This window comes from Pseudomonas tensinigenes, from assembly GCF_014268445.2.
Lineage (GTDB): Bacteria > Pseudomonadota > Gammaproteobacteria > Pseudomonadales > Pseudomonadaceae > Aquipseudomonas > Aquipseudomonas tensinigenes.
The window spans coordinates 2,363,528-2,421,198 of sequence record NZ_CP077089.1; the positions used below are offsets into that span (position 1 = coordinate 2,363,528).

Sequence of the window (57,671 nt, forward strand, 5' to 3'; positions counted from 1 at the left end):
TTGCTCTTCCGGTAGAGGTTTGTCGCCGAACATCGAACTGATGTGGCTGGCGGTTGGGGATCATGTGTATCGGCTACTTACGATGCGCTCCTTGTCAGCTTGAATTCGCCGTTGGGGGTCTTGGGATCGACATTGAATGTGGCTTTAAATTTACCCGTGCTGGTTCCGCTGACCGGATCAAGTGTGATGGTTACGGAAGCTGAGTGCGCTTTAATGCACGTGAAGCCACCATCACTGGTCAAAAAACAGTGTGAAAATGTTAGCCCTTCGTCTCCCAGGCCGAATGTGCCATCGATAATGGATTCATTAACGTAATCAAGCGTGAATGAGTAAAGGAAAAGGTCCCCTGTATCATGCGAACCGTTCCAGGCATCCCATGCCCAATACTTCCGTCCCGGTGAAGCGTGGATAAGTTGCAGTGACGCCGTGGTCGCTTCTATCCACGCTGAACTTGAGTCAAAGCGCCATTTGAAAATGTCCTCCGGGCCCGATAGACGGTTTGTTCTTGTTGCTGCTAACAGACGATTGTGATGAGTGCGCATTGTTAGTCTCTAACCGTGGTTCATCAGCTTCTGCCGATATAAAGGGACAGAGTGGGGCAACAGCAGAAAAAAGATAACTGTCAGAGTTGACAGTTGCTTTCTGATCTCTTGTGTGAAGTCGAGTTTCTAAGAAGAGGCTAGGTCCCGCGCAAAAGGTGAAGTAGCAACTGATCGCGCTCTGGTACTACCTCAAACCCGAATACTTGGCGGCCCCGCCAAGCTCATCCAAATTTGTCCCGTCTACCTCGTCGACCCAACGCTGGAGGACGAAACCCTGCTGGTCGGGCGAGTCGCTTTCATACGCCCATGCTGAACGAGCTGTTGATCAATCGACTGCTGGATAAGCTGAAGTTGCCGCAGTAGTTTCGCTGGCTGTTATGGCCTCTTCGCGAGCAGGCTCGCTCCCACAGGGGATTGTCGTCGGACACAAAACTGTGGTCCCAAGCAGTTCCAATGTGGGAGCGAGCCTGCTCGCGAAAGCGGCCTGCCAAACAACATCTGTTTCAGACAGGCAACAAAAACCCGGAAGCTCTCGCTCTCCGGGTTTTTTGTTATCGCCAGTTCAATCAGCGGTTAAACCGCTCCACCAACGAGTACTGCGTATTAGCCGTTTTCGTCAGCTCTTCACTCAGCAACGCCGAGTTATGCGCCTGTTCCGACGTCTGATCCGCCAACTCCGAAATATTGCTGATGTTGCGGCTGATCTCTTCAGCCACCGCACTTTGCTCTTCGGTCGCGGCAGCAATCTGCGTGGTCATGTCGGTGATATTGGCCACCGCTTCACTGATCCCGACCAACGCCTGATCCGCTTCCAGCACTCGTGCTACACCTTCTTCGGCCTGACGATGCCCGGCTTCCATGGTCTGCACAGCGCTTGACGCAGTCTGCTGCAACTTGGCGATCAAGGCATGAATCTGCCCGGTCGATTCGCTGGTGCGCTGTGCTAGCTGACGAACTTCATCAGCCACCACCGCAAAACCACGGCCCATCTCGCCGGCACGCGCTGCTTCAATCGCAGCGTTCAGAGCGAGCAGGTTGGTCTGATCGGCGATGCCTTTGATCACATCAACCACACCGCCGATTTCGTCGCTGTCCTTGGCCAGTTGAGTGACGGTCAAACCGGTTTCGCCGACAACTACCGACAGACGCTGAATAGCTTCACGGGTTTCGCCGGCGATGTCACGGCCGCGACCGGTCAGGCGATTGGCTTCCTGAGTGGCGTCGGCGGTGCGCTGCACGTGGCTCGCTACTTCCTGAGTAGTGGCGGCCATCTGGTTGACGGCGGTGGCGACCTGTTCGGTTTCCACGCGCTGACGTTCCAGGCCGGTGGAGCTGTTGTGCGCCAGGGCGTCGGACTGCTTGGCCTGATCGGTCAGGTGTTCGGCCGTGTCCTGCAGACGGGTCAGGCAGGTTTTCAGGCGTGCTTCCTGGCTGAGGATCGACATTTCCAGACGCGCCTGGGCGCCACGGCTGTCGGTGTACATCTGCGCGATCAGCGGGTCGGAGGTGGTCTGTTCGGCCAGACGCAGCAGGCGCTTGAGCCCGCGTTGCTGCCATTGCAGGCCCATCAGGCCCAGCGGCACCGACAAACCGGCGGCGAGGGCGAAGCCCCACTGCGAATTCAGGGTGGCGCCGATCACGAAGCTCAGTTGGCTGACCAGAATGAACGGCAGCCAGTCTTGCAGCACCGGCAGCCATTTGTCGCTGGAGGGGATCGCCGACTTGCCTTGGTTGATGCGTTGGTAGAGCGCTTCGGCGCGGCGGATCTGTTCGGCGGTGGGTTTGATCCGCACCGACTCGTAACCGACCACCTGATTGCCGTCGAACACCGGTGTTACGTAGGCGTTAACCCAGTAATGGTCACCGGTCTTGCAGCGATTCTTGACAATGCCCATCCATGGCAAGCCTTGTTTCAATGTGCCCCACATGTGCGAAAACACCGCCGCCGGGACGTCTGGGTGACGGACCAGGTTGTGCGGTGCACGGATCAGCTCTTCACGCGAAAACCCGCTGATCTCGACGAAAGCGTCGTTGCAGTAGGTGATCACGCCCTTGGCGTCGGTTGTGGAGATCAACCGCTGCTGAGCCGGGAAAGTCCGTTCGCGTTGTGTAATGGGCTGGTTGTTACGCATGGTTTTTCAATCCGCAAGGCTTTGAAAGGTTGTCGGCGGTGACAGCTTTTTATTGAAATTTTTTTTCAATAATCAGCACAGCGTCGCAAAACGGCGCTTGCTTCAGCCGGCGAGCATCGGATAGGTGAACAAACCGAAGTGCAGCAGGTTCAGGCCGAAATGCGTGGCGATTGCCGCGCCGAGCCCGCCAAAACGGTAGGCCAGACCATAGCCGACACCCGCCAGACCCGCCAGCAACACCCAGGTCCAGCCCGCGCCGGCATGCACCAGACCAAACAGCAGCGAGGCCAGCAGCAGGGCGAGGTTTTCACCGTAAGGCAGATGTTTGAAACGCTGGCTGAGGCCGCCCTGTATATAGCCGCGAAACAGCGCTTCTTCGACCAAGGTCACCAGCAGTAGGTTGTTCAGCACCCACAACCATGCCTGATCCGGCCACTTCGGCGCCCAGGCGATCACGCCCAGCAACAGTGCGCCGCCGAGAGCCAGAATCGCACTGAGAGTCAGGGCGAGGGCGGTGGCGTACACGCTCAGACGCAACGAACGGCGCCCGACAATCCACGGGCAGACCAGTAGCAACCAGAAGCCAATCAACGGTTTATCGAGATTCAGATACATCGAGAACGGCACGGCATTGTCGGTGAAGCGCTGCGGATCGATGGCGCGCCCGTTGGCAAACCCCGGCAACCAGTGCAACGCCAGCGCCAAGGCCAGCACGATGAACAGGCCATGACCGAGAAACCGCGCAACCGGCACCTGTTGTTGGCGCACGGCAAAACCTGCGAACACCAGTAATCCAACGGAGATCAACGCCAGCCAACCGAGGTGGCCGTAGCTCAGCGCCCATCCATAACCGAGGCTGAGAAGTGCCAGATAGAGCCATGGCAAAGCCTTCATCGAAAGTCCCTGTGCAGAATGTGTGGAGGGGCTTTCTACACGGGTGGGGGCGTGGGGACAAGTGAAGGTGTGGCGGAATGTGGGGACGGCAAACAAACCCTCGGCCACACACAAATCCCCTGTGGGATTGGATCTAGCGCAAGTTCAGTTTCGCCGCCGCACGCTCGGTGATTTCCGTGCGCAGCTTCAGCGATGGCGCGGCGCGCAGGCGTGCTTCATCGACAATCTCACCCGGCGCAGTCTCCGGGCTGCCTGCGTTGAACGGCGGTGCCGGCGCATATTCCAATTGCAACTGGATCAGTTGCGCCGCGTCAGCACCCACCAACTCTTCCGCCAGCACCAAGGCAAAATCAATCCCTGCCGTAATCCCGCCGCCGGTAAACAGATTACCGTCACGCACCACCCGATCCTTCACCGCGATCGCGCCCAGCGTCGGCAGCAGATCGTGATACGCCCAATGCGTGGTCGCCCGTTTGCCTTGCAGCAAACCCGCTGCGCCAAGGACCAGCGAGCCGGTGCACACCGAGGTCACATACTTCGCCTGAAGGGCTTGGCGTTTGATGAAGTCCAGCGTCTGCTCGTCTTCCATCAATGGCCCGACACCGCCGCCACCGGGAATGCAGATCACGTCCAGACACGGGCAATCCTCGAACGTGATGGTCGGTTTCAGCAGCAGACCGGTGCTGGCGGTGACCGGCATCAGATCCTTCCAGATCAGATGTACCTGCACGCCCGGCAACGAGGCGAGCACGTCGTAAGGGCCGGTCAGGTCAAGTTGCTGAACCTGTGGAAACAACAGAAAACCGATCTGCAGCGTCATTGTTCTTGCTCCATGAAAAAGGGTGGACGGCTTCACTGTAGGCGCGTAGGTTCTGGCGCATACGCCAATAACCCCACGAATTACGCCAAATGCCCAAAGCCATCCACGTACTCGCGTTTGCCAATATGCAGATCCTCGATGTCACCGGACCGTTGCAGGTGTTCGCCTCGGCCAATGACCTCTGTCGTCAACGCGGTTTGCCCGTGCCCTATGCGCCGTCGGTGATTGCCAGCGAGGGCGGGGCGGTGATGTCCTCGGCGGGGCTGGCGGTATTGTCCGAACCGCTACCGCTGGAGCCCAGCGACACGCTGATCATCGCCGGCGGATGGGGCATTTATCCTGCCGCCGAAGATGTGGCGTTGGTGGATTGGGTGCGCGAACATGCGGCGAAATGTCGGCGCGTAGCGTCAGTGTGCACCGGGGCATTTTTGCTCGCGGCCAGTGGCTGGCTCGACGGTCGTCGCGTCGTCACCCACTGGACCCGTTGCGAACAATTGGCGCAGCAACATCCGAAACTGCAAGTCGAGGCCAATCCGATTTTCATCACCGACGGCCCGGTATGGACCTCGGCGGGTGTCACCGCTGGCATCGATCTGGCACTGGCGATGGTTGAAGAGGATCTGGGCAGCGACATCGCCCTGGACGTCGCCCGGCACCTCGTGGTGTTTCTGAAACGCCCGGGCGGGCAATCGCAATTCAGCGTGACCTTATCCTTGCAGAATCAAGGCAATCGCTTTGATGAGTTGCACGCCTGGATCGCCGAAAACCTCACCTGCGACCTCGGCGTCCCGACCCTGGCCGAGCAGGCCGGCATGAGCGAACGCAGCTTCGTCCGCCACTACCGCGCCGACACCGGCCAGACCCCGGCGCGGGCGATTGAACTGATCCGCGTCGAGACGGCGCGGCGTCTGCTCAGCGACACCGGCCTGCCGGTGAAACGGATCGCGGCCAATTGCGGTTTTGGTAGCGAAGAAACGCTGCGCCGCAGTTTCCTGCGGGCGATTGGCGTGACGCCGCAAGCCTATCGCGAGCGGTTTTCGGTCAGCGCTGCACCCGATCCGGTGATGCCTTGAGAGTTTCCAGCGGGGCTTCTTCGGGTTCAGATAAACTGCGCAGCTAATTCTGCCGACCGACTTCAAGGACGATGCATGTCACTCAAACCGCTGCTTGCTCTGCTGGTACTCGTCGGGATGCTGGCCGGTTGCGCCTCGCCGCCCCCGCCACTGCCGGATACCCCGCAACGCCGTGAACTGATGGAGCGCATGTTTGCCAAGTCGACGATCATGCTGTCGTTCAAGGAACTCGAAGCACGAGCTGCCGCCGAGCCGGGCGAACCAAAGCGCCAAGTCAGCGCAGACGAAGCTTTGGCCAAACATAAGCAACAAATGAATGTCGACCTGCCAGCCGCGTACTGGCAGCAGCGCCGCGCAAACCTCGCGCAACTGATCGATGCCAGGGCCAAGGGCGAAGCCGTCGGTCTGGCGGCGTACAAAGAGAAGTACTTCGAGCAGTTGTCCCAGGCTCCGACGCCCATGCTAGCGGCTCTGGCCAATGCTCCGCGGATGGACGCGCTGCCAGAGTTTCCATTAGTGCTGCCGAACGATCATCAACTCAGTTACTTCTACCTGATGACCGTCGCGGAAGAGACGTTCTGGGAGATTGAGCAGTTTTACCAGCACATGGCCGATCTGGATGCACAGTACGGCGTGTGCGCGCTGTACCCGGGTTGCTACCGACCGGACTTCCGCACGGCTAAGCCTCGGCTTCCGCCACCTGATTGAAATACTTCGTCCGATCCGGGGTAAACGTCACCCGCATCTTCGTCCGCGAGCAGGTCAGCGAACGCTCTTCACTCAAATCGATATCCAGGTCCTCGCCGCGCAACCCTTGCCACTGCGCCAGATACTTCAACGAGCCATATTTCTCGGTTTTCTTCAGGCTGCGGCTCACGCCACCTTTCCAGCCGAGTACCGGCAGTTCGCCGGCGAGGCATTTTTGCGCGAGGTCGGGGAAGCGGTTCGCCCGCTGGCGGCCGATTTCCCAGCATTTGATCAGGCCTTTGTCCGCGGCTTCCCAGAGTTGGGTGCGGGTCAGGCCGCTGCGAAGGGGCGTGTCGATGGTGCGCTGGACGTGCTGAGACATTCTGGTTCCTTGAATTCGGGTTTTATTGGACAGCTCCGCTGTGCCCGTTGCGGTGGATGGTAGGGGCGGATGTAACAGCTGGCAACAGGGTATTTCCGGGTGTGACTGCGAGTTGCGGGGTAGGGATGACAGGGGGGATGTTGAGCCGCTGTAGTCCGCAGGTGTGTCCAACTGTGGTGAGGGGTTTTATCCCCGTTGGCCTGCGCAGCGGCCCCAAAGTCAGAAGCCCCGGTACTTCTGGATGAGTGAGCTGCAGGGTTTTTGGGCTGCTTCGCAGTCCAGTGGGGATAAATCCCCCCGCCACAGGGATCCTACAAAGTCATCGTTTTGTGGGCTATTTCCTACAGTCACTGGCGAACATTACGGCTGCCACTCACTCTTTTCCCCGCTCAAACGTCGATCCAGAAAACTCGCCGCGCTGATCAACGCCAGATGCGTCAAGGCCTGCGGGGTGTTGCCCAAGTGCCGGCCATGGGCGTCGAACTCTTCGGCGTAAAGGCCCAGCGGGTTGGCATAACGCAGCAATTGCTCAAACTCCAGATGGGCTTTTTCCACCTGCCCGGCGCGAGCCAGGCATTCGACGTACCAGAATGAACACGCAGCGAACGCGCCTTCGGTGCCGGCCAGGCCATCGATATTGCTGTCGTCATTGCGATAGCGATACACCATGCCGTCGCGCACCAAGGTCTTTTCGATGGCTTCGAGGGTCGACAGCCAGCGTGGATCCTTGGCGCTGACGAAGCGCACCAGTGGCATCAACAGCATCGATCCATCGAGCGCGGTGCCGCCCTTGTACTGGACGAAATGCCCGCGCTCCTCGTTCCAGAAGTTGTCCCAGATATCGGCGTAAATCGCCTGTCGGGTCTGGTCCCACTGGGCGAACGGTGCCGGCAGCGAGCGCTTCGACGCCAAACGAATCGCCCGGTCCAGCGCCACCCAGCACATCAGTCGAGAATGCAGAAAGTGGTGCTGTTCACCGCGCATTTCCCAAATGCCGACATCCTTGGTCTGCCAGGTCTCACAGACTTGATCGACCACTTCGCGCACGTGTTTCCAGCCTTCGTGGGAAATCGCGTCGCCATATTTGTTGACCAGATACACCGCGTCCATCAGCTCGCCAAAGATGTCGAGCTGGATCTGCTCGTACGCGCCGTTGCCGATGCGTACCGGTTTTGCGCCGCCGTGACCGGACAGATGATCCAGTTCGGTTTCCGGCAATTCCTGTTGTCCGTCGATGGCGTACAAAATATTCAGTTTCACCGGTTGCCCGTGGCAATCGCTTACCCGCCCGCGCAACCAGCCCATGTAGGCGTTGGCCTCGCCGACAAAGCCCAGGCGCATGAACGCGTACACCGTGAACGAGGCATCGCGGATCCACGTGTAGCGATAATCCCAGTTGCGCTCGCCGCCCGGCGTTTCCGGAAGACCGAAAGTGGCGGCGGCGAGAATGGCGCCGTGTTTGCGCGACGTCAGCAGTTTCAACGCGAGGGCCGAACGGTTGACCATTTCCCGCCAGCGGCCGCGGTAAATCGATTGACCGATCCAGTCGCGCCAGAACTTCAGGGTGCGCTCCATGCACAAGTGTCCGGCGCCTTCGGCGAATCGTGGATCATCGGACGCACCGAGCATGAACGCTGCCGTTTCATCTTGCTTGAGCGTGAATTGCGCCACCGCCGCTTGGGCGTCGATCTGCATCGGCTGGTCCGAAGCCAGGCGCAGTGACGGTTGGCCGGCAGCGCTGAACGTCACGTCTTGTTGATCCATCTGTGCTCGGGTGTCGGCTCGGGCGTAATCGTGGCGCACGGCGCAGCGCATCGTGAAAGTCGCCGAGCCGCTCACTACACGAACCCGCCGCATCAGCAGCGGCAGGGCATCGTCACTGTCACCGATAGGCAGCAGATCGGTGACTTCCACCACCGCGCGCTCACTCAGCCAGCGGGTTTGCAGAACGTTAGTGTCGGGCAGGTAAATCTGCTCGCGGCGCGCGTCGGGCAAGTCCGGCGCCAACTGGAAAATCCCCGCGTCCGGGGTATCCAGCAACGAACAGAAAATCGACGGGCTGTCGAACTCCGGCCAGCAGAAAAAATCCACACTGCCGCGATCATTGACCAGCGCTGCACTGCGCATGTCGCCGATGATGCCGTGGGCATCGATCGGGCTTTGTCGTTCCAGGTGATGCTCAGCCATTGCCGCGAAACTCCGGATAGAGGCTCATGCCGCCGTCGATGAACAGGGTGGTGCCGACGATGTAGTCGGCGGCATCCGAGGCGAGAAAGACCACCGCGTTGGCGACGTCCTCAGCATCGCCGATGCGTCCGTAGGGAATCAGTTCGAGCAGCTTCTCAGCGGCAGCGCCTTCGGTGGCGTCTTTATTGATCGCCGTGCGAATCGCTCCCGGGGCGATGCCGTTGATACGAATGCGTTGGTGGCTGACTTCCTGCGCGAGGGTCTGCATCAGTTGGTCGACGCCGCCCTTGGACGCGGCGTAATTGACGTGCCCGGCCCAGGGAATGCGCTGGTGCACTGAACTCATGTGGATGATCTTGCCGGCGGCGCGGGACACGCCTTCACGAACGCCTTGGCGATTGAAGATCCGCAGTGCGGCGCGGGCGCAGAGGAATTGGCCGGTGAGGTTGACGCCGATCACCGCGTTCCAGTCGTCCAGCGACATATCCACAGCGGGCGCGTCTTTTTGCATACCCGAGTTGGCCACCAGAATATCCAGTGAGCCGAAGGCATCGAGGGTTTCGGCGAACAGCCGTTCAACCTCGTCTTCCTTTGATACGTCGGCGCGGATGGCGATGGCTTGGCCACCGTCGGCGACGATCTGCCGGGCAAGTGCTTCGGCAGGTTCGGCCTGTCGGTTGTAGTTGATGACCACTGCAGCGCCGGCAGCCGCGAGGGCTTTGGCGGCGGCGTGACCGATGCCAGAACTGGCGCCGGTGATCAGGGCTGTTTGTCCGGTGAGCGAGATATGCATGCAATGGCGCGCCTTGAGTGAGGGCTTATTTAGCTGACCGGTTGCAAAGAGTGAGAGTTCATTCGGCAGAAAGGGCTGCGGTGATTTCGTAGACGCTTTCGCGAGCAGGCTCGCTCCCACAGGGGATTTGTGTACACCGCTGATTCACTGTGGGAGCGAGCCTGCTCGCGAAAGGGCCTTCACATTCCACCAACAATTCCCCGCTTCCACGCCACCCGACCCTATGGCAACTTGGCGGCCCTTGATGAGGCTGCAGTCCATGGCAAACCCCTACCGCGAATTATTCAACGCCCCCGGCGCACGAAATTTTGTGCTGGCCGGGATGATCGCGCGCATGCCGATCTCCATGACCGGTATCGGTGTGATCACCATGCTTTCGCAGTTGAAGGGTGGCTACGCTTTGGCTGGTGGCGTGGCGGCGACGTTTGCGCTCGCCACGGCGTTTTGTGCGCCGCAGGTTTCAAGGCTGGTGGACCGCTTCGGTCAGGGGCGGATTCTTCCGGTATCGGCGTTGATCGGCGGCGGCGCACTGCTGATGTTGCTGCTGTGCACGCGGTTACAGGCGCCGAACTGGACGCTGTTCATCTTCGCCGCACTGGCCGGTTGCATGCCGAGCATGTCGGCGATGGTGCGCGCACGCTGGACCGAGATCTATCGTGGCCAGCCGCAATTGCAGACCGCGTATGCGTTGGAATCGGTGCTCGATGAGGTCTGTTTTATTGTCGGTCCGCCGCTGTCGGTGGGGTTGTGCGTGGCGGTGTTTCCTGAGGCCGGGCCGCTGGCGGCTTTGCTGGCGCTGGCGATCGGCGTGACGGCGTTCGTCGCCCAGCGCAGCACCGAGCCGGCGGTGCACCCGCATGCGTGCGAACATCACGCCTCGATCATTGGTTCGACTGACGTTCAGTTACTGTTGGCGCTGATGATCGCCATGGGCGTTATCGTCGGCGTCATCGATGTGGTCAGCGTCGCGTTTGCCCAACAACAGGGGCAACCGGCGGCAGCGAGCATTGTGTTGTCCGTGTACGCCATCGGTTCGTGCCTGGCCGGCATCGCCTTCGGTGCGATGCGTTCGAAATTGCCATTGCCGCAGTTGTTCCTGTACGGCGGCGTGGCGACGGCAGTGACGACGTTACCGCTGTTGCTGGCGAGCAATATTTTTGGCTTGTCGCTGGCCGTGTTCATTGCCGGACTGTTCTTCTCGCCGACGCTGATTGTGGCGATGGCGTTGATCGAGCGCATCGTGCCACCAGCCAAACTGACTGAAGGCCTGACCTGGCTGGTCACCGGTTTGAGTATCGGCGTGGCCGTCGGGGCTGCCGGCTCCGGTTGGCTGGTGGACGCTTTCGGTGCGCGCAGCGGTTTCTGGCTGGCGATTGCGGCGGGTGCGGTGGTGCTGGGTTCGGCAATACAGAGTCACCGCCATCTGAAATGAAATTTCCATTGTGGGAGCGAGCCTGCTCGCGAAAGCGGTGTGTCAGACAACATTCAGATTGAATGTGAAATGGCTTTCGCGAGCAGGCTCGCTCCCACAGGATTTGCAGTGTTACCAGCCCCGTCCCGAGTTGACCCAGAAATTCACCGACAGTGAAGTCGACACCGACTCCACCTGATGGAACCAGCCCTCCGGCAGGAACAGCAGATCCCCAGCCCCCAGCGTTACGCGCAGGAACGTCACGTCCCGAGCGGCGGGGAAGCGCTCGTAGTCCGGCGCATCCGGGTTGAAATCGCAGCCATCCAGACCGCCCTTGGGCGCCGTCGACCAGGTGCCCAAGGCTTCACGATGATGCGGCGCGGCGAGGGTGAATTTCTTCTGCCCCCAGACCTGCGCGAAGAGGTTGTCGGTGTCGTCACGATGCAACGGCGTCAACGTGCCCTTCGGCCCGATCCAGATACGCGGCGGGATGAATAACGAGGCGTCGAAGTAGGCCGGGTATTTGATCTGTTGCATCAGCTGCGCCGGCAGGATGTTGTTGCCCATGTAGGCGGGTGGTTCGCCATTCGCACCTTTGGCCGCCGGTTTGTCCAGCGAGGCGATGAAGTCGGCCATCGACGTGGAGCGAAAATCACGCTCGGTGGAGAAGGTCTTCTTCACGTAGTCGCCATGGCGGGTGATGCCTTGCAGCTCGGCGAAATGCACCAGCGATTGTTCACGGCTGAGCTTGAACAGTGGCCAGTCCTGCAACGCATTGCTGATCACCACGGGAATGCCATTGGGCAGATAGCGGCTTTTGAACTCGGTGACCGACAGTTCGCTGCGCGCAAGACGTTCGATGCTGCTTTGGGTTGGCAGGCCGGCAGTGAGTTTTTCACTGAAGCGCGGCGGGGTCGGGTAGCGCTTGTTCATGTCGACTTTTTCCGCCACGGCGCGGCCGTGCATCGCATGCTCGATGATCTGCGGCAGCATCGTTGCCAGACCCATGTTGCCGCCGATCTTCAGGCGCCCGCTGGCGAACAGCTCTTCGACGTTGGCCATGCCGCTCATGATCCCGAGGAAATCGCGCTCGGCGACTTCAATGGTCACGTCCGGGCTGGCGTGGCGTCCGGGCACGGTGCGGCTGCTGGCCTTGACCTCGGACCAGTAGGCCTGCTGCGGACCAAACACGAATTGAAAAACGCCTTCGATGCCGACGGCGCCGGCATTGGCGAACAGTTTGCCCAGGATGCTCTGCAGGTCCACGGTGATCCCTCATTATTGGTTTTGGCCTGAACAGTTAACGAGCGCCTGTTGGGGGAATTTACTGGTCGATGACTAATTTGCCCGGCGTGGGATCCGTCTCTCTCTACAGATGAATTTTTCGAGGAAAGCGTGGTGACCAAGCTGACCCTGCTGTGCCTGCCGTATTCCGGCGCCAGTGCCATGGTCTACAGCCGCTGGCGGCCGAAACTGCCGCAATGGCTACACTTGCAACCGGTTGAGCTGCCGGGACGTGGCGCACGTTTTGGTGAGCCGCTGCATACCGACATGCGTGCATTGGCGATGCAACTGGCCAAGGAGCTGCGTCCGACACTCAAAGTCCCTTATGCACTGTTCGGCCATAGCCTTGGCGCATTGCTGGCCTGCGAAATGGCGCACGCCCTGCGTGCGCTGGGCTGTCCTGAGCCAGTAGCGATGTTCGCTTCCGGCACCGCGGCGCCGACGATGCGGGCCGATTACGATCGCGGCTTTGCCGACCCCAAGACCGACGCCGAGTTGATCGAACAACTGCGCACGCTCAATGGCACCAGCGAAGAAGTGCTGGCCAACGAAGAGCTGATGAGCCTGACCCTGCCGATCCTGCGCGCGGATTTTCAGCTGTGTGGCAAGTTCGAGCCGCTGGCGCGCCCGCTGCTCAACTGCCCGGTGCATGTGCTCGGCGGCAAGGCTGATCGTGCCACCACCGAGCAATTGATCGGCTGGAGCAAGGAAACCCGCGGCAGTTTCTCGGTGGACATGCTTGCGGGCGGGCACTTCTTTATTCATGAGCATGAGGCGAAGGTGCTCAAGGTGATCAAGGATCAGCTCGATGTGCATCATCGCCGACATGCCATGGCCGCAACCGCCTGAACACCGCAGAACCTGTGGGAGCGAGCCTGCTCGCGAAGGGGCATGTCAGTCAATATCTGCACTGACAGACACACCGTTTTCGCGAGCAGGCTCGCTCCCACAGTGTTTTCTGCCAGTCTGAAATTCCCCGCTTTGCCTCCCACCTGACAGTTGTTCTCATTCGCTAATTTTTCCGGTCTGCATTCGTTTTATAGGGATGACGTGCCTTTGTGCTTCCTGCCTACTGATCCGGATGCTGAGAAATGAATGCTGAAGACTCCTTGAAACTTGCTCGCCGGTTTATCGGGTTGCCCCTGGAAAAGCGCCAGATGTTCCTCGCGGCCCTGCAAAAGGAGGGCGTGGATTTCGCCCGGTTTCCGATTCCGGCCGGGATCGAGGCGGAGGATCGCCAAGCGCTGTCCTACGCGCAGCAACGCATGTGGTTTCTCTGGCAACTCGATCCGCACAGCGGCGCCTATAACCTGCCGGGCGCGGTGCGCCTGAGCGGTCGCCTGAACCTCGGCGCGCTGGAGCAAGCCTTCGCCAGCCTGGTCGAGCGTCACGAAACCCTGCGCACGGTGTTCCAGCGCCAGGCTGACGACAGCCTGTTGCAGGTGCCGGCCACGGCGCCGCTGATGATCAGCCATGAAGATTTCAGCGCGCTGCCAGCCAGTGAGCGTGAACAGGCCGTGGTGCAGGCCGCCGAACAGCAATCGGTATTGCCGTTCGATCTGGCCGTCGGCCCGTTGCTGCGGGTGACCTTGCTCAAGCTCGCCGAGCAGGAACATGTTCTGCTGCTGACCCTGCACCACATCGTCTCCGATGGCTGGTCGATGAACGTGCTGATCGACGAATTCATTCGTTGCTACGACGCGTTCGATGCCGGCCAGCAGCCGCAACTGGCCGCGTTGCCGATCCAGTACAGCGACTACGCCTTGTGGCAGCGCCGCTGGCTGGAGGCGGGCGAGCAGGCGCGGCAACTCGATTACTGGCAAGCACAACTGGGCGACGAACACCCGGTACTGGAACTGCCGCTGGATCATTCGCGTCCGGCGATGCCGAGCTATCGCGGTACCCGTTACGAATTCGCCATTGATGAGCAACTGGCCGAGCAGCTGCGCAACACCGCGCAACAGCATCAGGTCACTTTATTCATGTTGTTGCTCGGTGCCTTCAACGCATTGCTGCATCGCTATACCGGTCAGACCGACATGCGTGTCGGCGTGCCGATTGCCAACCGTAACCGTGGCGAAATCGAAGGGCTGATCGGCTTCTTCGTCAACACTCAGGTGCTGCGCACCCAGCTGGACGGTCAGACGCGGGTCGACGATCTGCTGCGCGCGATCAAGGAAACCGCGCTCGGCGCTCAGGCGCATCAGGATCTGCCGTTCGAGCAACTGGTTGAAGCACTGAAACTGGAGCGCAGCCTCAGTCACACGCCACTGTTTCAGGTGATGTACAACCACCAGCCGCAAGTGGCCGATATTGCCAGCCTCAGCACGGCGTCCGGCCTGGTGCTCGACAGCCTCGACTGGCAGAGCCGCACCACCCAGTTCGACCTGACCCTCGATACCTATGAGAAGGGCGGCAAGTTGCACGCGGCGCTGACGTACGCCAGCGACTTGTTCGAGGCTTCGACCATCGAGCGTATGGCGCGCCACTGGTTGCGTCTGCTCACCGCCATGGTCGTCGATCCGTCGCAACGCGTCGGCGAATTGCCGCTGCTGGAAGCCGAGGAACAGCACACGCTGGTGCACGACTGGAACAACGCTCACGCGGTTTATCCGACCGAAACACCAATCCACCAACTGATCGAAGCGCAGGTCGCGCGCACGCCGAATGCGCCTGCGCTGCTGTTTGGTGAGCAGACCCTGAGCTACGCCGAACTGGATGCCCGCGCCAACCGCCTCGCGCATTTGCTGCGTGAGCAAGGCGTGCGGGCCGACAGTCTGGTCGGTGTGTGCGCCCTGCGTTCGGTGGAAATGGTTGTCGCGCTGCTGGCGATTCTCAAGGCTGGCGGCGCTTATGTGCCACTGGATCCGGAGTACCCGCAGGAACGTCTGGCCTACATGATCGAGGACAGCGGCATCACCTTGCTGCTGACTCAGGATGCTTTGCGGGCATCGCTGCCGACTGACGGCGTGCAGGTCATCACGCTGGATCAGCCGGGCCTGCTCGACGGCTACAGCGACAGCCGCCCGGACGTCAGCGTCGATCCGCTGAACCTGGCCTATGTGATTTACACCTCGGGCTCTACCGGTAAACCGAAAGGCGCCGGCAACAGCCACGCCGCGCTGGTCAACCGTTTGTACTGGATGCAAGAAGCCTACGGCCTCGACGCCAGTGATTCGGTGTTGCAGAAAACCCCGTTCAGTTTCGACGTGTCGGTCTGGGAGTTCTTCTGGCCGCTGCTGACCGGCGCGCGTCTGGTGGTTGCTGCGCCAGGTGCGCACCGCGATCCGCTGCAACTGATCGACATCATCAATCGCCACGGCATCAGCACGCTGCACTTTGTGCCGTCGATGTTGCAGGCGTTCATTCACGAGGCGGGCGTTGAAAGCTGCGTGGGCCTCAAGCGCATCGTCTGCAGCGGTGAAGCGCTGCCGCTGGACGCGCAACTGCAAGTCTTCGCCAAACTGCCGAACGCCGGCCTCTACAACCTCTACGGCCCGACCGAAGCGGCCATCGACGTGACCCACTGGACGTGTGTTGACGAAGGCGCCGACAGCGTGCCGATCGGCCGGCCGATCGCCAACCTGCGCACCCACGTCCTCGATGCCGAGTTGTTGCCGGTGCCGAGTGGCGTGGCCGGCGAACTGTACCTCGGCGGCGCCGGGCTGGCGCGCAGTTATCACCAGCGTCCGGCGCTGACCGCCGAGCGTTTTGTGCCGTGCCCGTTCCACGACGGCGCGCGCCTGTACCGCACCGGTGACCGTGTGCGCCAGCGTGCCGACGGCGTGATCGAATACCTCGGTCGTCTCGACCATCAAGTGAAACTGCGCGGTCTGCGCATCGAGCTGGGTGAAATCGAAACGCGTCTGATGCAGCATCCGCTGGTGCGTGAAGCAGTGGTGCTGGTGCAGGGCGGCAAGCATCTGGTCGGCTATCTGGTGCTGGAAAACGCTCACCCTGACGAACAATGGCAGCAGGACGTCAAGGCGTGGCTGCTCGGCAGCCTGCCGGAATTCATGGTGCCGACCTACCTGATGACGCTGGACAAACTGCCGGTCACCGCCAACGGCAAACTTGATCGCAAAGCCTTGCCGCAACCCGACGCCGCGCCGCAACAGGCGTTCGTCGCGCCGCAGGATGCGCTGCAAAAAGCCCTGGCGGCGATTTGGCAAGACGTGCTGGGACTTGAGCGCGTGGGTCTGGAGGACAACTTTTTCGAACTGGGCGGTGACTCGATCATTTCGATTCAAGTGGTCAGCCGTGCGCGACAGGCCGGGATTCGTCTTAGCCCGCGCGACCTGTTCCAGTACCAGACCGTGCGCAGCCTTGCGCTGGTTGCCACGCTGGATAATCAGACCTCGGTAGATCAAGGACCGGTGACTGGCGCTGCCGTACTCGGGCCGATCCAGCAGCATTTCTTCAGTCGCGCGATGCCGCTGCGTGAACACTGGAATCAGTCGCTGCTGCTGACGCCGCGCGACACCTTGAATGCGCAGTGGCTTGATGCCGCGCTGACGCAGGTGATCAATCATCACGACGCCTTGCGCCTGCGCTTTGTCGAAAGCGTCGACGGCTGGCAGCAAAGCCACGGCCCGCTGGTCGACAGTGCTGAGCTGTGGCTGCGTGACGCCGAGTCCGCTGAACAATTGCAGGCGCTGTGCAACGATGCCCAGCGCAGCCTCGACCTGCGGAACGGTCCGCTGCTGCGTGCACTGCTGGTGACGCTGGCCGATGGCACGCAGCGCCTGGCGTTGATCATTCACCACTTGGCGGTGGACGGTGTTTCCTGGCGGGTGCTGCTGGAAGATCTGCAGCAGGCTTACGAGCAACTGGCGGCGGGCGGCGGCATTCAGTTGCCGGCCAAGACCAATGCCTTCCAGAGCTGGACGGCGCGTCTCGAAAGCGCCGCTTTACGCTTCGATGAACAACTGGGTTACTGGAAAGCCCAGCATCAGGGCGCGACGGACCTGCCGTGCGAACGTCCCGATGGCAGCCTGCAAAACCTGCACGGCGAGAAAATCGAATGGCGCCTCGACGCCGAGCGCACCCGACAGTTGCTGCAACAGGCACCGGCCGCGTATCGCACGCAGGTCAATGATCTGCTGCTCACTGCATTGGCGCGCACCATCAGCCGCTGGAGCCAGCAGCCGGGCACGTTGATCGAACTGGAAGGGCATGGCCGCGAAGACCTGTTCGACGACATCGACCTGACCCGCACTGTGGGCTGGTTCACCAGTCTGTTCGCGGTCAAGCTGACGGCTAGCGACGATCTCGACGGGTCGATCAAGGCGATCAAGGAGCAGTTGCGCGCCGTGCCGGACAAAGGTCTGGGCTACGGCGTGCTGCGTTATCTGGCGGCACCGGCGGTGCGCGCCGAACTGGCGGAGTTGGCGCCGCCACGGATTACCTTCAACTACCTCGGTCAGTTTGATCGTCAGTTCGACGAAGCCGCGCTGTTCGTACCGTCCGCCGAAACCAGCGGTGTCGCGCAGGATCCGGCGGCACCTCTGGCCAACTGGCTGACCGTGGAAGGTCAGGTGTATGGCGGTGAACTGGCGATGAGCTGGGGTTTCAGCCGCGAGATGTTCGACAGCGCGACCGTGCAGAAACTGGTGGATCAGTACGCCATCGAACTGCACGCGCTGATCGAGCATTGCTGCACGTTGCAAGCCGCACAAGCGACGCCATCGGACTTCCCGCTGGCGCGCGTGACCCAGGCACAACTGGATGCGTTGCCGGTGCCAGCGGGTCAACTCGACGATGTCTATCCTCTGTCGCCGATGCAGCAAGGCTTGCTGTTCCATACCCTCTACGAACAAGCGGCGGGTGAGTACATCAACCAGTTGCGCGTTGATGTACAAGGTCTCGATCCCGAGCGGTTCCGCGCTGCGTGGCAGGCCACCGTCGATGCGCAGGACATTCTGCGCAGCGGTTTCGTCTGGCAGGGTGAACTGGCGCAGCCCCTGCAGATCGTCCACAAGCAAGTGCAACTGCCGTTCAGCACGCTGGACTGGCGCGATCGCGACGATCAGCCCGCAGCGCTCGCGGCGTTGGCCGATGCCGAGCGTCAGCAAGGTTTCGATCTGAGCAGTGCACCATTGCTGCGACTGCTGCTGGTGCAAACCGGAGCCGAGCAGTGGCACCTGATTTACACCCATCACCACATCCTCATGGACGGCTGGAGCAATTCGCAGTTGCTCGGCGAAGTCTTGCAGCGCTATAGCGGGCGCACGCCGGCGAATGGCGGCGGGCGTTATCGCGACTACATCGCGTGGCTGCAACGCCAGGATGGTCAACTGAGTCAGGCATTCTGGAGCGGTCAATTGGCCGCGTTGCAAGAGCCGACGCGACTGGCGCGCGCAGCCACCGGCGGCGAAAACCTCAGCGGCCATGGCGATCACTACCTGACCCTGGACGTGCAGCGCACTCACGCACTGGAAACCTTTGCCCGCCAGCAAAAAGTCACCGTCAATACCTTGGTGCAAGCGGCGTGGCTGCTGTTGCTGCAACGCTACACGGGTCACGAAGCTGTGGCGTTCGGTGCGACCGTGGCCGGGCGTCCAGCGGATCTGCCGGGCATCGAGCAACAGGTCGGTCTGTTCATCAACACCTTGCCGGTGATCGGCGCGCCGCGTCCGGATCAAAGCGTTGGCAGCTGGCTGCAAGCGGTACAGGCGCAAAACCTCAGCCTGCGCGACTTCGAACACACGCCATTGGCGGACATCCAGCGTTGGGCCGGGCAGGGCGGTGAAGCGCTGTTCGACAACATTCTGGTGTTCGAAAACTACCCGATTGCCCAGGCGCTGAGTCAGGCAGGGCAAGGGCTGACATTCGGTGATGTTGGCAACCTCGAGCAGACGCACTATGCGCTGAGCGTGGCCGTTACGCTCGGCCAGCAACTGGCGTTGCACTACAGCTTTGATCGCGGCCAGTTCGCCAGCGATGTCATCGCCGGCATCAGTGCGCACCTGCTGCAATTGCTTGAGCAGTTCGCCGTGTCCGCCGAACGCAACCTCGGTGAAATCGCCTTGGCAGATGCTCAAGAGCAGGCGCGCCAGCAAGGCGAAAACCAGCCGCAGCCGTACCCGGTGGACATCGGCGTGCATCAGCGCATTGCCGCGCTGGCCGCGGAAAATCCGCAGCGCACGGCGGTGATCTTCAACGGTCAGCGTTTCAGCTACGGTGAGATCGATCAGCGCGCCAACCAACTGGCACACGCGCTGATCGCCCGTGGCGTCGGCGCGGAAACCCGCGTCGGCGTAGCCCTGCCGCGCAGTGAGTCGGTGATCGTCGCGCTGTTGGCGGTGCTCAAGGCCGGCGGCGCTTATGTGCCGCTGGACACCAGTTATCCGCGCGAACGCCTGGCCTATCTGATCGAAGATTCCGGGCTGGCACTTCTGATCAGCGACTCGTCGGTGTCGGCGCAATTACCGGTCGATGAATCGGTGCCGCTGCTGGAGCTGGATCGTCTCGATTTGCGCGAGTTGCCGGTCAAGGCACCACAGGTGCAACTCGATCCGCACAACCTCGCCTATGTGATTTATACCTCCGGTTCCACCGGCAATCCGAAAGGCGTCAGCGTCGCCCACGGTCCGTTGGCCATGCATTGCCAGGCCATCGGTCAACGCTATGAAATGCGCGACAGTGACTGTGAATTCCATTTCATGTCGTTCGCCTTTGACGGTGCCCACGAACGCTGGCTGACCAGCCTGACTCACGGTGCGTCGCTGCTGATTCGCGACGACAGCTTGTGGACGCCGGAGCAGACCTACAACGCCATGATCGAACACGGCGTGACCGTGGTCGCGTTCCCGCCGGTGTACCTGCAACAACTGGCCGAACACGCCGAGCGCGTCGGCAATCCACCGAAAGTGCGCATCTATTGCTTCGGCGGTGATGCGGTGCCGAGCGCCAGTTTCGAGCGGGTCAAACGCGCGCTCGATCCGGACTACATCATCAACGGTTACGGCCCGACCGAAACCGTAGTCACGCCGCTGATCTGGAAGGCCGGGCGCGAAGTGCCGTGTGGCGCTGCGTATGCGCCAATCGGCAGCCGTATCGGTGACCGCAGCGCCTACGTGCTCGACGCCGATCTGAACCTGCTGCCGCAAGGCATGGCCGGTGAGTTGTATCTCGGTGGCACGGGCTTGGCGCGGGGTTATCTGAATCGTCCGGGGCTGACCGCCGAGCGCTTTGTCGCTGACCCGTTCAGCACCGCGGGCGGCTTGCTCTATCGCACTGGCGACCTGGTGCGTCAGCGCGCCGATGGTACCTTCGACTACCTGGATCGCATCGATAATCAGGTGAAGATTCGCGGTTTCCGCATTGAGCTGGGCGAAGTCGAAGCAGCCCTGCAAGCGCTCGACGGCGTGCGCGAAGCGGTGGTCGTGGCGCAGGAAGGCAGCGCTGGCAGTGGCAAGCGTCTGGTGGCGTATGTGGTGGGCGATTCCAGCCGTGCCGACTTCACCGACGATCTGCGTGCGCAACTCAAGGCCACGCTGCCGGCACACATGGTGCCGGCGTATGTCTTGCGCCTGGAGCGCATGCCGCTGACGCCGAACGGCAAACTGGATCGCAAGAACCTGCCGAAACCGGACGTCAGCCAACTGCAGCAAACTTACGTTGCACCGCAAACCGCGCTGGAACAGCAACTGGCTACGATCTGGCAAGACGTGCTCAAGCTTGAGCAAGTGGGCGTCAGCGACAACTTCTTCGAACTGGGCGGCGACTCGATCATCTCGATTCAAGTGGTCAGCCGCGCGCGGCAGGCCGGGATTCGCTTTACACCGAAAGACTTGTTTCAGCACCAGACCATCGCGGCGTTGGCCGTTGTGGCACAGACCGGCGAAGCGCTGCAATTGATCGATCAGCAACCGGTGACGGGCAGCACAGCGTTGCTGCCGATTCATCAGGAATTCTTCGCGCAGGCGATTCCCGATCGTCATCACTGGAACCAGTCAGTGATGCTCAAGCCAACGCAGGCGCTGGACCCGCAGCTGCTGGAACAAGCGCTGGATGCGCTGGTGCTGCATCACGACAGCTTGCGCCTGGACTTTGTCGAGCAGGCTGGCGGCTGGGTCGCGCAATACCGCGACGTTGCAACGCAAGCCGGCGAGACCATTCTCTGGCAAGTCGAAGTGGCTGACCTTGCGGCGCTGGAGGCCTTGGGTGAAAAGGCTCAGCGCAGCCTGCAACTGAGCGGTGGCTCGCTGATTCGCGCGGTGTTGGCGAACCTGGCTGACGGTACGCAACGCCTGTTGCTGATCGTCCATCACCTGGTGGTCGATGGCGTGTCGTGGCGGATCCTCTTCGAAGACCTGCAAAACGCTTATCGCCAGCTCAGCGCGGGTGCGTCCGTGCAATTGCCAGCGAAAACCAGTGCAGTCAAAACTTGGGCGGCAGCCTTGCAGGACTACGCGGCTAGCCCTGCGTTGCAGACTGAGTTGAGCTTCTGGCAGCACCAGTTGCGAGGCGCTTCGGCTGACTTGCCTTACGACCATCCGCACGGTGGGCAGCAACACGATCAGGCGCTGACGATCCGCAGCAAACTGGACAAAGCCCTGACCCGTCAACTCTTGCAGGATGCGCCGCAGGCCTATCGCACGCAGGTCAACGATCTGCTACTGGCGGCGCTGGCGCGAGTGATGGTGCGCTGGACCGGTGCTGACAACGCGTTGGTCTTGCTTGAGGGCCACGGTCGCGAAGACCTCTTCGACAACATCGACCTGACCCGCACCGTCGGTTGGTTCACCAGTGTGTTCCCGGCGCGACTGTCGCCGGTGGCTGAGCTGGGCGCTTCGCTGAAACAGGTCAAGGAGCAACTGCGGGCGATTCCGCACAAAGGCATCGGCTTCGGTGCGCTGGCACATCTGGGTGATGAACAGGCTCGCGAAACCTTGCAGGCCTTGCCGGCACCGCGCCTGACCTTCAACTATCTGGGCCAGTTCGATGGCAGCTTCGATGCGGCCGATGAAGCCTTGTTCGCACCGACCAGCGAAGCTGGCGGCGCCGAAGTCAATATGCAAGGTCCGCTGGGCAACCCGCTGGCGCTGAACGGCAAAGTCTTCGGCGGAGAACTGGACCTGAGCTGGACCTACAGCGGCGCCATGTTCGACGCGGCGACCATTCAGCGTCTAGCCGATGACTACGTGCAGGAGCTGACCGCGCTGATCGGCCATTGCTGCGACACCGGCAACCGTGGCGTGACGCCGTCGGACTTCCCGCTGGCGCAACTGTCGCAGGCGCAACTGGATGCGCTGGTGCTGGAGCCGCAAGGCATCGATGACATCTATCCGCTGTCGCCGATGCAGCAGGGCATGCTGTTCCACACCTTGCTCGAACACGGTAATGGCGACTACATCAATCAGATGCGCCTCGACGTCGATGGCGTCGACCCGCAGCGTTTCCGCGCGGCCTGGCAAGCGGTGGTGGATGCGCACGATATTCTGCGCAGCGGGTTCTTCTGGCTGGGCGACTTGCCGCAACCGGTGCAAGTGGTGCAGCGCCAGGTCGAGGTGCCGTTCAGCGTGCTCGACTGGAACGGCAAGGCTAATCTGGATTCGGCGCTGCAAACCCTCGCTGACGAGGAGCGCGCACTGGGCCTGGACCTGACCTGTGCGCCGCTGCTGCGTCTGGTGCTGGTGCGCACCGCGACTGATCGTCATCACCTGATCTACACCAACCATCACATCCTGATGGATGGCTGGAGCAGCGCGCAGTTGCTCGGCGAAGTGCTGCAACATTATCGCGGCGAAGCGGTGCCCCGTCCGGCGGGTCGCTATCGCGACTACATCGGCTGGCTGCAGCGTCAGGATGCGGCGGCTGCCGAGAATTACTGGTTGGCAACGCTGGGCAATCTGCAAGAGCCGACGCGTCTGGCCAATGCCATTGCACGGCCAGTCGACGCTTTGCCGAGTGTCGGTTATGGCGACCATTACCAAGTGCTGGACGCCGAACTGAGCGTGCGTCTGGGTGAATTTGCCCGCGCTTCGAAAGTCACCGTCAACACGCTGGTGCAAGCCGCTTGGCTGTTGCTGTTGCAGCGTTACACCGGCAAGGACTGTGTGGCGTTCGGCGCGACCGTGGCCGGGCGTCCGGCGGATCTGCCGGGTGCCGAGGAGCAGATCGGGCTGTTCATCAACACCTTGCCAGTGGTGGCCGCGCCGCAAGCGCAGCAGAGTCTGGCCAGTTGGCTGCAAGCCGTGCAGGCGCAGAACCTCGCTTCACGCGAGTTCGAACACACACCGCTGGCGGACATTCAGCGCTGGGGCGGGCAGGGCGGTGACGCACTGTTCGACAGCCTGATGGTGTTCGAAAACTACCCGATTGGCGAAGCGCTGGAGCGCGGCGCGCCGCAGGGTTTGCGTTTCGGTGCAGTGGTCAATCAGGAACAGACCAACTATCCGCTGACTTTGCTGGTGAGCATGGGCGCGCAACTGTCGGTGCATTTCAGCTATCAGCGCGACAGCTTCGCCCCGGCCAGCGTGGCGCAGTTGGGCGCGAGTCTGCAGCGTTTGCTGACGCAGATGGCTGCAGCAGGTGAGCACTCGTTGAGCGAGTTGAACCTGATCGACCACATTACGAGCGTCGACACCAATTTCGTCGCCGAGCAGTGCATTCATCAAGCCATCGCTCGCCAAGTGGCAGCAACCCCGGATGCGCTGGCGGTGACCTTCGCCGATACGCGACTGAACTACGCCGAACTGGACGCGCAGGCCAACCGTCTCGCGCACAAGTTGATCGAGTTGGGTGTCGGTCCTGAAGTGCGTGTAGGCGTGGCGATGCCGCGTTCCGAGCAGTTGCTGATTGCGCTGTTGGCGGTGCTCAAGTCGGGTGGCGCGTATGTGCCGCTGGACCCGGATTATCCGGCCGATCGCGTTGCCTACATGCTCGAAGACAGCCGTGCGCGGGTGTTGCTCACCGAGCTAGCGGTCGCTGCGACGCTGAGCGTGCCGGGCGATACGCAAGTGCTGCTGATGGATCAGGTTTCATTGAGCGGATATTCAACGGTTGCACCTCAAACCACGGTGCAGCCGGACAACCTCGCCTACGTCATCTACACCTCCGGTTCCACCGGCAAACCGAAAGGCGTGGCGATTGCTCACCGCAACGTCATGGCCCTGATCGACTGGTCGGCCAAGGTCTACAGCCGCGACGACATCCAGGGCGTGCTGGCCTCGACTTCGGTGTGCTTCGACCTGTCGGTGTGGGAGCTGTTTGTCACGTTGGCCAACGGCGGTTCGCTGATCATCGCGCGCAATGCTTTGGAGCTGGCAAACCTGCCGGCTCGCGATCAGGTGCGTCTGATCAACACCGTGCCATCGGCGATCGCTGCGCTGCAACGCGCCGGGCAGATTCCGGCGAGCGTGCGCATCATCAACCTGGCGGGTGAGCCGCTCAAACAAGGGCTTGTCAACGCGTTGTATCAGCAGTCGACAGTCGAGCATGTCTACGACCTGTACGGCCCGTCGGAAGACACCACCTATTCGACCTGGACTCGCCGCACCGCCGGTGGCCAGCCGCGTATCGGTCGTGCTCTTGATCACAGCGCCAGCCATTTGCTCGACGCCGATCTGCAAGCGGTGCCGCAAGGAATTTCCGCCGAGCTGTGCCTGTCCGGCGCCGGTATCACTCGTGGTTATCTGGGCCGTGCGGCGATGACTGCCGAGCGCTTCGTGCCGAACCCGTTCGTCGGCAATGGCGAGCGCATGTACCGCACCGGCGACCTGATTCGCGAGCGCGAAGAGGGCGAGCTGGAGTACATGGGCCGGATCGACCATCAGGTGAAAATTCGTGGATTCCGCATCGAACTTGGAGAGATCGAGGCGCGATTGCTCGCTCAACCCGCCGTCACCGAAGCGGCGGTGCTTGCCGTTGAAGGCGAGGGCGGTGCGCAGCTGGTGGCCTATGTGGTCGCCGCGCAGCTGGATCTGTACGACGGCGAAGCGCAGCGGCAACTGCGCGACGGACTAAAGACTGGCCTCAAGTCTTCGTTACCTGACTACATGATTCCCGCGCACCTGCTGTTCCTTGAGCAGTTGCCACTGACCCCCAACGGCAAACTCGACCGCAAGGCCCTGCCTGCGGTGGATGCCAGCCAGATGCAGGCCGCGTACGTCGCGCCGCAGAGTGAGCTTGAGCAGCAGGTCGCGGCGATCTGGCAGCAAGTGCTCGAGGTTGAACGCATCGGTCTGAACGATCACTTCTTCGAACTGGGCGGGCACTCGCTGCTGGCGGTCAACGTGGTGTCGCGCATGGCCCTTGAACTGGGCCTGACGCTGACCCCGCAACTGTTATTCCAGCACCCCGTCCTGAGCGACTTTGTCGCTCGACTCGATACAGGAGGCGGGGCAATCAACGAACAGAAACTGAGCAAGCTGGAAGCCCTGCTTGACGATATGGAGGAAGTCTGATGGACAAGAGTGTTGCTTTGAGGGTAGCCAAGCGCTTTATCACTCTGCCGCTGGACAAACGTAAGCTGTACCTGGAAAAGATGCTCGAAGAGGGCGTCTCTCCGGCCAACCTGCCGATCCCGGAAACACGTTCCGGGTTTGCAGCGATTCCTCTGTCGTACGCTCAGGAACGTCAGCTGTTCCTCTGGCAAATGGACCCGCACAGCACCGCGTATCACATTCCCAGCGCCTTGCGCCTCAAGGGGCAGCTGGACGTGGCGGCGCTGGAGCGCAGCTTCAATGCCGTGGCCGCGCGCCACGAAAGTCTGCGCACCACGTTTGCCGAGCACGGCGAAACCTTCTGTCAGGTGATTCACCCGCAGTTGCCGCTGAGCATCACCCTTGCGCCGCTGCCGGCAGGCCTCGATAGCGCTGGCGAAGAGGCGGCGATCAAGGCGTTCGTCGAAAGCGAAACCGCGCGCCCGTTCAATCTGCAACAGGGCCCGTTGTTGCGCGTGGCATTGCTCAAAGTCGCTGATGACGACCATGTGCTGGTGTTGATCCAGCACCACATCATCTCTGATGGCTGGTCGATCAAAGTGCTGGTCAACGAGCTGATCCAGCATTACGCCGCCGACACCGCCGGGCAGCCACTGGCATTGCCGGAACTGGAGGTGCAATACGCCGACTACGCGATCTGGCAGCGTCACTGGCTGGAAGCGGGTGAGCGCGAGCGGCAACTGGCTTACTGGATCAAGACGCTGGACGGCGAGCAGCCAGTACTGGAGTTGCCGATCGATTTTCCGCGTCCGGCGGTGCAAAGCCTGCGCGGTGCACGTCTGCAACTGGACCTGCCAGTCGCCCTCGGCGACGCGCTCAAGCAATTGGCCCAGCGCGAAGGCGCGAGCCTGTTCATGGTGTTGCTGGCGTCGTTCCAGGCCTTGCTGCATCGCTACAGCGGTCAGGCGCAGATTCGCGTCGGCGTGCCGACCGCCAACCGCAACCGGGTCGAAACTGAAGGCCTGATCGGCTTCTTCGTCAACACCCAGGTACTCAATGCCGAAGTGCATGGTCAACTGCCGTTCAACCAACTGCTGGCGCAGGTCAAGCAAGCGGCGATGGCCGCGCAGGCGCATCAGGATCTGCCGTTCGAGCAGTTGATCGAAGCGCTGCAACCGGAGCGCAGCCTGAGCCACAGCCCGGTGTTCCAGGTGATGTTCAACCACCAGACCAGTCGTGATCAGAGCCGTGGTGCGGTGCAACTGCCGCAGCTGAGCGTCGAGGATGTGCAGTGGGAAGGGCGCACCGCGCAGTTCGACCTGACCCTCAATACCTATGAATCGAATGACGGTTTTGCCGCCGAGCTGACCTACGCCACCGATCTGTTCAAGCCGCAAACGGTCGAGCGTCTGGCGCGTCACTGGCAGAACCTGTTGCAGGGCATCATTGCCGCGCCAACCCAGCGTGTCGGCGAACTGCCGCTGCTGGACAGCGCTGAACACGGCGTGTTGTTGCAGGACTGGTTGCGCGTGGCGGATCACAGCGCGCAGGCCGAGTGCGTGCAGCAGGACTTTGCCTTGCAGGCGCAGCAAAACCCGCAGGCCACGGCGCTGATCATCGGCGACGATGTACTGACGTATGGCGAGCTGGATGCCCGGGCCAATCAACTGGCGCATCACCTGATCGAGGCCGGCGTTGGCCCGGATCAACTGGTCGGCATCGCCGTGGAGCGCAGCGTTGAGATGATCGTCGGCCTGTTGGCGATCCTCAAGGCCGGCGGCGCTTATGTGCCGCTGGACCCGGCGTATCCCGAGGATCGTCTGGCCTACATGATCGAGGACAGTGGCCTGCAATTGCTGCTGACCCAAACGCATTTGCAAGCGCAGTTGTCGATCCCGGCGGGTGTGCAAACCCTGTTGCTCGATCAGCCAGGTGCCTGGCTGGCGGCTTATCCACAGACCGCGCCGAGCGTCGCCGTCAATGGCGAGCACTTGGCCTACACGATCTACACCTCCGGCTCTACCGGCAAACCGAAAGGCGTGATGGTGCGCCATGCGGCGCTGCGCAACTTTGTCGCGAGCATGATCAAGCAGCCGGGGATTGCCGCTGCGGATCGCATGCTGTCGCTGACCACGTTCTCCTTCGATATTTTTGGCCTGGAAATCTATGGCCCGCTGCTGGCTGGCGCCTGCGTAGTGCTGACTGGAAAGGACGTGCATCAGGATCCGCAAGCGGTGCTGGCGTTGATCGAACGTCACGCCGTCAGCGTGCTGCAAGCCACGCCATCGACCTGGCGCATGCTGCTCGACAACGAGCACTCGGCGATTCTCAAGGGCCGCACGTTCCTCTGTGGCGGTGAAGCGCTGCCGCAGGAGCTGGCCAATCGCATGCTGGCGCTGACGCCGAGCGTGTGGAACCTGTATGGCCCGACCGAAACCACGATCTGGTCGGCGCAACACGCACTGAGCGCGGACCACAGCCGTCCATTCCTCGGCACGCCGATAGACAACACCGCGCTGTACATTCTCGGCAGCGACCTTGAGCTCAATCCGCTCGGTGCACCGGGTGAATTGCTAATTGGCGGTGACGGTCTGGCGCGTGGTTACTTCCAGCGCCCGAGCCTGACCGCTGAACGTTTTGTACCGGATCCGTTCTCGGCAAACGGTGCGCGTCTGTACCGCACCGGCGACCTGACCCGTTATCGCGCAGAAGGCGTGATCGAGTACATCGGGCGCATCGACCATCAAGTGAAAATCCGTGGTTTCCGAATCGAGCTTGGTGAGATCGAGGCCCGTTTGCTCGCGCTGGACAGCGTGCGCGAAACCGTGGTGGTCGCGCAGGACGGCCCGACCGGACCTCAACTGGTCGGCTATGTGGTGCCATCCGCCAGCACGATTGATGAAGTCGAACTGCGCGCTGAATTGAAAGCCAGCCTCAAGGCCGAACTGCCGGAATACATGCTGCCGGCGCACCTGTTGTTCCTCGCGCAATTGCCGCTGACCCCGAATGGCAAAGTCGACCGCAAGGCCTTGCCGGCACCTGACGCCAGCCAGTTGCAATCAACCTATATCGCGCCGCAAACCGCGACTCAACACGCCGTCGCCGAGATCTGGCAAGCGGTGCTCAAGCTTGAGCGTGTCGGCCTCAGTGACAACTTCTTCGAACTGGGCGGCCATTCCTTGCTGGTGACGCAAGTGGTCTCCCGTGTGCGTCAGGCGCTGAACGTTCAAGTGCCGCTGCGCACGCTGTTCGAGCACAGCACGCTGGAAGATTTCGTTGCCGCGCTGGGTGTCGAACAGGCTCCTCAGGAACCGCCTATTGTCGCGCTGCCGCGTCTGCAACCGTTGGCGCTTTCCTATGCGCAGGAACGCCAATGGTTCCTCTGGCAGTTGGAACCGACCAGCACGGCCTATCACGTCCCGGCTGCGCTGCGTCTGCGTGGCGAACTGGATCTGCCGGCGTTGCAGCAAAGCTTCAATGCGCTGATCGAGCGCCACGAATCCCTGCGCACCTGCTTCGTCGAACAGCAGGGCCAGACCCTGCAAGTGATTCAGGCCCACGGCACGCTGGACCTGCAAGTGCAGGACGTGGCGGGGCTCGACGATACGGCGCTGCAAGCGCTGGTCGCCGCAGAAACCCTGCACCTGTTCAACCTGCAGCAAGGCCCGCTGCTGCGGGTGAAGCTGCTGCGCTTGGCCGCCGATGATCATGCGTTGGTGATCACCTTGCACCACATCGTCTCTGACGGTTGGTCGATGAACATCATGGTCGATGAACTGGTGGCGCTCTATGCCGCGTATAGCCAGGGCCAGACCGCGACATTGCCGGCGTTGCCGGTGCAATACGCCGACTACGCCGTGTGGCAAAAGCAGTGGATGGACGCTGGTGAACGCGAGCGTCAGTTGAGCTACTGGACCGCGCAACTCGGCGATGGCGATCAACCGTTGCTGGAGCTGCCGAGCGACCGTCCGCGCCCAGCCGAGCAAAGCTATCGCGGCGCGCGTCGCGACATCCCGCTGAACCTCGAACTGGCCGCTGCCCTCAAGCAAGTCGCGCAGCGTGAAAACGTCACCCTGTTCGCGCTGCTGCTGGCCTCGTTCCAGACCTTGCTGCACCGCTACAGCGGTCAGGCCGACATCCGTGTCGGCGTGCCGGTGGCTAACCGTAACCGGGTCGAGACCGAGGGCCTGATCGGCTTCTTCGTCAACACGCAAGTGCTCAAGGCCGAGTTCGACAGCCAACAGACCTTCCGCAGCCTGTTGCAGCAAGTGAAAAACACCGTGCTCGGCGCTCAGGCGCATCAGGATCTGCCGTTCGAGCAACTGGTCGATGCGCTGCAACCGGAACGCAGCCTCAGCCACAGTCCGCTGTTCCAGGTGATGCACAACCACCAGAGCCAGGCGCGTCAGACGCAGGGCGCGACACGCCTGCCGCAATTGCATATCGAAGGCTTGCCTTGGGCGTCGAATACCGCGCAGTTCGACCTGACCCTGAACACCTTTGAATCGACCGACAACGTCTGGGCCGAGCTGACCTACGCCACCGACCTGTTCGACGTCGAAACTATTGCGCGTCTGTCGCAACACTGGACGAATCTGCTGCACGGTATCGTCGCCGACAGCGGCCAGCGCATTGCCGAACTGCCGCTGCACGACGCCGCCGAACGCGCGGCGACGCTGTTGCAATGGAACCCGGCCGTGGCCGATTTCCCCAGCGAGCAGTGCCTGCATCACTTGATCGAAGCCCAGGCCGCCCGCGCACCGCAAGCGGTGGCCGTGACGTATGCAGAGCAATGCCTGAGCTACGGCGAACTCAACAGCCGCGCCAACCAGTTGGCGCACAAGCTGATCGCCAGCGGCGTCGGCCCGGACGTGCGCGTCGGCCTCGCGGTCGAGCGCAGCCTCGACATGCTGGTCGGTCTGTTGGCGATTCTCAAGGCTGGCGGCGCGTATGTGCCGCTGGACCCGAGCTACCCGGAAGAGCGCCTGGCCTACATGATCGGCGACAGCGGCATTGGCCTGCTGTTGAGCCAAAGCCACCTGCTCGGTCGTCTGCCCGTGCCGGATTCGGTGCGCAGCCTGATGCTCGATCAGGATCGTGAAGACCTCGAAGGCTACAACGACTGCAACCCGCAAGTGCGCATGAGCGCCGACAACCTCGCGTACGTGATCTACACCTCGGGCTCGACCGGTCAGCCCAAGGGCACCTTGCTCGCCCATCGCAATGTGCTGCGCCTGTTTGAAGCCACTGCAGCGTGGTTCGATTTCGGCGCGCAGGATGTCTGGAGCCTGTTCCACTCCTATGCGTTCGACTTCTCCGTGTGGGAGATTTTCGGTGCGCTGCTGTACGGCGGCAAACTGGTGGTGGTGCCTTACGAGGTCAGCCGTGCGCCGGAAGATTTCTTCGCTTTGCTTGGTCGCGAAGGCGTCACCGTGCTCAACCAGACGCCCTCGGCGTTCAAGCAACTGATGCAAGTGGCCTGCGCCCCGGAACACGCCGCGCAACAACTGGCGCTGCGCTACGTGGTGTTCGGTGGCGAAGCGCTGGAAGTGAAGAGCCTGCGCCCGTGGTTCGAGCGATTCGGCGATCAGGCACCGCAACTGATCAACATGTACGGCATCACTGAAACCACCGTGCACGTCACCTACCGGCCGTTGTCGATGGCCGATTTGCAGCGTGACGCCAGCAGCCCGATCGGCGAGCCGATTCCTGACCTGTCGTGGTACTTGCTCGACGGCGATCTGAACCCGGTGGCCAAAGGCTGCATCGGTGAGCTGTACGTCGGTCGCGCCGGGCTGGCCCGTGGTTATCTGAACCGTGCCGATCTGACCACGTTGCGTTTCATTCCTGATCCGTTTGCCGCTGACGGTGGTCGTCTGTACCGCACCGGCGACCTGGCGCGCTATCGCGCTGACGGCGTGATCGAATACATCGGGCGGATCGACCATCAGGTGAAGATTCGCGGTTTCCGTATCGAACTCGGTGAGATCGAAGCGCAACTGCTCGAACAGACTGCCGTACGCCAAGCCGTGGTGCTGGCGCAACCGGGTCTCAGCGGTCAACAACTGGTCGCCTGGCTGGTGCCGAGCGATGCCACGCTGCACGACGCTAGTCCAGCGGATCAGGCGCAATGGCGCGACCGCGTGCGTGCCCAACTCAAGGAAAATCTGCCGGATCACATGATCCCGGCGCACCTGTTGCTGCTCGCGCAATTGCCGCTGACCGCCAACGGCAAACTCAACCGCAGTGCGTTGCCGTCGCCGGATGCCAGTCAGGCGCAGCAGGCCTATCAAGCGCCGCAAAGCGAGCTGGAGCAGCGTTTGGCGGCAATCTGGCAAGACGTGCTGAAGCTGCCGCAAGTCGGCCTCAACGATAACTTCTTCGAACTGGGTGGCGACTCGATCATTTCGATTCAAGTGGTCAGCCGTGCACGGCAGGCCGGCATTCGCCTGAATCCGAAAGACTTGTTCCAGCACCAGACCATTCAGCGTCTGGCCCTGGTCGCGCAGTTGGGCGACGACGAAACGAGCATCGACCAGCAAGCGGTCACCGGCGCGGCTTTGCTGCTGCCGATCCAGCAGCAGTTCTTCGAAGATGATATTCCTGAGCGTCAGCACTGGAACCAGTCGGTGCTGCTCAAGCCGCGTCAGCCGCTGGACGCGGAGAAAGTCGAGCAAGTATTGCGCGCGCTGGTCGCGCATCACGATGCCTTGCGCCTGAGCTTCACCCAACACAACGGCGTGTGGCAGGCCGAGCACCGTGCGGTTGAAGATCAGCCGCACAACCTGCTGTGGCAGGAAGACGTCGCCGATGCGGCTGCGCTGGAAGCCTTGGGCAACCGCGCGCAGCGCAGCCTCGATTTGCGGAACGGGCCGCTGTTGCGCGCCGTGTTGGCGAATCTGGCCGATGGCACGCAGCGCTTGCAGTTGGTGATTCATCACCTGGCCGTCGACGGTGTGTCGTGGCGGATTCTGCTGGAAGACCTGCAAAACGCTTATCAGCAATTGCTCGACGGTCAGCCACTGAAGGTGCCGGCGAAGACCAGTGCCTTCAAGGACTGGAGTGAACACTTGCAGCGCTACGCCAACAGCGCAGCGTTGCAACAGGAACTGGCTTACTGGCAAGCGTGCCTGAGTGATGTCGGCAGCGATCTGCCGTGCAAGCGCATCGACGCCGGTCAGCAGAACAGACTGGCGCAGACGGTACAGACCAAACTCGGCGCCGATCTGACCCGGCAACTGCTGCAAGAAGCCCCAGCGGCGTATCGCACTCAGGTCAACGACCTGTTGCTGACCGCACTGGCGCGGGTGATCGGGCGCTGGAGCGGGCAGCCATCGACGCTGATTCAGCTCGAAGGTCATGGCCGTGAAGAGCTGTTCGACGGTGTCGATCTGACCCGCACCGTGGGCTGGTTCACCAGTCTGTTCCCGGTGCGTCTGACCCCGGCGGCTACACCGGGCGAGTCGATCAAGCAGATCAAGGAACAACTGCGCTCGATCCCCAACAAAGGCATCGGTTTCGGTGCACTGCGTCACCTTGGCGATGTTCAGGCACAACAGAGCCTGCGCGCCTTGCCGACGCCGCGCATCACCTTCAACTACCTCGGCCAGTTCGACGGCAGTTTCGAGGGTGATGACGGCGCGCTGTTCGCTCCGGCGCCGGACAATGCCGGTCTCGACCAGAGCCCGGACGCGCCGCTGGGAAACTGGCTGACCCTCAACGGTCAGGTGTATGGCGGCGAATTGCGCGTGGGCTGGACCTTCAGCAGCGAGCGTTTCGACAACACCGTGATCGAGGCACTGGCGGCGGATTACGCCGAAGAACTGGCGGCGTTGATCGACCATTGCCTGACCCCGGGCGTCGCTGGGCTGACGCCTTCGGACTTCCCGCTGGCCGGCCTGACCCAGGCGCAGCTCGACGGCTTGCCAACCCGCCCACAGCAGATTGCAGACATTTATCCGTTGTCGCCGATGCAGCAGGGCATGTTGTTCCACACCCTCTACGCGCAACAGTCCGGTGATTACATCAACCAGATGTGTGTGGCCGTCGATGGCTTGCAGGTCGAGCGTTTCCGCGATGCCTGGCAAGCGGCGATGGACAGCCACGAAGTGCTGCGCAGCGGTTTTGTCTGGGAAGGCGATCTGCCCAACGCCCTGCAAGTGGTGCACAAAGGCTTGCAAGTACCGTTCAGCGTGCTCGACTGGCGTGATCGCGGCGACCTGGCGCCAGCCCTGAAAGCTCTGGAACTTGAGCAACGCCTGCAAGGTTTTGATTTGCACGCGGCGCCGTTGCTGCGTCTGGTCGTGGTGCAGGTGGCGGCTGAGCGCTTCCATCTGATTTACACCTCGCACCACATTCTGATGGACGGCTGGAGCAACTCGCAGTTGCTCGGCGATGTATTGCAGCGCTATCACGGCCACGCGCCGGCGATGGGGGCGGGGCGTTATCGCGATTACATCGAGTGGTTGGCGCAGCAGGATGCGCAAGTCACGGAAAACTTCTGGAAGGGCCAACTGGCCGACTTCGAGACACCGACGTATCTGGCCGATGCCGTGCCGCACCTCGTTGATGCAACCGTCACTGGTCAGGGTGAATACCTGCTGACCCTCGACACTCACGCGACCGCCGAACTCAACAGTTTTGCCCGGGCGCAAAAGGTCACGGTCAACACGCTGGTGCAAGCCGCGTGGCTGTTGCTGTTGCAACGCTACACCGGGCAGGACACTGTCACGTTCGGCGCCACGGTATCGGGGCGACCAGCGCAGTTGAATGGCGTCGAAGGCCAGATCGGGCTGTTCATCAACACCTTGCCGATCATTGCCAGCCCACGTGCCGAACAGTCGTTGCCGCAATGGCTGCAGCAAGTGCAAGCGCAGAACCTGTTGCTGCGCGAACAAGAGCACACGCCGCTGTTCGACATCCAGCGTTGGGCAGGGCAGAGCGGTGAGGCGTTGTTCGATAACATTCTGGTGTTCGAGAACTACCCGATTGCCGAAGCCTTGCAGCAAGCCGAGTCGGCGGACTTGCGCTTTGGCGAAGTTGACCGGTATGAGCAGACCAACTATCCGCTGACGTTGATGGTCAACCTCGATCAGCAACTGACCGTGCATTTCAGCTATCAGCACACAAGCTTTGCCGCCAGTACCGTGATCAAACTGGCGACACAGTTGCAGCAACTGTTGCGCGGCATGCACGCCAGCGTCGATGCCTGCCTGGGCGAGTGGAACTTGCTGGAGGAAGGTGACGAGCAACGTATTCTGCGTGACTGGAATCCGCAGACAACCGCTGACCTTGAGCCGATTTGCATCCACCAGGCCATCGAGCGTCAGGTCGCTGCCCAGCCGGACGCGCGCGCCGTGACGTTCGGCCAGCAGTCCTTCACTTATGGCGATATCGATGCCCGGGCCAATCGCCTGGCGCACCGTTTGATCAGCACGGGCGTCGCCGCCGAAGTGCGCGTCGGTGTGGCGATGCAGCGCTCCGACAATCTGCTGGTGGCATTGCTCGCGGTACTCAAGGCCGGTGGCACCTACGTGCCGCTGGACCCGGATTACCCGGCGGATCGGGTCGCCTACATGCTTGAAGACAGCCGCGCTCGCGTGCTGCTGACCGAAACCGATGTAGCCGCCACCCTGTCGCTCGCCGGCGACATGCAAGTGTTGCTCCTGGATCAGCTGGATCTCTCGGCCTACAGCTCGGTCGCGCCGGTCACTGGCGTGAGTGTGAACAATCTTGCCTACGTGATTTACACCTCTGGTTCCACCGGCAAGCCCAAAGGCGTCTCCATCAGCCATGCCAACATCATGGCGCTGAGCGACTGGTCGAAGCACCTCTACAGCCGCGAGGACATTCAAGGTGTGCTCGCTTCGACGTCGGTGTGTTTCGACCTGTCGGTGTGGGAGCTGTTTGTCACCCTGGCCAATGGCGGTTCGTTGATCATCGCGCGCAACGCGCTGGAGTTGCCGCACTTGCCGGCGCGCGATCAGGTGCGCCTGATCAACACCGTGCCGTCGGCAATCAATGCCTTGCAGGACTCTGGCGATATTCCTGCCAGCGTACGCATCATCAACCTGTGCGGCGAAGCGCTGAAACAGAACCTGGTGGACACCCTGTATCAACAGGCGACCATCGCCGATATCTTCGACTTGTACGGCCCGTCGGAAGATACCGTTTACTCGACCTGGACCCGTCGAGAGGCTGGCGGCACGGCGAACATCGGTCGACCGATGATCCGCACCGCCAGTTATGTGCTGGGCGGCGATCTGCAACCGGCGCCGCAGGGTGTGTCGGCGGAGTTGTACCTGGCCGGTGCCGGTCTGAGCCGTGGCTATCTGGGCCGGGCGGCGATGACCGCAGAGAAATTCGTGCCCAATCCGTTCGCCGGCAATGGCGAGCGTATGTACCGCACCGGCGACCTGACCCGTTATCTGGGCGACGGCACGTTGCAATATGTCGGGCGTATCGATCACCAAGTGAAGGTGCGCGGTTTCCGTATCGAGCTGGGCGAAATCGAAGCGCGTCTGTTGCAGATCGATAACGTCAGCCAGGCACTGGTGGTGGCGCAACCGATCGCCTCCAGCCATCAACTGGTGGCGTATGTGGTGGTCGATGATGCGACCGTGGCCAGCGCCGATGCGGCCGCGCAAGCGCTGCTGCGCGAAGCGCTGAAGACGCAACTCAAGGTGCACCTGCCGGACTACATGATTCCGGCGCACGTGCTGTTCCTCGCCAGCCTGCCGCTGACGCCGAATGGCAAGGTCGACCGCAAGGCCTTGCCGAGCGTCGACGCGTTTGTCGCGGCGGGTGACTTCGTTGCCCCGGTCGGTGAACTGGAACAGCAGATCGCAGCCATCTGGCAGAACGTCCTGGAGCTCGATCAGGTCAGCCGCGAGGATCATTTCTTCGAACTGGGCGGGCACTCGCTGCTGGCCACTCAGGCTGTCTCGCGTTTGCGCCATTTGACCGGCGGCGCGTTGAGCCTGCGCGACCTGTTCAACTATCCGCGCCTCAAGGATCTGGCCACCTGGATGGCCGAGGAGCAGACACCGACCCTCGGCGGGGCGGCCAGTCAGGCCGTTCCACTGAAGGCCTGGGGCGTCAAGTCGACGGCGCCGCTGTCGTTGGTGCAACGGCGTTTGTGGGTCGCCGAACAATTGTCCGGCGGCAGCTCGGCCTACGGCATGCCGCTGGCCCTGCGCTTGCGCGGTGAGCTGTCGGTCGAGCGCTTCATGAGCAGTTTTGCCGAAGTGGTGCGCCGTCATGAAGTGTTGCGCACCGCGTACTCGCAGGATGACGAAGGCGATCCGATTGCGCTGATTGCCGAGCAGGTCGACGTCGACTTCCCGTTGCTCGATTTGTCCGGTCTGTCGCGCAGTGCCCAGGAAGAACAGGTCGCGCAGGCCGCGCTGGATAACGCGCGAACGCCGATCGATCTGGAACAGGCGCCATTGTGGCGCGGGCGCATCCTGCATCTGTCACCGACCGAGCATGTGCTGCTGTTCTCCATGCATCACATCATTTCTGACGGTTGGTCGATGGGCGTATTGATCAATGAGCTGGTGCAGATCCATGAGTTGAGCAAGGCCGGTGCTGCCGCGTCGTTGCCGGCGCTGGAGGTGCAATATTCCGACTTTGCCCTGTGGCAACAGGAGCTGGAACGCCAAGGGATTCTCGGCCAGCAGGCGGATTACTGGAGAGAGATGCTCAGTGGCTACAGCGGGCAGCTCAACCTGCCACTGGACACCCCGCGCGGGCCGGTGGCGTCGTACGACGGTGATGCCGTGCAGTTCCATCTGCCGAAGGATTTGAGTCAGGCTTTGCGCAAGGTTGCCAATGACGCCGGGGTGACGCTGTACAGCACGCTGCTGGCGTCGTTCCAGGTGCTGTTGCATCAATTCAGCGGCGGCGACGACGTACTGGTCGGCGCCGACGTTGCCGGGCGCGAGCAGGCGCAGTTGGAGCGGCTGATCGGCTTCTTCGTCAACGTCTTGCCGTTGCGTTCACGCTTCTCGGCCGACACGGCGTTCTCGACTTTCCTGGCGGGCACTCAGGACACCTTGCTCGGCGCACTGGAGCATCAGGACCTGCCGCTGGACATGATCGTCGAATCCTGTGGCGTGCCGCGCCACAAGGGCATGAACCCGTTGGTGCAAGTGTTGTTCGTGATGAACAACCTGCCGGGCCGTACCCAATCCATGGGCGATTTGAGCGTCGAGCCGCTGGCGGCGCTGCAGAGCCATTCTAAATTCGACATGGCATTGTTCGTTGACGAAGAAGAAGGGCAATTGCTGGGTAATTGGCAATTCGCCACAACCTTGTTCGGACACGAGCGCATTCAGTACCTGGTGCAGGCCTGGATAGCCCTGTTGGAACAGATCGTCGCTGATCAGGACATTCAATTGGGAGCTATCAGCATGCCAGTCGAAAATTTAGCAGTGGCCGCCAAACCCGCTGCCCCCGGACCCAAGGCCGACAAACTGGGCAAGTTCCTCAAGCGTGGCGCCGCCCCGGTGGCCAAGGTTCGCCCGGCGCCGATCCGCGAATCGCTGATCGCTGCGCCGCAGCCGTTCCCGCTGTTGATGGAACCGAACGAGCCGCAGCTGGATTTGATCGAGTGGATCAAGCACAACCGGCCGCTGATCGAAGAAAAACTGGCGACTCACGCCGGCATTCTCTTTCGCGGTTTCGAGCTCGACGGCATTCAGGGTTTTGAAGCGTTCGCCGAAGCGATCCAGCCAGGCCTGTACGGCCAGTACGGCGACCTGCCGAAGAAAGAGGGCGGCAAGAATACCTACCGCTCCACGCCGTACCCGGAACGCAAGATGATCCTGTTCCACAACGAGAGCTCGCACCAGGATCGCTGGCCGCGCAAGCAGATGTTCTATTGCGAGCAAGCGGCGCCGGTCGGCGGTGCAACGCCGGTGGTGGACTGCCGCTTGATGTACGAAAAACTGCCGGCAGAGCTGCGTGACAAGTTCGAGTCCAAAGGCTTGCTGTATGTGCGCACCTTCACCGACAACCTCGACGTGTCGTGGCAGCACTTCTTCAAGACCGAAGACCGTGCCGAAGTCGAAGCCCGCTGCCGCGCGGGCGGTATCGAGTGGCGCTGGCTCGACAACAACGAACTGCAAACCCGCACACCGGGGCCGGCGATCATTCGTCACCCGATCACCGGCGCCAAGTCATTTTTCAATCAGGTGCAGTTGCACCACATCTACTGGCTGGAGCCGGATGTGCGTGAAGACCTGTTGTCGATGTTCGGCGCCGAGCGCATGCCGCGTCATGTGTATTACGGCGACGGCACACCGATCGAAGACGACGTGATGCAGCGCATTGGCGAGCTGTACGAAGAGTGCGCCGTGCGATTCGACTGGCAGAAAGGCGATGCCATTCTGCTCGACAACATGCTGGTGGCGCATGCCCGTGATCCGTTCGAGGGCCCGCGCAAGATTGTCGTCGCCATGGGTGACATGTACGACCACAGCAGCCTGGAGCGCCCGGCCAGCAACGCCCGGGCGGCATTGAATACCGAGGAAAGCGGCGCATGAGCGAAGTCATGAAGGACGTGCAGGATCCGGGTTTCGCCCTGGCGCCTGAGCAACAGGCGCTGCTTGAGCGCCTGTCGAACACCGCCACCTGTGGCGAGGCCATGCGCTGGCTCAGCGTTGGCATTGACGGTGATCTGGATCCGCAACGTTTGCAGGCCGCGTTCGATACCGTACTGACACAGCAGCCGATGCTGTTGGCGCGGCTGGATAAGGTCAGCGGTTTTCACGGTTTGCGTCAGGCTGCGGCCGACGCCGGACGCTTCCCGCTGACGATCCATGCCGGCGAGCAACGCGGCGGGGACGTTCAGGCGCAAATCAGCGAATCGCTGGAACGCGCCTTTGTCGTCGGCGAATCGGCCAGTGTCCAGGCCGTGCTTTATCGCCTGGCACCCCAGCAATGGCAGCTGCTGCTGGGCATTGCTCGCTACAGTGCCGACGCGCCATCGTTGAACCTTGTGCTGCAACAAGTGCAGCAAGCGTACGCCGGGGCTCAGCCAACCGAAGACGAAGAGTCGGGGGAATTCGCGCAGTATCTGGAATGGCGCAGTGAGGTGGTGCTCGATGAAGACGCTGCCAGCGCGCGTAGCTACTGGCAGCAGCACCTGCAAGGTGTGCAGACGGACATCGCAACGCCATGGCTGGCCGCTCGCAGCCCCGGCCTCGAAGCGAGTGCCGCCGATACGTGCGTATCGCTGAATCTGCAGTCGGCGCAGCGTGATGCTCTGCATGCCTTGGCCGAGCAGCTCGGTCAGCCGGTCGCCACGTTGCTGCAAGGCGCGTGGTGGGTGTTGCTGGGGCGTTTGAGCGGGCTTGATCACGCACTGGTCGGTCTGCGGCATGACAGCCGTGCCGACTATGAGTATTTCGCCAACGCCGTTGGCGTGTTCGAGAAAAGCTTGCCGCTCTCGCTGGATCTGCCTGGCAGCGCGCGCTTCAGTGACTGGCTGGGGCAACTGGCGGCGCGTGTCGAAGAGCATCGCACCTGGCAGGAATACTGGACGCCGGAACTGGCGCTTGACGCCGCGCGCCCGGCTTACGGCTTCAGCCTTGGCCAGATCGGCATTGCCGCGAGCAGCGGCGGTCTGCGTTGGAGCGTGGCTGACGCCGTGCAGGTGCAGGCCGACGCTTTCGAGTTGTTGTTGCAAGTGCAACTGGACGACAACCAGCGTCTTGCCGGTGTTGGTCTGCAGTACGCCGCTTCGCGCTATTCGCCAGCGGCAGCCAACGCCGTACTGGAACAGTTCGATGTGCTGTTGAGCGCGATTGTCGATGCGCCGCACACCGCACTGGCGCAACTCAACCTGCTCAGTCGCGCCGCCGAACAGCGCTTGCTGGCAATCAATCCGGCGATACAGGCGCTGGCTGATCAGCGTTATCTGCCTCAGCGCATCGCTGATCTGGCGCTGCGTACGCCGCACGCTATCGCCTTGACCGACGCTGAGCAGTCATTGAGCTACGGTCAGTTGCAGGCCCGCGTCGAAAGCGCCGCTCAGGGTTTGAACCATCAAGGTGTCAGCGCAGGCTCGATCATTGCGCTGGCGTTGCCACGCTCGGCGGATCTGGTGATCGCGATGTTGGCGAGCTGGCGCCTCGGGTGCGCGTATCTGCCGCTGGATGTGCAGTGGCCACAGGCGCGTCAGGCGTTGATGCTGGAACAGGCCGGCGCCGCGCTGTTGTTGACCGATGCGGCGCACGTCACGGCTTGGCAGGATCAGCCGTACAAAGCTCGCACGCTGGCAGAACTCGGCGTATCGGGCGCGCCGTTGCCGGCGCTTGCGACGCAAGGCACCGACATCGCTTATGTGCTGTTCACCTCCGGCTCTACCGGCATGCCTAAAGGTGTGGTGATCGAGCATCGGCAATTGCTCAATTACGTCGCTCAGGCCAGTCAGGCGCTGGGTCTGGAGTCATGCAAAAACTTCGGTTTCAGTTCTACGGTCGCGGCAGATCTGGGCAACACGGCGTTGTTCGGTGCGCTGTTCAATGGGGCGACCCTGCACGTTGCCAGTGATGCGCAAATGCAGGACGGCGCATTGTTCGCCGAGTACCTGCAGCAGCATCAGATCGACTGCCTGAAAATCGTCCCGTCGCACCTTGCGGCGTTGCTCGATCATCAGCAGGCAACCTTGCCGCACACGCTGGTGCTGGGCGGCGAGCCGGTTGCGCCGACGCTGATCGAACGCATTGCGCGGCTGCGCAGTGATTGCCGGGTGTTCAACCACTATGGCCCGACCGAAGCCACCGTCGGCGTGATGATTCATCCACTGCCACTGGACGGCACGGCCAGCGATTGCTCGGCGCTGAGCTGTGTGCTGGGCAACAATCAGGTGTATGTGCTGGACGCTGATTTGCGTCTGGCCCCCGTCGGTGTGCTGGGCGAGTTGTACCTGGGCGGTGCGCAATTGTGCCGTGGTTATTTGAATGCCGAGGCCGATGCGCAGACGTTCATCCAGAGTCCGTTCGATGCGGCGCAGCATTTGTATCGCACGGGTGATCTGGCGCGTTACCGCACGGACGGAGCGATCCAGTTGCACGGTCGACGCGATCAGCAGGTCAAGGTGCGCGGGTTCCGTATCGAACTCGCGGAAATCGAAGCCGAGTTGCTGCGCCTGCCGGCGGTTGCCGAAGCGCTGGTGCTGCCTGCCGCGTCGACCGAGCAAGGTCTGCTGGCGTTTATCGTGCCGCAGCAGGGCGCCACAGCGAGTCTGCTCGACACCGCACGTGCCGAACTGAGTGCACGTCTGCCCGCCGTGATGGTGCCGCAGCATCTGCAACTGCTCGAGCGTTTTCCACGGCTGGCCAACGGCAAGATCGATCGCAAGGCGCTGCAACAATTGGCCGCTACGGCAGCGGATGACGAAGGCGTTGCGCCGCGTGATGCACTGGAGCAATTGCTCGCCGTGCGCATGGCGCAACTGCTGGGGCTTGAACGCTTGAGCATCGAGCGCGACTTTTTCGCGGCCGGAGGCCACTCGCTGTTGGTGATCAAACTGGTCGCCGGTATTCGCAAGTTGCTGCAATGCGAAATTCATCCGGGACTGGTTTTCGATCATCCGACCGTGGCGTCGCTGGCGCTGGCGTTACGTGCGGTGGAAAGCAGCCCGGGGCAGTTGGAGAAAATGGCTCAAGTGCGCCTGCGCATGGAGGCGATGAGTCCTGAGGAAAAGGCCCGTCTGGCCGAGCAGGCGCGACAGTTGCAGGCCGCCAAGGCTGCGCAAACAAGCTGACACAGAAAGAAACAAAAGGCCGTCGCCCAACAGCGTCGGCCTTTTTTTTAACTTTTTGAGTTAATGATAAATAAACTCATTCCGGTTTTTTGGAGGTGCTGCGTCTTAATAGGGTATGTGGGCAAATCGTGTCAGGCAGGGCCGCCAATGCACCGGTTTGTTCAGCAGAAAATATTTCGCCGATGTCCAGCCAGATGATCGAGCCCGGGGAGGGGCAGATCGCCACGCACTGCCAGGTCGCCCGCAGGGCCCGCGACAGTGTGCGGTTCACGTGTGCAGACAGCGGCGGGCCCGTCGGCCCAATGGACTTTCACTTCTACCAATAATAGAGAGCACGATGTCAGCAATTCATGAGTTGAAACCTTTGTTCAAGGCACTCGTCATGTCCCGCGGCCTGCGTTCACGCCGAGTGTTGACGGGGCTGGGGCTGGTCTGTGTATTGCCTTTGAGCGCTCAGGTGATGGCTGAAAGCGTCAGCATCAATATCCCGGCGCAATCGTTGCCACAGGCGCTGCAGGCGTTTGGTCAGCAGACCAACCAGCAAGTGATCTACAACGCTGACGACATGGCCGGGCTCAAGAGCCACGCGGTCAGCGGCAAGATGAGCCCGCAGGCGGCCATCGCCGAATTGCTCAGGGGCACCGACGTGCGCTACAGCGTCGAGGGCAACACCCTGATGCTGGTGCGGGGCAGCAACACCCAGGGTCTGGAGCTGGGTGCGACCAACATCAGCGCACAACAGATCGGCGCGACGACCGAAGGCAGCAACTCCTACACCTCCAACGCAGTGACGATTGGCAAGGGCACCCACACCCTCAAGGAAATCCCCCAGTCGGTCACGGTGATGACCCGCAAGCAGATGGACGACCAGGACCTGGTCGACCTCAAGGATGCGCTGAACCAGACCACCGGTGTCGTGGGTCTGCAGGGCGTCGGCAAGGGTTTGATCATCTCCTCGCGCGGTTTCCAGATCGATGACTGGCAGTACGACGGCGTACCGATTCCACGCAACACCTATTCGCTGGGTAACTGGGCGACTCAGGATCTGGTGTTTTTCGATCGCCTGGAAATCCTGCGCGGTGCCTCCGGGTTGCTGCAAGGCACTGGCAGCCCGGGTGGCGCCATCAACCTGGTGCGCAAGCGCGGCCAGGCTGCACCGACTGTGTCCGTGACCGCCAAGGCGGGCTCCTGGGACCATTACGGTCTGCAAGTAGACGCGGGCGGCCCGCTGAACCAGGCCGGCACCATCCGTGGTCGCCTGGTGGCCGATCAGGACCAAAGCAACTCGTTCATTGATCACGACTGGAGCCGGACGTTGTCGTTGTACGGCTCGCTGGACTTCGACCTGAGTGAAGACACCACCCTGGGCCTGGCCGTCAGCCGTTCCGACGGTGATTCGCGTCCGATGATTCGTGGCCTGCCACGTTACGCTGACGGCAAGATGCCGGATGTCTCGCGCTCCACCTACACCGGTGCACGCTGGAACAGTTCCGACATCGACGTCACCACGCTTTACGCCGACCTCGAACATCGCTTCAACGAAGACTGGGCACTCAAGGTCGGTGCGGTGCGCATGACCGAGAGCAACAAGGCGAAAAACCAGCGCGTGCAAAGTGCCGGCGACGGTCTGGAACCGGATGGCAGCGGCGTGCAGTACGCCAACTTCGTGACGGATTTCGACTCGACAAAAGTCGGTATCGACATGAACCTGAATGGCAAGTTCGAAGCCTTGTCGATGCAGCAGGAAGTGATGTTGGGCGGTAACTTTTCCCAGCTCGAAACGGACGATCAGCTCGCCCGTACCTTCAGCAACAGTAGCGACACGATTTTCGGCGTCAACAATGACCGTCCCGATATCAACTACGACAGCCTGATCGCTTCCGGTGGTCGCGGCACGCTGAGTAAATACGACGTACGCCAGAAAGGCCTGTATGGCACCTGGCGCGTCAAGCCGATCGACGATCTGACCCTGGTGCTCGGCTCCCGTGTCAGCTGGTATGACTTCAGCTACAAATCCAAGGCGCAATCCTCGTTCGGCGGCATCACCAAGAACGACCCAAGCACCGCGACCGAAACCGGGGAAGTCACGCCTTACGCCGGTATCGTCTATGACCTGAGCCGCGAGTGGGCGGTTTACGCCAGTTACACCGACGTGTTCCAGCCGCAGACCAACCGCGATGCCGGTGGCACCGTGCTCAAACCGGTGGTCGGCAGCAACTACGAAATCGGTCTCAAGGGCGAGCTGATGGACGGCCGGGTCAACACCTCGTTGGCACTCTTCCGCTACGACCAGGAAAACCGTGCGGTCAACGACATTGCCGGTGGCTTCGAGTGCGACGGTTCGTATTGCTCGACGGCCTCGGGCAAAGTGCGCAGCCAGGGTATCGACGCCGAGATCAGCGGCGAAGTGGTGGAAAACCTGCAACTGTTTGCCGGTTACACCTACAACACCACCAAGTACCTCAAAGACCCGGACAGGGAAGGCCGCGTGTTCAGCACCTGGACGCCAAAACACATGCTGCGCATGTGGGCCAACTACCAGTTGCCGGGTGAGTGGGATCGTGTCAGCACCGGTCTGGGCTTCACCACTCAGAGCCATACGCTGGGTTACGAAGGGACTTACGATGTCGCGGGTTACACCGTATGGAACGCCCGTGTCGGCTACCAGCTGACACCGGAAGTCGGTCTGGCCGTGAATGCCAACAACCTGTTCGACAAGAAGTACATTGCGGCCGGTTACAACCAGCTCGACGGCAACAACAACTTCGGTGATCCACGCAACCTGATGTTCTCCGTGAAGTGGACCCCAAAGTTCTGATGCACTGAAGGGCCTTCACCGAAGCGGCCCACGCTCCTCGAAGAGGGCGTGGGCCGTTTTTTTTGCATGCCGTCGGCAGGTGAATCGCGGTGGGCGCAGCGCGCGCAGGTGATGTGGCAAATCATGCAAAAAAAAACGCAGAAGCCAGCGCTTCTGCGTTTTTGTTTGCCCGCATGAAAGTCAGTTGTTCAGTGCCGCCTCACACGTCAGGAACACCGCTTCAAAGGACTCGAGCAACGACTCACCGTAAATCATACTGCGGTGGGGCAGGGTGGAATGCACCGAGCCTTGCAGTCGTCCGCTGACGGTGTGTTCACGCAGCACCTGTTCCGAGTGCAACACCTGCTCCAGGGTCTTGTGCGACAGCGACCACCAGCAACTCGCCTCGACCTTGAGAGTCGGCAGCGTGAAGGCGTCGTAGGATTTCACCAGTCGGTCATGAATCTCGAACGCCTGGGCGTTCATGATTTCCTGTTTGATGGCGTCCAGCGTCGCCATCATTTCCTGTTCGCTGGTGGCGGCCTGTTGGCTGGCCCACTGGTAGAAAGCCTTGAGATCGGTTTGCGGGTTTTCGGCGAGGAAGCGTGCCGCCGGCTCGTGCAGATGCGCGAACATCAGGCTGAACATTTCCACGGCCGTCGCCAGTTCATTTTGTGCACTGAAGTACTCGGGATTTTCTTCTTCCAGCGGTTTGCGCGGCAGGTCGGCCGGCAACAGGCTGTCCGGCAGTGTGGTATCGACCAGACCGAGGAAGCTCACTTCACGTCCCTGACGCTCCAGTTCGGCGGCGATGTCCATGGCGATGGAGCCGCCGAGCGACCAGCCCATCAAGCGATACGGGCCGTCAGCCTGTTTATCGATGATCTGTCGGGTGTAATCGGCGATCATCTGCGCCCAGGTCTGGGCGTGGGCGTGTTTGTCGGCGAAGCCCGTGTGCATCACGCCGAAGGTGCGCGCGTGTTTGCTCAGGCGTTTGGCCAACGGTTGGTAGCAGAACACGATGCCGCCGCTGGGATGCAGGCAGAACAGCGGCGGGGCGCTGGCGGCTGAGGCGGAAAGTTCGACCACACATTTGGCTTGCTGCTGGTGTTGCGTAGCAATGAATTGCGCCAGGGCTTCGACGGTGGCGTGGGCGAGCATTTGCTGCAAGGCGAGTTTGATCCCCAGGCGCGCATTGAGTGCGGCAATAAACTGGATGGCCAGAATCGAATGCCCGCCCAGTTCGAAGAAGTTGTCGTCGAGGCCAACCCGGTCAACGTGCAGGGTTTCCTGCCAGAGTTCGGCCAGCGCTTGCTCCAATGCAGTTTCCGGGGCCTTGAAGCGGGTCTCCGATTGACTGATGTCAGGCAGCGGCAACGCCTTGCGATCAAGTTTGCCTGTCGGGCTGACGGGCATGGCTTCCAGCACCAGCAGATGGCTCGGCACCATGTAGGCGGGCAGACGGCTTTTCAGTTCAGCCTTGAGGGCTGCACGCAGTTGATCGTGCTGTTCACTCGACAGATCACCGTCGCTCGGCACGATATAACCGATCAACTGCATCCCGGCCAATCCTTCGCGGGCAAGGACCAGGGCTTCGCGAACGGCCGGGATTTGCAGCAGGCAGGATTCGATTTCACCGAGTTCGATACGGAAGCCGCGAATCTTCACTTGATGATCGAGTCGGCCGACGTATTCGATGACGCCATCGGCGCGATAGCGTGCCAGATCACCGGTACGGTACAGACGCCCGCCCTGCGTGCTGAACGGGTCAGGCATGAAGCGTTCGGCGGTCAGCTCCGGGCGCTGGAAATAGCCCCGGGCCAATAGATCGCCGGCAATCACCAATTCGCCGACGACGCCCACCGGGACCGGTTGGCCACCGCTGTCCAGCAGGTAAATGGCGCGTCCAGCCAAGGGGCGGCCGATCGGCATGGTTTTCGGCAGCGGCGCATGCCCGGTGACGTAGTCCGTGCAATCGAGCACCGTGGCACTGACCGTGGTTTCCGTCGGGCCATAGGTGTTGAGCAGGCGCACATGGCCAAGTCCCGCCTTGCCCCACGCCGCCACGCCTTCTGGTGGCATGGCTTCGCCGCCCACGATCACCTGGCGCAACGGGCCATAGTCACGGACACCGGCAGCGGCAAAATCCCTCGCCAGCATGTTCCAGTACGTGGTGGTCAGGTCGCTCACCGTGAATTGCTTGTCGAGCAACTGCTGATACCAGGTTTCGCTGTCCCAGATGTCCGGCCCGCGCAGTACCACCGACGCGCCGCAGATCAGCGCCGGGTAGAGCTGTTCGACAAAGGCATCGAAGTTGAACGTGGCAAATTGCAGCGAACGATCAGCGGCTGTCAGGCCGAGGAATTCCAGGGCGACTTGCGCGTGTCGGGTCAAAGCCGCCTGGGTAATTCCCACACCTTTTGGTCGACCGGTGGAACCTGAGGTGAACATCACATACGCCAGGTTATGGCCATGGGTACGGCAGGTCGGATTGTCGCTGTGCGCGCTGTCGGCTAGGTCGAGTTCGTCGACGCACAGCACGCTTACCGCGGCTACCGAGGGCAGGCGCTGGCGCAAAGAGCGCTGGCTGAGCAGCACGCTCAAGCCGCTGTCTTCGATCATCCAGGTCAGGCGTTCCTGCGGGTATTCGGGATCGAGGGGTACGTACACACCGCCGGCCTTGAGCACCGCCAGCAGGCTGACGATCATCCGCGCCGAGCGCTCGACCGCGATGCCTACCCGCACTTCCGGGCCCACGCCGTAGCCGAGCAGGGTCTGTGCCAGGCCATTGGCTGCCGAGTTGAGTTGGGCATAGCTCATGCGCACGTCATCGCAAATCAGCGCGAGGGCCTGCGGCGTGGCCAGTGCCTGGCGTTCGAAGAGTTGATGCACGCCTTCGCTCGGCAATGGCGCAACGGCTGGGTTCCATTGTTCGCGTTGCTGGCGGCACTCGGTGTCGCTCAGCAGCGACAATTCGCTCAGGGCGACCTCGGGATTTGCGGTGATGGCGTGCAACAGGTTCTGCCAATGCCCGGCCAACCGCTCGATGGTGGCGGGGCGGTACAGGTCGCGGCTGAATTCGATGTTGGCGTCGATGCGGTTCAGGGAATAACTGACGTCCAGCGACAGGTCGAATTTCGCCTGCCCGCTGCCGGCATCGACAAAGTCCAGGGTCAATTCGCCCAGGTTCAGCGGCACCGAGGTGCCGGCGTCCGTGCGCCAGTTGAACAGCACCTGGAACAACGGATTGATCTGCTGACTGCTTTGCAGTTGCAGGTCGTCGAAGCTCAATTCCAGCGGATAGTCGGCATGGTCGAGCGCGGCCAGCGATTCGCGGCGCAGACGCAGCAGGAAGTCCTTGCAAGGCAGCTGCGGGTCAATCCGCACGCGATAGACCTGGGTGCTGACAAAGAACCCGACCAGGTCCTGAATTTCACTGCGATTGCGTGTGGCGTTGGGCACGCCGACGGTGAAATCGTCCTGGCCGCTGTAGCGGCTCAGGAGCAATTGCCAGGCACCCAACGCGACCACAAAGGGAGTCAAACCGTGCTGCTGGCAGAAGCGATTGAGTGCTTGCGCCAAGGTGGCGGGCAGGCTGAAGTCGTGTTTGCCGGCCGCATGGCTATGCTGGTCATTGCGCGCAAAGTCCACCGGCAGATCCAGCGGCGGCAACGTCTGGCCCAGATAATTCTGCCAGTATTCGGCGCTGGTCTTGCAGGCCGGGCTGTGCAGATAGTCGCCACGCTGCCAGTCGGCATAGTCGGCGTACTGGATGGCCGGGCGCGGCAGTGGCGCGCTCATGCCCATTGCCGCTTGCGCATAGGCGCGGGTCAGGTCCTGCATCAGGATCGCGTTGGACCAGGCGTCCGAGGCGATATGGTGCATGTTGAGCAACAGCAAGTGCTCCGTGTCGGCGACTTGTAGCAGTGTCGCGCGCATCAGTGGTGCTTGCTTCAGGTCGAAGGGTTTGGCGGCCTCTTCGGCAGTGCGCCGGGCAATCTGCTGTTCGCGTGCTTCAGCGCTCAGGCCGCGCAGATCATCGAACCCCAACGGCAGCGTTGCGTGTGCATCGACCACCTGCATGGCTACCCCGTCGATCTCGACGATCGCACTGCGCAGGACATCGTGGCGTTCGATGACTTTATTCAGCGCCATTTCCAGATGCTGTGCTTGCAGGGCACCGCTGAGGCGCACGGCGCGTGGCAGGTTATAGGCGGCACTGTCAGGTGTCAGCTGTTGCACGAACCACAGTCGCTGTTGCGCGAAGGAGAGGGGGGCCGGAGCCGGGTGGGGACGGGCAATGATGCCTTGGGATTGCTCGCCGGCATCTGCCATCAGCAGCGCCAGTACCTCATCATCGAGTAAGTCGTTCATCGGGCTCTCGTGGTTGGCAGCACCGTGAGCGCTGACGGCGTTGCCGACAGTCGGGTCCACGGCGATAAACATTCGGATTGAAGGCCGGCAGGACGGGTGTCCGGCCGGCTGCAAAGGTGCAATCGATCAAGCAGTCTCGAGGGGCTTCTTGTGGGTGACCACTCGGCCTCCCTCCATCCTCACCAACTGATCGGCGACGTCGAAGTAGCGGTCATCGTGGGAGATCACGATGATGGTCTTGCCCATCTGTTTCAGCTCCGGCAGCAGCTCGGTGTAGAAGATGCGCCGGAAGGCCGGGTCCTGATCGGCAGCCCATTCGTCGAACACCAGCACCGGACGCTCTTCCAGCCAGGCGTTGATCAGCGCCAGGCGTTTGCGCTGGCCGGTGGACAGATCGGTGGTACTGAAAACACCGTCGTTAATGCTCACCTTGTGCGCAATCTCCAGGCGTTCCAGATAGCGGCTGGTGTCGGCCGGCACTTGTTTATCGCCCTGTACCAGTTCATCGAACAGGTAGTAGTCGGCGAAAATCGTGGTGAACAGTTGGCGATAGTCATCGCGCGCCTGGGCATCGACCACCTGGCCATTGAGCAGGACTTCCCCGCGTTGTGGCGCATACAGGCCCAGCAACAATTTGATCAGGGTGGTTTTACCGCCGCCGTTCTCGCCGACGATAAACACGATGTCACCCTGCGCGATGTCCAGATTGACCGGCCCCAGTTCAAACGCTGCACTGCCCTGAACCGGCGGGAAGGCGTAGTGCACGTTGTGCATTTGCAACTGTTGCACCGCCGTTTTGCTCGCCGCAGCGGAGTCGCGCAGGAGCAAGTGCGGTTCCGGCGAGGAAAACTGTTCGGCCAGTTCGGCAATGCGTTTGAAGGCAATGTTCGCGCGACTGACCACCGGCAACGTGGTGACCAGATATTCCAGTGGGCCTTTCATGTACAGCAGCACCAGCACGAAGCCGCTGAGCACCGCTTTGTCGGTACCGAGCCAGAACGATTGCAGGGCCAGGGCCAGACCGATCACCACGAAAAACAGCATCGAGCCAAAGGTTTTTGCCACCACGAACGTGTTGATCGAACGGATGTGCGTGTTGCAGATGTAATCCGCCGTGCCCTCGATGCGCTGGCTGAACATGCGTTGGCGGCGCGGGCGATGAATACGCAGTTCCTTGGCGCCCGCGGCGATCGCGCTGTAGTGCTTTTGCAGCTCGTCCTCGGCTTCGCGCGCCGCTTCGAAACCTTTGATGCCTTTGGACCGGGCAATGTATTGCACGACGGTGCCGATCACGATCGCGATCAACAGCAGGGCAAACATCGGCAGGGACAGGTAGGCCAGGTAACCCAGGCAACCGAGGGTGACGGTGAAAGCGATCGCCAGTGGCGCAAAGGAAAACGCGAAATCACTGACAGTGTCGACGTCATGGGTCAGCACCGGAATCAGGCGATGACTGCGAAACCGTTCGATCTGCTCGATGGGCGCCAGCAGGACTTTTTCGCCGAGTGATTTACGCAGGCCGGCGATGATGTGCTGGCCGACATGGTTGGTGCCGATGTCCGACAGAATCGAGTTCAACAGGGCGAACGCGCAGAGGCCGGCAAACGTCAGGAGTACGGTGGCTGACGGAACGCCGCTGCCGTTCAGGGCTTTGTTGATGGTCGCGAGCAGGGCAGTGACGCTGACGCCACCGAGCATGCCGAGCAGGATCGACAGCGCCACAACGACCCGGTAAGGCTTGAGCAGGCCGAGGACTTCACTGATGGCTCCGCGCGATTTTGTGGTCATGGAGGTTTCCGCTTCTAGTGCCGCTAACGGCATCGTTTCAAGGATTGGGCTGGTTAAAAGACGAAACCCGTGGGCGGCGATTTAGCCGACCACGGGTTTATCGAGGCTGAGGCGACGAGCGAGCGCCCAGAGCCGCCATGGCGGCTGCCGTTACCGCGTCCTTACAGATCGCGCGCGACGCGAAAACCAATCCAGTCGCCGCGGGTGTCGCTGTAGGTGGCGTTGCGGTTGCCCGAGCGCGAGAACACCGGTGCTTCACCCCAGTCGTTGCCGCGAATGCGGCGAATCTTGCAATCACCGGTCAGCCAGGCGCTGCCATCACTCGGCGCGCCGACATAGTTTTCGTTGTAGCAGTCGGCGGTCCATTCGTAGATGTTGCCGTGCATGTCGTAGACGCCGAAGGCATTGGCCGGAAACTTGCCTGCCGGAGCGGTGAAGTTGTAGCCGTCGGCGGCGCCATAGGTGTTGGCGTGTTTAGCGATGCTGTATTCCTTGCCTTCATCGAAGGGGAACGGGAAAGGCCCGGTGCTACCGGCACGGGCGGCGTATTCACGCAGCGATTCGCTGACCAGTCGATACGATTTACCGGTTTTCTTCGACAGCCAGGCTACATAGGCCTCGGCCTCGGGAAAATCCATGCACACCGCCGGATGTTTGTCGGTGTACTGCTTTTTCGGATCGCTGCCCGCGTAGTCGGGAATACCGGCCTTGCACGCGCGGCCCGGGCGTTTGTCGCCGTCGGGCAGCTGATAGCCGGTGTCGGCGAGGTAGGCGTCCCATTGCCCTTTGAGCACCTGGAAACGACTGATGGCCAGCGGTTTGGCAAAGGTCACCGGGTGCATCGGACCTTCGTCCGGCTCACGGCCGACTTCGTCATCCGGGGTGCCCATGGTGAAGGTGCCGGTGGGCAGCACGACCATTTCCGGGCAGTCCTTGCAGTCCTTGAAGACTTTGCCCGGTTTGAGCGGTTCGGCCGCTTGCGCCAGCCCTGGCAAGGCACAACCGAGCAATGCAGCGAGACCTAGCGCGGGCAACGCTTTCAAGGAAAAATTACGCAGTTCACTACTGTTCATCATGATTCTCGATAACAGGTTGAAAGGAAACGTGAGAGCGGGGCGGCTACAGCTGTTTGGCCAATAGCGCCATCAAGCGATCGATTTGCGCCTCGTCGTTGAGCAGGCCCGGTGCGGTACGAATCACCGGACCCACATCGCGGTTCACGGCGTCGGTAACCACGCGGTTCTGCATCAGGTACGCGGCGACTTTGTCGCTGTCCTGGCCCTTGACCCGAAAGAAGGTAAAACCGGCCGACAGTTGCGGACTCAGCGGGGTGACGAGTTCGATTTGCGGGTGTTCCAGCAGACGCTTCTTCAGGTAGCTGTTGAGCGCGTGGATGCGCGCTTCGACCTCGGCCTTGCCCAGTTGCAGATGCAGCTTGAAGGCTTCGTCCAGCGCCCAGCGATACTCGAAGGAGTGATAGCCACCGGGCGTCATGGTGGTGGAAAACGCTGTGGCTTCGGAGAAGGTCGGGGTGATCGGCGTCACGTATCTGACCTCCTCGAAACGGCTGCAGACGATGCCGGTGCCGCGCGGGCCAAACATCCACTTGTGGGTGCCGGCGATGAAGAAGTCACAGTTCATCTGCGCGAAGCTCAGGTTGTCGACGCCGAAACCGTGCACGCCGTCGACCACATAAATGATCCGGTCAGCATCGCTGCGGCCACGGTTGTGCTTGTCGACGATGGCGCCGATGTCACCGATCGGCAGTTTCACGCCGCTGCCCGAATGCACCCAGCACATGCCCAGTACGCGGGTTTCCGGGCGGATGGCAGTGTCGATGGCGGCGAGGATTTCGGCTTTGGTCGCGGTCTGCGGATCCTTGAACAGACGGATCTTGCGCACCTGCGTGCCTTCACGTTCCTTGCGCAAGGCGAGGATGGTGTGGGTGGCGTAGTGTTCGTGGGCGGTGGTGAGGATTTCCTGATCGGGGCGCACATGCACACCGCCGTAAATCATCGTCAGACCTTCAGTGGTGCTGCCGGTCAGGGCGATCTGTTTGGCGTTGGCTTGCAGGTATTGGCCGGCCCAGACGCGCACGTTTTCCTCGCGCTGCTCGATCACGCCGAGGTCCCAATCCATGGCCAGGCCGGGATTTTTGTCGAGGGCGGCGCGATGCCGTTCAATCGCTTCGCGCACCGGTTTCGGGTGCGAGGTGATCAGGAAGTTGGAAAAGTGCAGGTAGTCCGGATCCTGGTCGAACAGTTGCTGCAACTGCGTCCACTTGCTGCGCGGCATTGGCGCAGCCGTGGCGGCAGCGCTGGCGATGTTCGGCAGGCTTGCGCCCAGTGGCAGCGCAGCGGCGAGCAGTCCGGCCTGTTTCAGAAAATCACGACGATTCCTCATGGCTGCGTCGTTCCCTGCGCGCTGGCCAGCGCCGGTTTCGCGGCTTTTTCGACCTGATCCCAGACGCGCAGGAAGTTGCCGCCCCAGAGTTTGCCGATGTCGGCTTCGGAGTAACCGCGCGACAGCAGTTCAGCGGTGACATTGCGGATCTCGCCGACGTTCTGGAAACCTTTGACGCCGCCGCCCTCATTGAAGTCGGAGCTGATGCCGACATGGTCGATGCCGATCTTGCGCACGGCGTATTCGATGGCGTCGCCGAAATCCTTGAGGCTGGCCTTCGGTTCGTCTTCGAGGATCGCGTAGAGGCGGCTGGCGTACAGGCCGAATTTGGTTTCGGACCAGGCCGCAATGATTGGGTCGCCCGGCATCAGCGCCATCGCCAGGTTCGGCAGGGGCGGCAGGTCGAATTCCTTGCGCAGCTCGTTGAGGCGATCCTGGGTCTTCTGGGTCAGCGGCCGCAGGTACTGCGAGAACGCGACGATTTGCACCACGCCGCCGCTGTTCTTGATCAACTGCATCTCTTTGTCGCTGAGGTTGCGTGGGATGTCGACCATCGCGCGCGGCGCCGAGTGCGAGGCAACCAGCGGCGTACGGCTCAGCTGTGCGACTTGTTCGAGGGCCTTGGTCGACATCTGTGACACGTCGATGATCACGCCCAGATCATTGAGGCGCTTGACCGCCTGCTTGCCCAGATCGGAGAGGCCGTCGAGGGCGTCCGGTGAGTCATTGAGAAATGGCAGTGGGCGAGACGAATCCGCCCAGTCGTTGTTGCCGATGTAGCTGAAGCCGAACATGCGCATGCCGCGCGCCGTCCACAGGTCCAGCCGATTCAGATCATGGCCCAGCGGATAGGCGTTGAGCATGCTGATGAAAATCGCGAACTTGCCTTCGCCGTGCAGGCGGCGCATGTCGTCCGGGGTATAGGCGATCGCGACTTGATTGGGGTAGTCGCGAACCATCCCGGAGATGATCCGGTAGCGGATTTCCTGCTGGTTGCGGGCTTCGTCGATGAAGCCGGCAGTCGGTTTGTGGGGGGCATCGGGGCCGTTCCACATTTCCGGCCAGCCGAAAATGGTCAGCGCCGCGCCAGACAAGCGACCGCGACTGGTTTTGGCCAGATCGAACTGGCCGGAGCCATCCTTGTCGGCTTCGTGACCGTCGGTGCCGAAGTTCTGCATCAGGCTGACATGGCTGTCGAAAGAGAGCATGCGTTCGTGCAGTTCATCTGCCTGTTTCACAATCCTGGCGTCATAGCCAAGGTCGTCCTTGAACCAGTGATGCCAAGCGGCAAAGCCTGCACCGGCGCTGATCGCCAGGGCTAAGGGCAGGCCGATGAATAGAGCCTTTTTCGAACGTGGTTTTGTCATTGCCATCTCAGTCGGGTTCGCCATCGAGGTGCAGGCGCAAAGCCTTTGCTATCTGGGAGGAACGAGTGGATGGCCGTGGAATTTAGGTTGCCAGGTTAAAAGATCGCAGCCTTCGGCAGCTCCTACAGGGATATACATTCGATGTAGGAGCTGCCGAAGGCTGCGATCTTTTCAAACCCACATAAATTTACCCGGGCAGCAAACGTTCTAGCTTGGATAAAGCCTGCTTCATGGCTGACACAGGTAGGGCAATGAAGATTTCTCGACGATGGTTCATGGCGGGCCTGGCGCTGACCGGCGCTGCCGTGCCGGCGGCTTATTTTGGGCATCGTGAATGGACGAAGCCGGATCCGACGATCACTCCGGGTGAAGCGTCTTTCGACGTCGCCGACCTCGCCGGACAACGTTTGGCCAGTGCCTTGCGGGGCGTCTGGGATATTCGCTTCGAAGGCCGTGACGCGGGCCTTGAAGGCCTGCCGGTCAGGGGGCTGCAAGTGTTCCTCGACATCGGTCAGAAAGGTCGTGGCGTCTGTGGTTTCCTGGATACGCCGGAGCGTTTGCGTTCCGGCGAAACACCTCGTTACCGAATTCTTGGCGATCTGGCCAGTGCCGATGCGGCGAAACTGAGTTGGCGGCTGATCGGTGCGCAAGGCCAGATCAGCTATGAGCTGGAGATGATCCTTGATGAGGTCTGGGCCGATTTCGGCAACGCCGGCAAAGGCACCCTCAGCGGTAAAGTCTTGCGCCTGGATCGCCCCTTGGCCTTGCCGGTACAGGACAATGGTTTCGTCGCAGTCAAGCGCCTGTTTCCCGAGGCGCGTGAACGTACGCCGTTGAATCCGACGTTGCTGGCCTGGTTGATTTCCCCCGAGCACCGACTGTTCCACCAGTTGTGGCATGCCACGCGGGACAAGTGGCACACCTTGCCCGAAGACAAGCGCGAAGCCCTGCGCGGCATCGGCTGGCAGCCCGGACCGCGTGACAAGGAGCGCGATGCCCGTGGGCCGCGCAAGGATCGCAACGGCTCCGGGGTGGATTTCTTCTTCATGCACCGGCACATGCTCGGCACGGCGCGTTCTATGCAGGACCTGCCATCGTGGCAATACTTTCCGCTGCCACAACCGGAATTGATCCGTGATCGCCCGGGCTTCGCCCGTTACTTCGACAACCATGACGGCACGGCGCTGCCGCCCGCGTGGCTGGCTGACGGTGATGACGAGTACAGCAAGTGGGTCAGCGACATCAAGACGGCCGAGACCTACGAAAGCAACTTCCAGGTCTGGGAGTCGCAATACCGTGATCCGGTGTACCTGGCCAGACTCACGCTCGGACAGTTCGGTTCCGAGGTTGAATTGGGCCTGCACGACTGGCTGCACATGCGCTGGGCGTCTGTACCGCGCGACCCGTCGAACGGTCAGCCGGTGCCTTTCGCGCGTGATCCTGCCGACTTCGCTGCGCGTTGGTACGGCCCGGAAAACGACTTCCTTGGCGACCCGTTTTCATCCCACGTCAATCCGTCGTTCTGGCATTTTCATGGCTGGATCGACGACCGTATCGAAGACTGGTTTCGCGCGCACGAGCGCTTCCATCCGGGTGAAGTCACTCGCAAGGTGGTCAATGGTGTGCAGTGGTTTGCACCAGGGCGCTGGAACGAAGTCGATGATCCGTGGCTGGGGCCGGTCACGCATGGCTGCAGCACTACGCCGGGGTTGCAGGCGGGCAAGACGGTGGAGATGGACCCGGAAACCATGAAGCTGGCACTGCGCATCACCTTCCTCAATGACGAGAAAAAACTCGCCGGGCTGTTCCGCCGCGTGCCGCAACGGCCGTGGTATGCGCGCAATCTGAAACCTAAAACCAGCCCGGCTTGAGGGCTGGGTCATCGTTCATTCGCGAGCAGGCTCGCTCCCACATTTGATCTCCGATGTTAAGAAGATCTTATGTGGGAGCGAGCCTGCTCGCGAAAGCGGTCTGCCAGGCAACGCAATTATTGCGTCTGCCATCCACCACCCAGCGCCTTGTACAAGGCAATACTCGCCTGCATTCGCGACAGCCGCAGTTGCACGGTCTGATCCTGCGCCGCATACAGCGTGCGCTGGGTTTCCAGTACGGTCAGCAAGTCCTCGGCGCCGGCCTGATAACGGCTCTGGGCGATGTTGAAGGCGGTTTGCGCCTGGTTCAGTTCTTCGCTCTGCCACTGCCGTTGTTGATCAAGACCGCGGATGCTGTTGAGGGCTTTTTCGACGTCGGCGAAACCGTTGATGATGGCGCCGCGATAAGTTTCCAGCAGCTCTTCCTGACGGGCCGTGGCCTTGTCGCGTTCAGCGCTCAGACGGCCATTGTTGAAGATCGGTGCGATCAGCCCGGCGGTGAGGTTGTAGAACGGACTGCGCAACAGGTCATCGGCCTGGTTGGCACCGGAGCCAATGCTCGCGCCCAGCGTGATTTTCGGCAGCATCGCCGCTCGTGCCACTTTGACGTTCGCCTGAGCTGCCGCCAATTGCGCCTCGGCACGGGCGATGTCCGGACGCCGGGTCAGCAGTTCGCTGGGCAGGCCGGCGGATATCGGCGG

General features: G+C 61.6%; 23 protein-coding genes and 1 pseudogene (2 of these 24 running past the window's edge). 9 read left to right on the forward strand and 15 right to left on the reverse strand.

Annotated features, from left to right (window positions below):
* From HU718_RS29635 to inhA, 5 genes and pseudogenes are all read right to left on the reverse strand, one after another.
* Positions 1-60, reverse strand: a pseudogene (locus tag HU718_RS29635) (chemotaxis protein) (its annotated part extends 156 nt beyond the left edge of the window); the annotation flags it as partial.
* A gap of 17 nt (positions 61-77) precedes the next feature.
* Positions 78-542 carry a hypothetical protein gene (locus tag HU718_RS10445; RefSeq protein ID WP_150705765.1) on the reverse strand — a complete coding sequence of 155 codons (465 nt, stop codon included), beginning with the start codon at positions 540-542 and terminating at the stop codon, positions 78-80.
* A 566-nt stretch (positions 543-1,108) separates the two neighbouring features.
* A complete protein-coding gene (locus HU718_RS10450; protein ID WP_064389791.1) occupies positions 1,109-2,674 on the reverse strand; it encodes a methyl-accepting chemotaxis protein in 1,566 nt (521 codons plus the stop codon).
* A 102-nt stretch (positions 2,675-2,776) separates the two neighbouring features.
* Complete coding sequence (locus HU718_RS10455; RefSeq protein WP_150705764.1) at positions 2,777-3,568, reverse strand: CPBP family intramembrane glutamic endopeptidase; 792 nt, start codon at positions 3,566-3,568, stop codon at positions 2,777-2,779.
* A 133-nt stretch (positions 3,569-3,701) separates the two neighbouring features.
* Complete coding sequence (gene inhA, locus HU718_RS10460) at positions 3,702-4,388, reverse strand: isonitrile hydratase (protein WP_150705762.1); 687 nt, start codon at positions 4,386-4,388, stop codon at positions 3,702-3,704.
* An 89-nt stretch (positions 4,389-4,477) separates the two neighbouring features.
* On the opposite strand from inhA, the gene HU718_RS10465 reads away from it, so the two are divergent.
* Positions 4,478-5,461, forward strand: a complete 984-nt coding sequence (locus HU718_RS10465; RefSeq protein WP_186613665.1) for a GlxA family transcriptional regulator — start codon at positions 4,478-4,480, stop codon at positions 5,459-5,461.
* Positions 5,462-5,536: 75 nt separating this feature from the next.
* Positions 5,537-6,169, forward strand: a complete 633-nt coding sequence (locus HU718_RS10470) for a hypothetical protein (RefSeq protein ID WP_186613663.1) — start codon at positions 5,537-5,539, stop codon at positions 6,167-6,169.
* Here HU718_RS10470 and HU718_RS10475 read toward each other — a convergent pair.
* The 3 genes from HU718_RS10475 to HU718_RS10485 form a co-directional block, all read right to left on the reverse strand.
* Positions 6,141-6,530 carry a hypothetical protein gene (locus HU718_RS10475; protein WP_150705760.1) on the reverse strand — a complete coding sequence of 130 codons (390 nt, stop codon included), beginning with the start codon at positions 6,528-6,530 and terminating at the stop codon, positions 6,141-6,143. The two genes, HU718_RS10470 and HU718_RS10475, sit on opposite strands and share 29 nt — an antisense overlap.
* A 360-nt stretch (positions 6,531-6,890) precedes the next feature.
* Positions 6,891-8,717, reverse strand: a complete 1,827-nt coding sequence (locus HU718_RS10480) for a glycoside hydrolase family 15 protein (RefSeq protein ID WP_186613661.1) — start codon at positions 8,715-8,717, stop codon at positions 6,891-6,893.
* The gene (locus HU718_RS10485) at positions 8,710-9,510 is read right to left on the reverse strand and encodes a glucose 1-dehydrogenase (protein WP_186613659.1); all 801 of its coding nucleotides are present in this window, start codon (positions 9,508-9,510) and stop codon (positions 8,710-8,712) included. Before HU718_RS10485 ends, HU718_RS10480 begins: the two co-directional genes overlap by 8 nt.
* A 259-nt stretch (positions 9,511-9,769) precedes the next feature.
* Here HU718_RS10485 and HU718_RS10490 point away from each other — a divergent pair, with 259 nt between their 5' ends.
* The gene (locus HU718_RS10490) at positions 9,770-10,942 is read left to right on the forward strand and encodes an MFS transporter (protein WP_186613657.1); all 1,173 of its coding nucleotides are present in this window, start codon (positions 9,770-9,772) and stop codon (positions 10,940-10,942) included.
* A gap of 111 nt (positions 10,943-11,053) precedes the next feature.
* Here the strand turns inward: HU718_RS10490 and HU718_RS10495 are convergent, their stop codons facing one another.
* Entirely contained in the window at positions 11,054-12,187 is a 1,134-nt protein-coding gene (locus HU718_RS10495; RefSeq protein WP_150729765.1) for a cupin-like domain-containing protein, read from the reverse strand.
* Between the two features lie 129 nt (positions 12,188-12,316).
* Between HU718_RS10495 and HU718_RS10500 the strand changes: the two genes are divergently transcribed.
* The 5 genes from HU718_RS10500 to HU718_RS10520 all read left to right on the forward strand — a co-directional run bounded on the left by HU718_RS10500 (position 12,317) and on the right by HU718_RS10520 (position 45,188).
* Complete coding sequence (locus HU718_RS10500) at positions 12,317-13,054, forward strand: thioesterase II family protein (protein ID WP_150729766.1); 738 nt, start codon at positions 12,317-12,319, stop codon at positions 13,052-13,054.
* 242 nt (positions 13,055-13,296) lie between these two features.
* Complete coding sequence (locus HU718_RS10505; RefSeq protein WP_186613655.1) at positions 13,297-25,617, forward strand: non-ribosomal peptide synthetase; 12,321 nt, start codon at positions 13,297-13,299, stop codon at positions 25,615-25,617.
* Entirely contained in the window at positions 25,617-39,143 is a 13,527-nt protein-coding gene (locus HU718_RS10510) for a non-ribosomal peptide synthase/polyketide synthase (protein ID WP_186613653.1), read from the forward strand. The genes HU718_RS10505 and HU718_RS10510 overlap by 1 nt, the downstream gene beginning before the upstream one ends.
* Positions 39,140-42,370, forward strand: coding sequence for a non-ribosomal peptide synthetase (locus tag HU718_RS10515; RefSeq protein WP_186613651.1), 3,231 nt, complete (start codon positions 39,140-39,142; stop codon positions 42,368-42,370). The genes HU718_RS10510 and HU718_RS10515 overlap by 4 nt, the downstream gene beginning before the upstream one ends.
* A gap of 337 nt (positions 42,371-42,707) precedes the next feature.
* Positions 42,708-45,188 carry a TonB-dependent siderophore receptor gene (locus tag HU718_RS10520; protein ID WP_186613649.1) on the forward strand — a complete coding sequence of 827 codons (2,481 nt, stop codon included), beginning with the start codon at positions 42,708-42,710 and terminating at the stop codon, positions 45,186-45,188.
* Positions 45,189-45,368: 180 nt separating this feature from the next.
* On the opposite strand, the gene HU718_RS10525 is transcribed toward HU718_RS10520, so the two are convergent.
* The 5 genes from HU718_RS10525 to HU718_RS10545 all read right to left on the reverse strand — a co-directional run bounded on the left by HU718_RS10525 (position 45,369) and on the right by HU718_RS10545 (position 55,099).
* Positions 45,369-49,541: a non-ribosomal peptide synthetase gene (locus HU718_RS10525; protein WP_186613731.1), complete on the reverse strand. Its 4,173-nt coding sequence runs from the start codon at positions 49,539-49,541 to the stop codon at positions 45,369-45,371.
* A 126-nt stretch (positions 49,542-49,667) separates the two neighbouring features.
* A complete protein-coding gene (locus HU718_RS10530) occupies positions 49,668-51,329 on the reverse strand; it encodes a cyclic peptide export ABC transporter (protein ID WP_186613647.1) in 1,662 nt (553 codons plus the stop codon).
* Positions 51,330-51,490: 161 nt separating this feature from the next.
* Positions 51,491-52,402, reverse strand: a complete 912-nt coding sequence (pvdO, locus tag HU718_RS10535; protein ID WP_186613645.1) for a dihydropyoverdine dehydrogenase — start codon at positions 52,400-52,402, stop codon at positions 51,491-51,493.
* A 46-nt stretch (positions 52,403-52,448) separates the two neighbouring features.
* Entirely contained in the window at positions 52,449-53,732 is a 1,284-nt protein-coding gene (gene pvdN / locus HU718_RS10540) for a pyoverdine-tailoring periplasmic protein PvdN (protein ID WP_186613643.1), read from the reverse strand.
* Complete coding sequence (locus tag HU718_RS10545; protein ID WP_186613641.1) at positions 53,729-55,099, reverse strand: dipeptidase; 1,371 nt, start codon at positions 55,097-55,099, stop codon at positions 53,729-53,731. The genes pvdN and HU718_RS10545 overlap by 4 nt, the downstream gene beginning before the upstream one ends.
* Positions 55,100-55,350: 251 nt before the next feature.
* Between HU718_RS10545 and pvdP the strand changes: the two genes are divergently transcribed.
* The gene (pvdP, locus tag HU718_RS10550; protein ID WP_186613639.1) at positions 55,351-56,970 is read left to right on the forward strand and encodes a pyoverdine maturation tyrosinase PvdP; all 1,620 of its coding nucleotides are present in this window, start codon (positions 55,351-55,353) and stop codon (positions 56,968-56,970) included.
* Positions 56,971-57,086: 116 nt separating this feature from the next.
* On the opposite strand, the gene HU718_RS10555 is transcribed toward pvdP, so the two are convergent.
* A protein-coding gene (locus tag HU718_RS10555) for an efflux transporter outer membrane subunit (protein WP_186613637.1) crosses the window boundary here: on the reverse strand, positions 57,087-57,671 show its final stretch. The gene runs 810 nt beyond the window's last position; 585 of the gene's 1,395 nt are visible here — the last part of the coding sequence; the start codon falls outside the window, past its right edge; it ends in the stop codon at positions 57,087-57,089.

What these genes read in the sequence shown, in the direction of transcription:
- HU718_RS10485 (WP_186613659.1), bottom strand. Translation starts at nt 9,510, where the DNA reads ATGCATATCTCGCTCACCGGACAAACAGCCCTGATCACCGGCGCCAGT.
- HU718_RS10475 (WP_150705760.1), bottom strand. Translation starts at nt 6,530, where the DNA reads ATGTCTCAGCACGTCCAGCGCACCATCGACACGCCCCTTCGCAGCGGC.
- pvdO (WP_186613645.1), bottom strand. Translation starts at nt 52,402, where the DNA reads ATGAACAGTAGTGAACTGCGTAATTTTTCCTTGAAAGCGTTGCCCGCG.
- HU718_RS10480 (WP_186613661.1), bottom strand. Translation starts at nt 8,717, where the DNA reads ATGGCTGAGCATCACCTGGAACGACAAAGCCCGATCGATGCCCACGGC.
- HU718_RS10525 (WP_186613731.1), bottom strand. Translation starts at nt 49,541, where the DNA reads ATGAACGACTTACTCGATGATGAGGTACTGGCGCTGCTGATGGCAGAT.
- HU718_RS10490 (WP_186613657.1), top strand. Translation starts at nt 9,770, where the DNA reads ATGGCAAACCCCTACCGCGAATTATTCAACGCCCCCGGCGCACGAAAT.
- HU718_RS10455 (WP_150705764.1), bottom strand. Translation starts at nt 3,568, where the DNA reads ATGAAGGCTTTGCCATGGCTCTATCTGGCACTTCTCAGCCTCGGTTAT.
- HU718_RS10470 (WP_186613663.1), top strand. Translation starts at nt 5,537, where the DNA reads ATGTCACTCAAACCGCTGCTTGCTCTGCTGGTACTCGTCGGGATGCTG.
- HU718_RS10520 (WP_186613649.1), top strand. Translation starts at nt 42,708, where the DNA reads ATGTCAGCAATTCATGAGTTGAAACCTTTGTTCAAGGCACTCGTCATG.
- HU718_RS10545 (WP_186613641.1), bottom strand. Translation starts at nt 55,099, where the DNA reads ATGACAAAACCACGTTCGAAAAAGGCTCTATTCATCGGCCTGCCCTTA.
- HU718_RS10505 (WP_186613655.1), top strand. Translation starts at nt 13,297, where the DNA reads ATGAATGCTGAAGACTCCTTGAAACTTGCTCGCCGGTTTATCGGGTTG.
- HU718_RS10465 (WP_186613665.1), top strand. Translation starts at nt 4,478, where the DNA reads ATGCCCAAAGCCATCCACGTACTCGCGTTTGCCAATATGCAGATCCTC.
- HU718_RS10515 (WP_186613651.1), top strand. Translation starts at nt 39,140, where the DNA reads ATGAGCGAAGTCATGAAGGACGTGCAGGATCCGGGTTTCGCCCTGGCG.
- HU718_RS10530 (WP_186613647.1), bottom strand. Translation starts at nt 51,329, where the DNA reads ATGACCACAAAATCGCGCGGAGCCATCAGTGAAGTCCTCGGCCTGCTC.
- inhA (WP_150705762.1), bottom strand. Translation starts at nt 4,388, where the DNA reads ATGACGCTGCAGATCGGTTTTCTGTTGTTTCCACAGGTTCAGCAACTT.
- pvdP (WP_186613639.1), top strand. Translation starts at nt 55,351, where the DNA reads ATGAAGATTTCTCGACGATGGTTCATGGCGGGCCTGGCGCTGACCGGC.
- HU718_RS10510 (WP_186613653.1), top strand. Translation starts at nt 25,617, where the DNA reads ATGGACAAGAGTGTTGCTTTGAGGGTAGCCAAGCGCTTTATCACTCTG.
- HU718_RS10445 (WP_150705765.1), bottom strand. Translation starts at nt 542, where the DNA reads ATGCGCACTCATCACAATCGTCTGTTAGCAGCAACAAGAACAAACCGT.
- HU718_RS10450 (WP_064389791.1), bottom strand. Translation starts at nt 2,674, where the DNA reads ATGCGTAACAACCAGCCCATTACACAACGCGAACGGACTTTCCCGGCT.
- pvdN (WP_186613643.1), bottom strand. Translation starts at nt 53,732, where the DNA reads ATGAGGAATCGTCGTGATTTTCTGAAACAGGCCGGACTGCTCGCCGCT.